The organism is Acinetobacter sp. ANC 5054 (genome assembly GCF_002135295.1).
Classification (GTDB): Bacteria; Pseudomonadota; Gammaproteobacteria; order Pseudomonadales; family Moraxellaceae; genus Acinetobacter.
Map to the genome: position 1 here is coordinate 57,672 of NZ_NEGG01000002.1, position 57,671 is coordinate 115,342.

Annotated in this window: 48 protein-coding genes, 1 tRNA gene and 4 pseudogenes (2 of these 53 cut by a window edge); 24 read left to right on the forward strand and 29 right to left on the reverse strand. The window is 39.4% G+C overall.

All coding sequences use genetic code 11. From position 1 onward, the window contains the following. Positions 1 to 619 carry the 3' portion of a hydroxymethylglutaryl-CoA lyase gene (locus tag B9T33_RS02575; RefSeq protein ID WP_086177399.1) on the forward strand. The gene continues 281 nt to the left of window position 1, outside the view, so 619 of the gene's 900 nt are visible here — the last part of the coding sequence; the start codon falls outside the window, past its left edge; it ends in the stop codon at positions 617 to 619. A 182-nt stretch (positions 620 to 801) separates the two neighbouring features. Beyond that, a pseudogene (locus tag B9T33_RS16560) lies at positions 802 to 972 on the forward strand (IS5/IS1182 family transposase); the annotation flags it as partial. A 99-nt stretch (positions 973 to 1,071) separates the two neighbouring features. On the opposite strand, the gene B9T33_RS02580 reads toward B9T33_RS16560, so the two are convergent. Next, a complete protein-coding gene (locus B9T33_RS02580; RefSeq protein WP_086177400.1) occupies positions 1,072 to 2,064 on the reverse strand; it encodes a hypothetical protein in 993 nt (330 codons plus the stop codon). Between the two features lie 140 nt (positions 2,065 to 2,204). Beyond that, a pseudogene (locus B9T33_RS02585) lies at positions 2,205 to 2,417 on the reverse strand (IS5/IS1182 family transposase); the annotation flags it as partial. A gap of 183 nt (positions 2,418 to 2,600) precedes the next feature. Here B9T33_RS02585 and B9T33_RS02590 point away from each other — a divergent pair. Further along, positions 2,601 to 2,885, forward strand: a complete 285-nt coding sequence (locus B9T33_RS02590) for a hypothetical protein (RefSeq protein WP_086177401.1) — start codon at positions 2,601 to 2,603, stop codon at positions 2,883 to 2,885. 88 nt (positions 2,886 to 2,973) lie between these two features. Here B9T33_RS02590 and B9T33_RS02595 read toward each other — a convergent pair. The 7 genes from B9T33_RS02595 to efp all read right to left on the reverse strand — a co-directional run bounded on the left by B9T33_RS02595 (position 2,974) and on the right by efp (position 10,435). Continuing rightward, positions 2,974 to 3,050, reverse strand: a tRNA-Val gene (locus B9T33_RS02595). Between the two features lie 50 nt (positions 3,051 to 3,100). After that, entirely contained in the window at positions 3,101 to 5,095 is a 1,995-nt protein-coding gene (locus B9T33_RS02600; protein WP_086177402.1) for a transglutaminaseTgpA domain-containing protein, read from the reverse strand. Between the two features lie 3 nt (positions 5,096 to 5,098). After that, positions 5,099 to 6,004 (reverse strand): DUF58 domain-containing protein, encoded by a 906-nt coding sequence (locus tag B9T33_RS02605; RefSeq protein WP_086177403.1) that lies wholly within the window; start codon positions 6,002 to 6,004, stop codon positions 5,099 to 5,101. Between the two features lie 11 nt (positions 6,005 to 6,015). Beyond that, on the reverse strand, positions 6,016 to 6,972 hold the full coding sequence (locus tag B9T33_RS02610; RefSeq protein WP_086177404.1) for an AAA family ATPase: 957 nt from the start codon (positions 6,970 to 6,972) through the stop codon (positions 6,016 to 6,018). 302 nt (positions 6,973 to 7,274) lie between these two features. Beyond that, positions 7,275 to 7,580, reverse strand: a complete 306-nt coding sequence (locus B9T33_RS02615) for a YbdD/YjiX family protein (RefSeq protein WP_171263562.1) — start codon at positions 7,578 to 7,580, stop codon at positions 7,275 to 7,277. 10 nt (positions 7,581 to 7,590) lie between these two features. Next, positions 7,591 to 9,690, reverse strand: a complete 2,100-nt coding sequence (locus B9T33_RS02620) for a carbon starvation CstA family protein (protein WP_086177405.1) — start codon at positions 9,688 to 9,690, stop codon at positions 7,591 to 7,593. A gap of 175 nt (positions 9,691 to 9,865) precedes the next feature. After that, positions 9,866 to 10,435, reverse strand: a complete 570-nt coding sequence (gene efp / locus B9T33_RS02625; RefSeq protein ID WP_086177406.1) for an elongation factor P — start codon at positions 10,433 to 10,435, stop codon at positions 9,866 to 9,868. Positions 10,436 to 10,821: 386 nt separating this feature from the next. Here efp and epmB point away from each other — a divergent pair, with 386 nt between their 5' ends. From epmB to B9T33_RS02640, 3 genes are read left to right on the forward strand one after another with little or no spacing between them, the layout of a single operon-like run. Beyond that, positions 10,822 to 11,838 (forward strand): EF-P beta-lysylation protein EpmB, encoded by a 1,017-nt coding sequence (gene epmB, locus B9T33_RS02630; RefSeq protein ID WP_086177407.1) that lies wholly within the window; start codon positions 10,822 to 10,824, stop codon positions 11,836 to 11,838. Positions 11,839 to 11,852: 14 nt separating this feature from the next. Further along, the gene (locus B9T33_RS02635) at positions 11,853 to 13,598 is read left to right on the forward strand and encodes a GTPase (protein ID WP_086177607.1); all 1,746 of its coding nucleotides are present in this window, start codon (positions 11,853 to 11,855) and stop codon (positions 13,596 to 13,598) included. Further along, positions 13,580 to 15,709, forward strand: a complete 2,130-nt coding sequence (locus B9T33_RS02640; protein ID WP_086177408.1) for an EAL domain-containing protein — start codon at positions 13,580 to 13,582, stop codon at positions 15,707 to 15,709. Before B9T33_RS02635 ends, B9T33_RS02640 begins: the two co-directional genes overlap by 19 nt. Before the next feature lie 126 nt (positions 15,710 to 15,835). On the opposite strand, the gene rpmE is transcribed toward B9T33_RS02640, so the two are convergent. The 5 genes from rpmE to B9T33_RS02665 all read right to left on the reverse strand — a co-directional run bounded on the left by rpmE (position 15,836) and on the right by B9T33_RS02665 (position 20,818). Next, the gene (gene rpmE / locus B9T33_RS02645) at positions 15,836 to 16,063 is read right to left on the reverse strand and encodes a 50S ribosomal protein L31 (RefSeq protein WP_086177409.1); all 228 of its coding nucleotides are present in this window, start codon (positions 16,061 to 16,063) and stop codon (positions 15,836 to 15,838) included. Between the two features lie 200 nt (positions 16,064 to 16,263). Next, complete coding sequence (locus tag B9T33_RS02650; RefSeq protein ID WP_143223990.1) at positions 16,264 to 16,764, reverse strand: hypothetical protein; 501 nt, start codon at positions 16,762 to 16,764, stop codon at positions 16,264 to 16,266. 131 nt (positions 16,765 to 16,895) lie between these two features. Continuing rightward, complete coding sequence (locus tag B9T33_RS02655) at positions 16,896 to 17,870, reverse strand: bile acid:sodium symporter family protein (RefSeq protein ID WP_086177411.1); 975 nt, start codon at positions 17,868 to 17,870, stop codon at positions 16,896 to 16,898. A gap of 206 nt (positions 17,871 to 18,076) precedes the next feature. After that, complete coding sequence (gene gloA, locus B9T33_RS02660; protein WP_086177412.1) at positions 18,077 to 18,478, reverse strand: lactoylglutathione lyase; 402 nt, start codon at positions 18,476 to 18,478, stop codon at positions 18,077 to 18,079. Between the two features lie 201 nt (positions 18,479 to 18,679). Then, a complete protein-coding gene (locus B9T33_RS02665) occupies positions 18,680 to 20,818 on the reverse strand; it encodes an AmpG family muropeptide MFS transporter (protein WP_086177413.1) in 2,139 nt (712 codons plus the stop codon). Positions 20,819 to 21,002: 184 nt separating this feature from the next. On the opposite strand from B9T33_RS02665, the gene B9T33_RS02670 reads away from it, so the two are divergent. Continuing rightward, positions 21,003 to 23,663 (forward strand): Lon protease family protein, encoded by a 2,661-nt coding sequence (locus B9T33_RS02670; RefSeq protein ID WP_086177414.1) that lies wholly within the window; start codon positions 21,003 to 21,005, stop codon positions 23,661 to 23,663. A 159-nt stretch (positions 23,664 to 23,822) separates the two neighbouring features. Here the strand turns inward: B9T33_RS02670 and grxD are convergent, their stop codons facing one another. Beyond that, the gene (gene grxD / locus B9T33_RS02675; protein WP_086177415.1) at positions 23,823 to 24,164 is read right to left on the reverse strand and encodes a Grx4 family monothiol glutaredoxin; all 342 of its coding nucleotides are present in this window, start codon (positions 24,162 to 24,164) and stop codon (positions 23,823 to 23,825) included. A 197-nt stretch (positions 24,165 to 24,361) separates the two neighbouring features. Between grxD and B9T33_RS02680 the strand changes: the two genes are divergently transcribed. Continuing rightward, complete coding sequence (locus B9T33_RS02680) at positions 24,362 to 25,573, forward strand: aspartate aminotransferase family protein (protein ID WP_086177416.1); 1,212 nt, start codon at positions 24,362 to 24,364, stop codon at positions 25,571 to 25,573. A gap of 71 nt (positions 25,574 to 25,644) precedes the next feature. Here B9T33_RS02680 and B9T33_RS02685 read toward each other — a convergent pair whose 3' ends face one another. The 3 genes from B9T33_RS02685 to surE all read right to left on the reverse strand — a co-directional run bounded on the left by B9T33_RS02685 (position 25,645) and on the right by surE (position 28,386). Continuing rightward, positions 25,645 to 26,574, reverse strand: coding sequence for a LysR family transcriptional regulator (locus tag B9T33_RS02685; RefSeq protein ID WP_086177417.1), 930 nt, complete (start codon positions 26,572 to 26,574; stop codon positions 25,645 to 25,647). A 92-nt stretch (positions 26,575 to 26,666) separates the two neighbouring features. Continuing rightward, positions 26,667 to 27,497 (reverse strand): peptidoglycan DD-metalloendopeptidase family protein, encoded by an 831-nt coding sequence (locus B9T33_RS02690; protein WP_086177418.1) that lies wholly within the window; start codon positions 27,495 to 27,497, stop codon positions 26,667 to 26,669. Between the two features lie 115 nt (positions 27,498 to 27,612). Continuing rightward, positions 27,613 to 28,386, reverse strand: a complete 774-nt coding sequence (gene surE, locus B9T33_RS02695) for a 5'/3'-nucleotidase SurE (RefSeq protein ID WP_086177419.1) — start codon at positions 28,384 to 28,386, stop codon at positions 27,613 to 27,615. 114 nt (positions 28,387 to 28,500) lie between these two features. On the opposite strand from surE, the gene B9T33_RS02700 reads away from it, so the two are divergent. The 4 genes from B9T33_RS02700 to B9T33_RS02715 all read left to right on the forward strand — a co-directional run bounded on the left by B9T33_RS02700 (position 28,501) and on the right by B9T33_RS02715 (position 31,386). Then, entirely contained in the window at positions 28,501 to 28,875 is a 375-nt protein-coding gene (locus B9T33_RS02700) for an MCR_0457 family protein (RefSeq protein WP_086177420.1), read from the forward strand. A gap of 218 nt (positions 28,876 to 29,093) precedes the next feature. Further along, positions 29,094 to 29,480, forward strand: coding sequence for an MCR_0457 family protein (locus B9T33_RS02705; protein WP_086177421.1), 387 nt, complete (start codon positions 29,094 to 29,096; stop codon positions 29,478 to 29,480). Positions 29,481 to 29,597: 117 nt separating this feature from the next. Then, entirely contained in the window at positions 29,598 to 30,746 is a 1,149-nt protein-coding gene (dacC, locus tag B9T33_RS02710; protein ID WP_086177422.1) for a D-alanyl-D-alanine carboxypeptidase PBP5/6, read from the forward strand. Between the two features lie 103 nt (positions 30,747 to 30,849). Further along, positions 30,850 to 31,386, forward strand: a complete 537-nt coding sequence (locus tag B9T33_RS02715) for a gamma carbonic anhydrase family protein (protein ID WP_086177423.1) — start codon at positions 30,850 to 30,852, stop codon at positions 31,384 to 31,386. Here B9T33_RS02715 and B9T33_RS02720 read toward each other — a convergent pair. After that, a complete protein-coding gene (locus B9T33_RS02720; RefSeq protein WP_086177424.1) occupies positions 31,383 to 32,708 on the reverse strand; it encodes a flavin monoamine oxidase family protein in 1,326 nt (441 codons plus the stop codon). The genes B9T33_RS02715 and B9T33_RS02720 overlap by 4 nt on opposite strands. 445 nt (positions 32,709 to 33,153) lie before the next feature. Between B9T33_RS02720 and B9T33_RS02725 the strand changes: the two genes are divergently transcribed. The 4 genes from B9T33_RS02725 to purB are packed head-to-tail and all read left to right on the forward strand — an operon-like array spanning position 33,154 to position 36,969. Then, positions 33,154 to 33,639, forward strand: a complete 486-nt coding sequence (locus B9T33_RS02725; RefSeq protein WP_086177425.1) for an NUDIX hydrolase — start codon at positions 33,154 to 33,156, stop codon at positions 33,637 to 33,639. 4 nt (positions 33,640 to 33,643) lie between these two features. Then, positions 33,644 to 34,780 carry a tRNA 2-thiouridine(34) synthase MnmA gene (gene mnmA, locus B9T33_RS02730; RefSeq protein WP_086177608.1) on the forward strand — a complete coding sequence of 379 codons (1,137 nt, stop codon included), beginning with the start codon at positions 33,644 to 33,646 and terminating at the stop codon, positions 34,778 to 34,780. A 12-nt stretch (positions 34,781 to 34,792) separates the two neighbouring features. Beyond that, a complete protein-coding gene (gene hflD, locus B9T33_RS02735; protein ID WP_086177426.1) occupies positions 34,793 to 35,524 on the forward strand; it encodes a high frequency lysogenization protein HflD in 732 nt (243 codons plus the stop codon). A gap of 56 nt (positions 35,525 to 35,580) precedes the next feature. After that, entirely contained in the window at positions 35,581 to 36,969 is a 1,389-nt protein-coding gene (gene purB / locus B9T33_RS02740) for an adenylosuccinate lyase (RefSeq protein ID WP_086177427.1), read from the forward strand. 177 nt (positions 36,970 to 37,146) lie between these two features. Here the strand turns inward: purB and B9T33_RS02745 are convergent, their stop codons facing one another. Continuing rightward, positions 37,147 to 37,386, reverse strand: a complete 240-nt coding sequence (locus tag B9T33_RS02745) for a hypothetical protein (RefSeq protein WP_086177428.1) — start codon at positions 37,384 to 37,386, stop codon at positions 37,147 to 37,149. A gap of 211 nt (positions 37,387 to 37,597) precedes the next feature. On the opposite strand from B9T33_RS02745, the gene B9T33_RS02750 reads away from it, so the two are divergent. Next, on the forward strand, positions 37,598 to 38,227 hold the full coding sequence (locus tag B9T33_RS02750; protein ID WP_086177429.1) for a DUF2238 domain-containing protein: 630 nt from the start codon (positions 37,598 to 37,600) through the stop codon (positions 38,225 to 38,227). 60 nt (positions 38,228 to 38,287) lie between these two features. Here B9T33_RS02750 and B9T33_RS02755 read toward each other — a convergent pair whose 3' ends face one another. The 6 genes from B9T33_RS02755 to B9T33_RS02780 form a co-directional block, all read right to left on the reverse strand. Beyond that, entirely contained in the window at positions 38,288 to 40,480 is a 2,193-nt protein-coding gene (locus B9T33_RS02755) for an Ig-like domain-containing protein (RefSeq protein WP_086177430.1), read from the reverse strand. A gap of 403 nt (positions 40,481 to 40,883) precedes the next feature. Continuing rightward, complete coding sequence (sohB, locus tag B9T33_RS02760; protein WP_086177431.1) at positions 40,884 to 41,846, reverse strand: protease SohB; 963 nt, start codon at positions 41,844 to 41,846, stop codon at positions 40,884 to 40,886. Between the two features lie 214 nt (positions 41,847 to 42,060). Further along, positions 42,061 to 42,984 (reverse strand): phosphate ABC transporter ATP-binding protein PstB, encoded by a 924-nt coding sequence (gene pstB, locus B9T33_RS02765; RefSeq protein ID WP_086177432.1) that lies wholly within the window; start codon positions 42,982 to 42,984, stop codon positions 42,061 to 42,063. 13 nt (positions 42,985 to 42,997) lie between these two features. Further along, positions 42,998 to 44,389: a phosphate ABC transporter permease PstA gene (pstA, locus tag B9T33_RS02770; protein WP_086177433.1), complete on the reverse strand. Its 1,392-nt coding sequence runs from the start codon at positions 44,387 to 44,389 to the stop codon at positions 42,998 to 43,000. Next, positions 44,386 to 45,765, reverse strand: a complete 1,380-nt coding sequence (gene pstC, locus B9T33_RS02775) for a phosphate ABC transporter permease subunit PstC (protein WP_086177434.1) — start codon at positions 45,763 to 45,765, stop codon at positions 44,386 to 44,388. The genes pstA and pstC overlap by 4 nt, the downstream gene beginning before the upstream one ends. A gap of 100 nt (positions 45,766 to 45,865) precedes the next feature. Further along, on the reverse strand, positions 45,866 to 46,891 hold the full coding sequence (locus B9T33_RS02780; protein ID WP_086177435.1) for a substrate-binding domain-containing protein: 1,026 nt from the start codon (positions 46,889 to 46,891) through the stop codon (positions 45,866 to 45,868). A gap of 527 nt (positions 46,892 to 47,418) precedes the next feature. On the opposite strand from B9T33_RS02780, the pseudogene B9T33_RS02785 reads away from it, so the two are divergent. Continuing rightward, positions 47,419 to 47,744: pseudogene (locus B9T33_RS02785) on the forward strand (aromatic ring-hydroxylating dioxygenase subunit alpha); the annotation flags it as partial. 426 nt (positions 47,745 to 48,170) lie between these two features. On the opposite strand, the gene B9T33_RS02790 reads toward B9T33_RS02785, so the two are convergent. Continuing rightward, positions 48,171 to 49,703: a pyridoxal phosphate-dependent decarboxylase family protein gene (locus tag B9T33_RS02790; protein ID WP_086177436.1), complete on the reverse strand. Its 1,533-nt coding sequence runs from the start codon at positions 49,701 to 49,703 to the stop codon at positions 48,171 to 48,173. Between the two features lie 3 nt (positions 49,704 to 49,706). Then, the gene (locus tag B9T33_RS02795; RefSeq protein WP_086177437.1) at positions 49,707 to 51,080 is read right to left on the reverse strand and encodes a diaminobutyrate--2-oxoglutarate transaminase; all 1,374 of its coding nucleotides are present in this window, start codon (positions 51,078 to 51,080) and stop codon (positions 49,707 to 49,709) included. 483 nt (positions 51,081 to 51,563) lie between these two features. Between B9T33_RS02795 and B9T33_RS02800 the strand changes: the two genes are divergently transcribed. From B9T33_RS02800 to arsH, 6 genes and pseudogenes are all read left to right on the forward strand, one after another. Then, positions 51,564 to 52,265: an SIMPL domain-containing protein gene (locus B9T33_RS02800; RefSeq protein ID WP_086177438.1), complete on the forward strand. Its 702-nt coding sequence runs from the start codon at positions 51,564 to 51,566 to the stop codon at positions 52,263 to 52,265. Between the two features lie 264 nt (positions 52,266 to 52,529). Continuing rightward, complete coding sequence (locus B9T33_RS02805) at positions 52,530 to 54,647, forward strand: TonB-dependent receptor family protein (RefSeq protein ID WP_228145768.1); 2,118 nt, start codon at positions 52,530 to 52,532, stop codon at positions 54,645 to 54,647. A 112-nt stretch (positions 54,648 to 54,759) separates the two neighbouring features. Then, complete coding sequence (locus tag B9T33_RS02810; RefSeq protein WP_086177440.1) at positions 54,760 to 55,089, forward strand: metalloregulator ArsR/SmtB family transcription factor; 330 nt, start codon at positions 54,760 to 54,762, stop codon at positions 55,087 to 55,089. Then, positions 55,086 to 55,559 carry an arsenate reductase ArsC gene (locus B9T33_RS02815; RefSeq protein ID WP_086177441.1) on the forward strand — a complete coding sequence of 158 codons (474 nt, stop codon included), beginning with the start codon at positions 55,086 to 55,088 and terminating at the stop codon, positions 55,557 to 55,559. The genes B9T33_RS02810 and B9T33_RS02815 overlap by 4 nt, the downstream gene beginning before the upstream one ends. 59 nt (positions 55,560 to 55,618) lie before the next feature. Next, positions 55,619 to 56,600 (forward strand): annotated as a pseudogene (gene arsB / locus B9T33_RS02820) (ACR3 family arsenite efflux transporter). Between the two features lies 1 nt (position 56,601). Then, positions 56,602 to 57,306: an arsenical resistance protein ArsH gene (arsH, locus tag B9T33_RS02825; RefSeq protein ID WP_086177442.1), complete on the forward strand. Its 705-nt coding sequence runs from the start codon at positions 56,602 to 56,604 to the stop codon at positions 57,304 to 57,306. Between the two features lie 53 nt (positions 57,307 to 57,359). Here arsH and proB read toward each other — a convergent pair whose 3' ends face one another. Continuing rightward, positions 57,360 to 57,671 carry the 3' portion of a glutamate 5-kinase gene (gene proB, locus B9T33_RS02830; protein WP_086177443.1) on the reverse strand. Its footprint extends 822 nt past the window's final position, so only the last 312 of its 1,134 coding nucleotides appear in the window; the start codon falls outside the window, past its right edge — the gene reads right to left on this strand; its stop codon occupies positions 57,360 to 57,362.

The window sequence follows — 57,671 nt, forward strand, 5'->3', positions numbered from 1 at the left end:
AGAGGTTGCGGTTTTTACAGCAGCTTCCGAAAGCTTTACCCGCAAGAACATCAACTGCTCGATTGATGAAAGCCTTGAGAAATTTTCAGATGTAATGGCAGCTGCCAAAGCTAATGATATTCGGGTTCGCGGCTACGTGTCCTGCATGGTGGACTGCCCTTATGAAGGCGCGATTAATCCGAAGCAAGTGGTTAAAGTTACGCAGCGTTTACTGGATATGGGTTGTTATGAAGTGTCTTTGGGTGAAACCATTGGTACCGCAACACCGAATCGGGTGAAAAAAGTCTGGGATGCCTGCCTGTCAGAAATCGATGCCAAAGTGCTAGCTGGACATTTTCATAATACCTATGGCATGGCTATCGCCAATATTTACCAGTCGCTGTTGCAAGGTATCCGAGTCTTTGATTCATCAATTGCCGGTCTCGGTGGTTGTCCTTATGCCAAAGGTGCTTCAGGTAATGTCTCGACGGAAGACCTGTATTACCTGCTTTCTAATATGGGCTTTGAAACTGGCATTCAATTGGACGCGTTAATGCAGACCAGCCGTAATATCAGTGATGTTTTACAGCGCAATAATCCTTCCAATTATGCCAATGCCTATTGGCAAAAAAATGCTTAACACATAACAAAAGATTTACTCGAATGATATTCATCAAGCCCTACATGATAAAAATCAGCAGATCTCTAAGCTAAAAGAGATCTGTAAGAGGTTTTGTTGTACAAACTTGTCGATAAAGGCTTATTCAGCAATATAATTTTCGAATGGATAACCCTACACCCAAAAACTCTCGTATAAATAATTGGTCTTCCTATTATCGAATTTTAATCAAACCAAAGAAATTTCCATTTGGTTTGATCCTAAAACTCAGTGCCAGAAATTTTGACAGCCAAGGGAATGAGGTCCATGCACGCGTAGCTGTATTAAATAAATTTACAGAATTAGGCAGACCTCATACCCAAGTTGTAACTTAAACTATAGCAACTTAGGAAAATTTTACCTTTAAAGGCTTTGTGCAACAAAGCCACGTAACGTAACTTTGGAGATGCAATCATATCATCCAAGGAACTTTTTTATTTATCCTTCATTTTAAACATCGTAAATTCAAAATTATCTTTTGCGCTGATTTCTTCTGGGTGCTCTAAATCCATTTTGTTTTTTCGGACTACATCTTCATGCCAAACGGGTAATGGTTTGATATGCAGTAAAATTCTTCGTGCGACAAAGTTACACACATCAAATGGATAAGCAAATAAAGCTGGAACCCAATTATAATGATAAATGATTCGAAATGATTTCCATGTATCTCTCCAATTTTCTTTTGCACCCACGACCTTTTGACAATAAGTTAGTTGGGTAAACGGATCGATGGTACCGTACATAGGATGCGGTTTAGGATATAACTCCTCTGGCCCTTTCGTCATAAAGTGACAGATAAAGGTCCATAAACCTTGGGTGCGGAATATTCCAATCATTGGAAAGCCAATCACAAAGGTATGTTTCAATATGCCGTCTTCAACGATATGTGCTCGAAGTTCTCGTAGTGGAATACCAGAAAGCCCAAAACTACTACCCATGATATACACCACATCCGTCCATTTTTTTTCTATATATTCTTGATCATTAATATAGAAAAATACCTTGCCTGTTTTTCGGTTAAAAATAATAGGTTTACAAATAGTTTTTTTATAATCATATTTATAAACAGGCTTTAAGAATGAATAACTAGGTAAGACAATAAAAAAAAGAAATGAGATAAAAAAACATATTATTGACTTTAAATCTATTTGCCCATATTCATTCCAGATGATAAATATAGCTATAAAATAAAGAACAAAAAAACAAGAAATAACGAGATAACCACTTAGCCCCTTTCCTAGCCTTGCATAAGACTGATCAATCAATTCAATATAATCATCATTCATGCTGATAAATGACCAATTATGATTTCGTTTAGAGTCATTTTCTACTGTCAGCAAAATATCTCCTTCTTCTAAATGAGAAAAAGGAATATCCTGTTTAAATATATCATAACCAAAGATATGTTTTTTAATTTTACTTTTCATACTAACGATATACCAACTTTAAGCCCTGTATTTGTTCTTCAATCGTTTGGAATCTTGGTATACTCTGATCCAGAGTGACTTTGTTGCATCAATCCTTTAAAGGTAAATTTCACCTAAGTTGCTAAAATTTAAGTTACAACTTAGGTATGAGATCTACCTAATTCAGTAAATTTATTTAATACGGCTACGCGTGCATAGATCTCATTCACTTGACTGTCAAAATTTCTGGCACTGAGTTTATCGCCTAATAACTTGATGCAATGCATCTTGGTTTCGACCAAACTTCGCCGATGATAGCCTGACCTTTTTTTCCATAATATCCTGCCTAAATATTTAATTGTTCTAAGCAACTCCATAGTGAGCTAAAAATGAAATCCTCGCTGGAATTTAGATCACTAAAATTAGTAAGTTAACTGTCCTTTTTTACGGGGCTAATACACATTATGATTTTAGTTGTTAAAGATAAGTTATGATATGTAGAGGCTAAAGTCTCTTAGAGATTTATTATAGATCTAAATTAATTAATAGAGAAATATATGGATAAATTGATATTAAATTTAATGTTTAAATATAAATGGTATACAACATTTTTATTTGTTTTTATCTATGTTTTTTTGTTAATGATTTTTATAGAAAAAAATAGTTTTGGAGATATTTTAGGTAGTTTTATTTTTTTTATTTTATTGCTTATGGCGTTGTGGAATGTCTCGTTTTTGATGCTGAGTTCAATTGATGAGGATAGTAGTTATGGAGAGATTATGGGGAGAGGTATATTTATTTTTTCATATTTGATTGCATTGATTTTATTAATGGTGGCCTGATGAAGTTTTTATGAATAGTTTTTTATTTAAATTAGGGCGAAATCACTACAATTCCACCCTATACTATTGATTATATTCAATAAAATCTTGGTAGGTATATCCAGACTCGAACTGGAGACCTCTACGATGTCAACGTAGCGCTCTAACCAACTGAGCTATACACCTAGAATGCGTAGCATCATATTCATTTTTATTTTTTAAGACAAGCCCCTATCTCACTTTTTTAAGTTTTGCGAACATTTTTTCAGCAATGTTTTAAATAATTGAATATTTTCAAATTGCTGTCCTTTACTTCCGTAAACCGAACGCTCATAAATTTGAATCGCCTCAGAAAAAGGCTGACGCTCATCTTCAGGTAAATTTAATGACAAGCGTATGAGCCATGTTCTAAAGCTTTCATGAGGCATTTTCTTGGCATCTTCAGGCAAGGGCTTGGAAAAAGAATGAATAGCATGATCATAATCGGTTTTTGACTTATAATTTTTTCTAAGATGCCATAAATAATAGATCAACACACAACCGCTAATACTCACCACAAGCAATAGTACACCAGCATAACTAGAATGCATTCCTATCTTTTTAAACCATTTTTTTTGCGTATCTGCGTTATATCCCACGACTTTGCTTTGCCACTGATAAGTTGCATAATCACTCCAGACATGCAAATTTTTGATCATTGAAAAATGTCGATAGGCCCAAACTGATTGTTGACCTCCAAATACCTCTTGTTCCTCTTCCATATAATTTTGCATACCAGCATCAATACGCTGTGGAGCGATGATCGCTGTTGGGTCAAAGCGTCGCCATTTACCATCCAATAATACCTCTGTCCATGCATGCGCATCGAGTTGGCGAACCTCCCAACTTTTAGCATCTGGAGCTAACTGACCACCTTGATACCCAATAACTATACGTGCAGGAACACCTGCATATCGCATCAGCATGGCAAAGCTTGAAGCAAAATGTTCACAAAACCCTTGCCTTTTACCAAATAAAAAATCATCAATACGGTTCTGCCCCAAACGCCCCGGATTTAGCGTATAGCTAAAATTATTTTTCTTATACCAATTTAATACCTGCGCAATATATTGTTCAGGATTGCCATGACTTTTCTGCCATAATTCATGCGCAAGTTGCTGAGATTTTGGATCTAATTGTTGTACATATCGACTATTCATTTGCACTAAAGGACTGAGAGATGTCGCCTGATCTTTTAAATTTGCATTCCCCAACCATTTTAATTGAATAGGCTCATTACGCGCGATTAAACGATATGGGGTAATTCTCCAATCTTGTCCTAAGAAGTAACGTGGCTCGTTGGGTATAGACTTTTCCAACGACATGATCCACATCACACTGGGATCAGCAGCCAAATATTGATAATCCATTGCTTTATTTTTGGAATATGTCAGCTTATCGGTATTGATCATTTGCTGATTAAAAAAATGGCTCGTCCACTTTGATCCATCATATTCATCTAAAGCCATTGCACGCCAGTACAACTCATTACGCGCAGGTAATGCCTTCATATCACCAATAATACGAAAGGCTAAACGACTTGATTGTGAAAGTTCAGCTATATCACCTGGTGACATACTGTCACTCATACCAGTGCTTGCTTTGTTTTCGGGGATTGGAATATGCCACAGCGGTGGTAAACGTGGAAAAAATAAAAATAGCAATATAAAAAATGGAGCTGCCAATAACAGAAACTTCGCAACATGCCGAAAATCTTGCCTTAAGGACTTCAGCTCGATATCTGTCGTAGCAACAAAATCTGTCGTTTGTAAGCGATATAAGCCAATAAAACAACTGAATAAAGCCAATATGACCATGAATGCCATGGCAAAGGATTGACTGAACAAGAAGCTACTGGCAATCACAAAAAGTGCAAAATTCAATAATACAATAACATCACGACGTGTTTTGGTTTCTAACGATTTGGCAAATAGAAATGTGGTCAGTACAGCAACCCCGGCCTCAACACCTATAAACGTTCGATGACTGATATATATCGTGAACAATGCAATGATTGTTAGCAAAAAAGTCCATACTTTTGCCAATGGTTTCTGTTTAACTTTACTCCAAATCAAACAAAGCCATATTAAGCATAAAACAGCAGATGTTGCCGTTGGCATAAACAACACTTGGGCAGCACCAACCAAAGCCAGTGTGATTAAAATCGAATACTGTATCGACGATTGAATCATAAGCTATGCCTGTGCCAATAATAACTTTGCCGCAGCACATTGCTGTTGCCCATTACCGAGGGTCAGTTCGGCATTGGGTAAATACAATGCATATTGACAATTTAATTGCTCAGCCTGTTCAACCAAACCCATCATCAAACTCAGTTTTTCTTCATGTGAATTCGCAGGCATATGCTGATAATGAATTTCAATTCGATGTAGGTCTTCAAATTGTTCAAAGATTTTCACATACAAGCCTTGCCCTCTAGCCGCTTGTTTCCATGAAATAGCACTGAATGAATCCCCCAAGTGATAATTCCGTAATTCACGAAATTCATCCAAATCAGGTTCGTAAGCTTTTTGATGGTGTTTATTTTCAGAAGAACCCGTTGATGCTTTAGGTGCAATCCAAGCTTTATTATTTAAATATAGATACGTCCATGCACGCACCAAACCAAAGGGATAAACGCTAAAAATTTGGATGGGTGGAAATTGAAACTCACCACGCTTTTCAGCATTAAAATTTAAAATAAAGCTGTGCTTTTTTTCGTTTATGAGAACTTGATGTAACTGTGATTCGGTTTTAATCCAAAGATAACGCTGCTGTGCTGAACTTTGTTTAAAATAAATTTTTAATTGTAGTGTTTCACCCACTTTCGGAATGTCGTTGCTTTCCACTTCAATTGCTAAATCATGCAGTTGTTTAAATGTAATATAAAAACTAATACATAGCACCGCTGTAATTAAAAAACAAAAGCCAAGTATCAGGTTATTCGCGTAATTCACACCTGCGACAAATGTAATTAAAATCAGGACCAAATATAAATAACCTTGCTGATAAATAAAAATCAGTACGTCTTTTTGAGACAACTGTTTTTGACCCTGAAAATAAAAACGTTTGGCGACCCATTTTTGCCACATGGTTGACAAAGCAATGCTCCCTATCGAATTTCAACTCGGTGTAGCAACTGCTTTGCTTCAACATCCGACATGCCAATTCGATGTGCCACTACTGCTGCAAATACCGCTTGTACATCATCGGGTGTGACAAAAATACGTTGTTCAATCAATGCATAAGCCTGTGCAGCTTTTTTGAGTGCTAATACAGCACGAGTTGATAATCCATGTCTGCTCTTACGGCTTTCTTCAGCTAGATCTAAAATATAATCCAGCAAATGTTCACTGACATAAATATCATTCACACACGCTTGTAGCTCAAGTATTTCAGAATCCGTAAATACATGTTGTAAACGTGCAATTAAAGCTTGGCGTGATTGTTGTTGTAAAAGAATTTTTTCGGCCTGTCTTGAAGGAATTCCTAGAGACAAACGCATTAAAAAACGATCCAGTTGAGATTCGGGTAAGGCATACGTGCCGCTTTGGAACAGCGGATTTTGCGTTGCAATCACCCAAAATGGCTGTGGTAAGGCATAGCGAACCCCATCGACAGTAACATGACCCTCTTCCATCGCTTCCAATAGAGCACTTTGAGTTTTTGGGCTGCAACGGTTAATTTCATCTGCCAATAAAATTTGGGTAAATATAGGCCCTGCTTTAAAATCAAACTGATGTTCTTTTTGATTAAACATATTCACCCCAATGACATCACTGGCGAGCATGTCATTGGTAAATTGGATCCGTTGAAATTTTAGTCCTGCTAAATGAGAAAGTGCGCTCGATAATGTGGTTTTTCCCAGACCGGGTAAATCTTCAAATAACACATGACCACCCGCCAACAAACACGTCAAAGCCAATTTGGTTTGTTGATTTTTATCTAAAATGATCTGATTAATTTGATCCAAAAATGTATTAATCTTGGGATAAAAAGTCGCAAGCTTTTGCTCATCCAAGGATGTTATTTTTTGTTGTTCTTGCTTCTGGTCAGATCCCCAAAACACCTTTTATTCCCCAATAAAAAAGTCGCTATTGCACTAACATACAGGTTTTTAGTTAGAAATACAGTGTTTATCTTTCAAGCTTGGAAATTGAAATATATTTTGGTATTTCTATCCAAAGCTGCCATCGACATTTTCATCATTCTAAGCTTGATATTTTCATTCATGGAGCGCTACGTTGACATGGCAGAGGTCTATTTTTAATGCTTATCTAAATACATTTTTTTTAATGATTTAAGCTTAGCAAAGTTAAATCTTAATAAAAAAGCGCTTCGAAAAGCGCTTTTTTAACTTAAATCATTTCATTAACAAGGACACTTTTTCATACCGCGCCCTGCAGATGGATAACGCGCATCTACGCAGTAACGATAAAAGGTTTTGGCATCCATCGCGTCCAAGTCTGGATGATGTTTTGCCATATGTTCCAAATAATTTTGATAATCTGGAACACCCACCATTAGACGAAAGCTTTGTTGTAAGCGCTGCCAAAGCGTCGCAATCCGTGACCAATTTTTAGGATTCAGGATCAAATCCTTTTGCGACATGATGGTCATTTTGATGATTTTATAAATCACCGTTTTACCACTTTTTGCAAATTTTAGATTCATCACCATCTCCGCATTAATGTTGATTTGATGCAACAATGTCTTCAGGGTCACGATAAACCGCTTCAGATTCATTCACTGTTGGTACAGGACTTGCCAATGCTCTACGAATCACACCAATTGCAGCAACCACCATTACCACAGCAACAATCATAAAGAATGCGCAAAGTACGGCATTAATTTGATTTGAGAACGCAACCGTTTGCATTTCTGCCATGGTTTTTGCTGGTGCTAAAAGTTCATTTTTAGCAATCGCTGCATTAAAACGATCTGCCTGTGCCAAGAAACCAATTTTCGGGTTTTCATGGAAGATTTTTTGCCAGCCGGCGGTCATACAGGTAATGAATAGGAAAACTGTTGGAAGAATGGTGATCCACACATATTTTTCTTTCTTCATCTTAAACAGAATGACTGTACCTAAAATCAGTGCCATTGCTGCAAGCATTTGGTTACCAATACCAAATAGTGGCCATAAGCTGTTAATACCACCGAGCGGATCGACTACGCCTTGATAGACGAAGAAGCCCCAGCCAGCAACTGCAACCGCTGTACCGAGCAAGTTACCAAAGAAATTATGTGAATTTTTCACCGCTGGAATCACGATACCTACAGTATCTTGCACCATGAAACGGCAAGCACGAGTACCCGCATCTACTGCCGTTAAAATGAATAATGCTTCGAACAGGATTGCAAAGTGATACCAGAATGCCATCATTGAACGGTTATTAAAGATCTCCGTGATGATATGCGCCATACCAATAGCAAAAGTCGGTGCACCGCCTGTACGTGACAGAATCGAGCTTTCACCCACTTCTTGAGCCAGTAAGCTAAGCGTTTCTGGTGTTACTACAAAGCCAAGATTACGAACCGCTTCAGCTGCAGATTCTACCGTTGTCCCCAGTACTGCTGCAGGCGCATTAATTGCAAAATACACACCCGGCTCAAGCACAGTCGCACAAACCATTGCCATAATCGCAACGAAAGACTCCATGAGCATGCCGCCATAACCAATCACACGAATATCGGCTTCGTTGTTAACTAGTTTTGGTGTCGTACCTGAAGAAACCAAGGCATGGAAACCTGAAATCGCACCACAAGCAATGGTAATGAATAAGAATGGGAACATCGAACCTGCAAATACAGGACCTGTGCCATCCACAAAATGCGTTACAGACGGCATTTTCAGCATTGGCATCGCCACCATAATGCCGACTGCCAAACCTGCAATCACACCAATTTTTAAGAAGGTTGATAGATAATCACGTGGTGCGAGTAATAACCATACAGGTAATACTGAAGCCACAAAACCGTAACCAATCAGCCACCACGTTAATTCAGTACCACTTAAAGTAAAGAATGGGCCCCAGTATGGATGTTGAGCAACATCACCACCGAAAATAATACCTGCCATCATCAACACAAATCCAATGATGGAGACTTCTGCAATTTTACCTGGGCGCAAGTAACGCATGTAGATGCCCATGAAAATCGCAATAGGCACAGTGGCAGCAATACTGAATACACCCCACGGACTATTGGTCAATGCTTTTACCACCACTAATGCAAGAACTGCGAGGATGATGATCATTACACCTAATGCACCGAGCATGACAACGATACCAGCAAAGGAACCAAGTTCCTGCTTAGCCATTTCACCCAGTGAACGGCCATCTCGACGTGTCGATATAAACAAGACCAAAAAGTCTTGCACTGCACCTGCCAAAACCACACCGACTAAAAGCCAAATTGTGCCCGGCAAATAACCCATTTGTGCAGCGAGAATTGGACCAACTAATGGTCCTGCTCCAGCAATCGCGGCAAAGTGATGCCCAAACAATACGCTTTTATTGGTTGGTACATAGTCCAAACCATCATTGAGCCGATGCGCTGGCGTTAAACGCCGTGGGTTGAGCTCAAAAACTTTGGTCGCGATAAATAAGCTGTAAAAGCGGTAAGCAATACTGTACACACAGATTGCTGCCAAGATTAGCCACACAGCATTGACATGCTCACCGCGGCTGACTGCGAGTATCCCAAAGGAAACTGCACCCACAATTGCGACAAGTATCCAGATCAGCTTTGAAGCTAGTCCAGGTTTCTTTTGAATAGATTCCATTTCAATCCCTCATATCTGTTTGCATTAAATCAGCTTTAATTTTTTCTTGTTCGAGGTACTGCTGTTTCTTCCCTTGCGACTCTACTCCTCAAGTTTTACTTTTCATCTAATACTTTGGCATAAAAAAAGGGATGATTTTCATCATCCCTTTCGATAATAGTCTATTTTTAAACCATTATGCACGTTCTAAATAATCACCCGTACGAGTATCTACACGAACGCTTTCTTCTTGCTGTACAAATAATGGAACACGTACAACTGCACCAGTTTCAAGCTTAGCAGGTTTACCGCCACCGCCTGAAGTATCACCACGTACACCTGGATCAGTTTCAACGATTTTTAATACCACGAAGTTCGGTGCACTTACGTTCAATGGAACACCATTGAAAAGCATGATTGTGCACAATTCGTTAGAGTCGTCTTTTAACCATTTTGCAGCGTCGCCCATAGCAACTTTATCTGCAGCAATTTGTTCAAAAGATTCAGGGTCCATGAAGTTCCACATTTCGCCATCGTTATACAAGTAGTTCATTTCTACTTCTTGGATGTCTGCAGCTTCAAGAGATTCGCCAGATTTAAATGTTTTTTCTAACACTTTACCTGAACGTAGGTTACGTAATTTTACGCGGTTAAAAGCTTGGCCTTTACCTGGTTTTACGTATTCATTTTCCATGATTGAACATGGGTTACCGTCAAGCATGACCTTAAGGCCCGACTTGAAATCATTCGTAGAATAATAGGCCATGACTGGCTCACTCCAAACTTACTAACTTTAATCTATAGATGCTATGGGCTGTAACATGTCATTTAGCAAGGACTGACTTGAACATTTGCTGCCGCATGCACATTAATGTGATATTGCGTATTCTAAATGACCAATGCACTTTGTCGCAACGAAAAATTCCCTCTTAAAGGGGCTAAGCTGCTTAAGTTACACACAGACATCAAAGAACTTTGTTTATACAACGCTTATGAACAGGTAAAATCAGCGATTATGAAAAGTTAAATAGACAGTTTTCTCAAATCTTTTCTTTTATAAATTGCCCAAAAATTGAAGGTATTTATAAATGAATTACAACTGACTTTCGACTTTTTACTTCAATCACTACCCTGCATTTTTAAACTTTCGGCATGATAAACTATTTATTTCAAGAGCAAAACTGGCAAACTCAGCTGAGTGATCTCATCACTGATCCTCAAGAATTACTCGAAACACTTGAGCTTTCTCAAGAGCAACTACTCTCGGGTGCAATACTGGCTGTAGACCAATTTCGCTTACGTGTACCACGTGCGTTTGTCGGAAAAATGCAAAAAGGCAATCCGTTAGATCCACTTCTATTACAAGTATTGCCACACCATTTAGAACTTGAAGAACATGCGGGCTTTGTCACAGATCCACTCGGTGAAGAACAGGCCAATCAACAACCAGGTGTCTTACATAAGTATAAATCACGTTTCTTGCTGACGCTGACGGGTGCCTGTGCGATTCATTGCCGTTACTGTTTCCGACGTCATTTCCCCTATCAAGAAAACCTACCTAAAAATGATGATTGGCCAAATATTAAGCAATATATAGAAGAGCAACCCGATATCAATGAGGTTATTTTAAGCGGTGGTGACCCACTCACCCTGTCAAATCGGAAATTAAAAGTCTGGATTGAACGCTTAGAGTCTCTGCCCCAAATAAAATTTTTGAGAATTCATTCACGGGTTCCTATCGTAATCCCCAACCGTGTCGATGAAGAGCTTGTTTCTATTTTAAAAAACAGTAGGCTACGGATTATTCTGGTGGTACACTCAAATCATGCATCTGAGCTTGATGACTTCACGTGTAGCCAGCTTCAACAGCTAGTAAAATGTGGAATTACCGTGCTTAACCAAGCCGTATTATTGAAAGGGGTCAATGATTCTGCTGATGTACTCGTCGAGTTAAGTTATCGTTTATTCGACGCTGGCATAATGCCTTATTATTTACATGTTCTAGACAAAGTTAAAGGTGCTCATCATTTTGATACACCAGCAAAGAACATAGATTTAATTTATAAAAAAGTTTTAGAGAATCTACCGGGTTATTTGGTTCCTAAACTTGTACGGGAAATTGCGGGCGAAAAAAACAAGACACCGCTTTTTGGGGCTTCAACTTTTTGAGTTAAATAATAACGATGACCATGCATACTTCAGATACGTTCTACAATCCGACTGAATTAAAGCTGGATAAACTGAGCTTTTGTCCAACCAATGCCAAAGGTTTACAAGAGTGGTTAAATGGCATTTCCATTTTGCAGCTTGGGACTTCCTCAAAGGCGTTATTTAATGCATTACTTGAAATTTCAGAGTTGAAATGCCAAGAAATGCTTCGCTTTGATTTAGTTCAGATTTTGCATCCTACGCTCGAAAGTGTCCTAACTAGCTTAGAAAAGCACTTCACCAATCAAAGTTTGATTACGACAGATCGTAATGATCAAATTATTGAATTGGCAATGTTGCTGCGTAGCCATTTTGCTAAAATTTATATTGATATCGCCAAACGCTGTAATGAACAACTTAATCAGCAAAAATTTTCGATTTTTTCGTTTGGACATAAAAAAAGCTTACAAACCGCTCGTATTGCCTCAATTTATTACGCACTACAACAATTAAGCCTGTTGTTATATCAACAACACATGCTCTATACCACGCCTACAACTGGGCAATGGATTGCAGCACATCAATTGATTGAATGTGCAATTGAGCATAATTTCTATCAAAGCAATGTAAATCAACTCTTGGGTACACAACACCCAATTGCCAATATTGCACAGGCATATGCGCAACTCATATTGCTGGATATTTTTAATAACAACCAAATCCGTCCTGCTGAAATCCAAGGTCTGTATCTATGTAGTTTTGATTGGGCAAAACTGGTTCAGATCTTACCGAAAGAATCTACATTTTCACGCTATATTGTCGACACGACAAAAGATCACCCACCAATTTATAATTCGAAACAAGATCATTCCTATAAACCGAATGTGTATATTTCGACACAAAATTTACTTGAGCATTTAACTGAAACACAAACGAAAAATGGCAATTATCTATCGAAAAATGAAAAGCTATTTTTAACACCAGCTTTGTATTTCCACATTCATAACATCTTGACCAATAATACAGAACGTCGTCATGAGCGTTATGAGTATTCAGCACAAATTAATGTTTGCTTCAGTTTGATGGTCGCCCACTTCTACTTATCTAAAGGTAAAAACTTTTCAGAAACTTTAGATTTAGAGGGCAATTACCAATTCCATAATGAAGCATCATTTGTAAACTCGACGGATTCCAATATTCCAACGGGTATGACCAATGCTAAAGCCTTAGACCGTGAAGCTAAACAAATTTACTCTGCTGAAGTTTTAGATATCAGTGTGAATGGTTATCGTATTAAATGGTCGGGTAGCACACCTGCAAACTTAAAAACGGGTGAATTCATACTGATTCAAGAAAATGAGCAAAGCCAATGGCGTGGCGGTGTTATTCGTTGGATTAAACAATCGACAGAGAAGAGTCTTGAACTAGGACTGGAGGTATTGGCACAAGATTTATATCCATGTTCTGCCCACATCCGTACAGATCGTAACTCGACCAACCACCAACCCGCTTTATTGGTCCAAACCACACAACTCGACCAAGTTTCAACAACTTTAATTTTACCTGGGGCAAATCTTTTCCGCGAAAAGCAAACGATTCACCTTCGTTTAGGAAAAGAAGATTTGAAAGTTTACCTCACCAAATCACAACTGGTGACGCAAAGCTTTATACGTTTTGAATATGAATTATTGAATGAAGAGCAAGAAAATGTCGTTAAAGACTTTATTGCAAAACAGAGCAATGAAATCAAAAATAATGACTTATGGGAAGCATTGAAGTGAGAAATCCATTACTATCCAAAAAGCTAAAACGTACAGAAACCCGATTACTCATTATTGATGATAATCAAATACGTTTTAATCAGATACGTGATCTATTGACCGACAGCGAGCATCAAGTTCATGCCACTTTACTGGATGATCTTCAAAACTTTGAAAAGCAGCTGAATCTCAATTGGGATTTAATCATTTTCGGCCGAGCTTATGATTTAAAATATGAGCAAGCGCTTAGCCTCGTTCAATTGTCTAGCCAACCCAATTTACCAATTATTTTACTTAAACCTGAAGACTACCAAGCTGAACAATATGCTGGCTTAATCAAAAAAGGCATATATGATATCGTCGATTTAGCAGAACCTGAAAATTTCTATATCGGTCTGATTCGTGCTTTGTCATTCAGTCGTTTGCAGCAATCTCAGCAACATTTAATGGAAGAGCTGGAAACAGCCCAAATCCAAACCCAGTCTTTGGTTGAAGATAGCCGTAAAGCTGTTGCCGTGATTCAAGAAGGGATTCACATTCAAGCCAATGCAGAATACTTAACTTTATTTGGTCTTAAAAACGAAGACGAAATTATTGGTCTTCCTTTACTCGATTTATTACAACCAAATGATCTTAATGATTTTAAACAACGCTTTAAAAAAATTAGTCAAGGTCAGCTAGATCTTGGACGTTTCGACCTTTCATCACAAAACAATGCTGTATCAGGTCAAAACCCACTGAAACTTGAGTTTCTTGCTGCTGCCGAAGAAGATGCACTGCAATTAGCCATTGAGATGAATAATTCAGGTTCGGCTACATCTAGCAGTCCTGCCGTTGAAGCCAATGGACAAAAACAAAAAGTTTTCCAGAAAATCAACCGTACGATTACCAAACAACCTTCAAACATCAATGCACTGGTGATTTTCACCCTGTCATCTTGCACTGACGCAGTTCTACAAAATGATTGGAATACCTTTAAAAGCTATTTCAGCAACATCAAGGATTTCTTAAAAGATCAAACGCATGCGCCATTATTTAGTTTAGACAATGGTGCAATTATCGCATTATTCCAAGCTGATAATCAGGCGAAGCTAGAATCTAAATTGATTGGTCTCAATACCTTAAGTAAGCCTCAATTACTAAATGTCAATCATGAGTCTTATCCTTTAAATCTTCGTATTGGTTATACCGTCATCGACAACGAAATTCGAGATGATGCACAATTTGAAAATTATGTTTCACATGCTTTTGCTACTGCCCTACCAACCAATCAGCAGGCGCCAGAAATCGACCTCAACATTCCACTTGAGTTAGATATTCCAACACTAGATTTTGGCACGCCAGACGTACAAGTTACCCCTATCACAATTAATGATGAAGCGCCTATTCTAAAAGCACTTCGTGGTTGCCTAGAACGCAGTGAACTTCATTTAAAATACCAACAATTGTACGACAAAGAAGACTCTCATCTTTATACCTATGAAGTTACGAGTGGATTTATTTTCGAAAATAAATGGCAAGATATCGCTCAACTACGTGAATTGGCAGAAGACTCAGAACTTTCAATTAAATTGGATCGTTGGATTTTGGTTGAATCATGCAAACAATTGCATAATTTTATCACCCAATTCCCTGAGGCTAAGTTGATCGTTAATTTAAACAAGGAAGTGTTATATAACGATCGCACCTTCCCTGAGTTTATTTCTAAGTTGATTACAATTATTCGTAGTAAGCTGAAAAATCCATTGATTTTACAATTTGCAGAAGAAGACATTCAATTAAATGTTGCGGCAGCCCAGAAAGCCTTTATTGAATTGCGTAAGAATGGCGCGGATTTAGCCTTACGTAATTTTGGTCACTCCATGTATAGCGAAACTCTGTTACGTCAAATAGATGTGAATTGTTTAACGCTAGATAGCAGCTTGACCAAAATGCTGGCAAATGACAAATCATGCCAAGAGCTCCAAGAGAAAATCAACGGATATCATGAAATTAAAAATGTTGAAATATTGCTACGCGAATTAAATGATATGACTTTATTCGCGAACGCATGGAATGTTGAAGCTCGCTTTATTCAAGGTGATTACTTCCAGAAAAAACTCGATCACTTGATTGATGTCCAAGATCAGTAATCACCATCTATAAAAAAGCCGAGTCAAATGACCCGGCTTTTTTATATTGCTTTTACAAATTTATCTTTTACTAAATCTCTAGCATAAAAAAACGGGCTAAATGCCCGTTTTTTCTCATTTTGAGGATTAGTCGCGTTTGATTGAACGAGACATACCAGCAAAACGTTGTTTGAATTTGTCGATACGACCGCCAGTGTCAACGTTTTTCTGTTTACCAGTGTAGAATGGGTGGCAAGCAGAACATACGTCTAGGTAAACAGTTTCTTTACCAAGAGCTGAACGAGTTTCGATTACGTTACCACATGAACAAGTAGCAACTAAAGTGTCATATTTTGGGTGAATATCGGCGCGCATCGTCGATTACTCCATAAAATTTAAGAAGGTTTTGCTGTCATCGCAATTGACCACTCTTCTGCAAGCAGAAGGAAGTGCTGTCACCAGCAGATCAACACCATAACAGACCATTCTTTTGGCCCACCGAGACGGCTTCCGTCAGAGCTAAGCACAACAAGTTGGGGCAAATTATAGCTGATTTTTTACTGTTAATAAATAGCTCATTGTGGTTGCGTTGCTTTCCTTTGGGCTTCCACTCGCTCAAACATTGCTTTGTACTGTAATTCTAAGGTTTGTTGGAAAGCGTGTTGATCAAATTGATTCAACCGCTGAATCAACACTGGGCAATAGGTGGCTGCATCTAACTGTTGTAATGATCTACTCATTATTATCAACATTTCTTGGCTCTGTTGCTTAAAGTCAGCTGCTATAGGTAAATTAAGATCCTGCTCTTGCAATGTTGCTACACCTTGTTTACGGACAGAGATTACCCCCTCTTTTGCAGCTTTGAGCACTTTTTCTTTAGCATCTGCATAAGCTTGTTCAAGCTCAGCATTGCGCTGTGGTTGTTTATCACGGCAAAAATCTAGCATCGGCTGTAGCGTCAGCAAAGGCATTTTTTCCAATATATCTCGATTAGTTTGTAGCGTTAAATCTTCGTGAGCATGGCATAACTGACCAATATTGAGCATTAAAACGAATACAGCAATTCTTCTTTTCATTTTTATCCATTTTGCTTTAAATTTTAGCTATATATAACATACTCTATACAACAAACGCAGTTTACATGCCCCATAAAAAACTCGGAACATCCCGAGTTTTTTCATACGACAATTCTTAGATCAAATGCAATTTATTCAATACCACGACTTTGCTTAGACCATAAATTCGCAATCACGCCGCAGACCATCAACTGGATTTGATGAAAGATCATGATCGGCAGAACGATCATCCCCAATGGTTGGCCAATGAATAAGATTTGCGCCATTGGTACACCACTTGCCAAAGTCTTTTTTGATCCACAAAAGAAAATGGTTTTTTGATCTGCTCGATTAAAACCCAACCATCTTGGCACATAAAGAACTAAAAGCATGACAATCGTTAACAAGACCGAACATGCCACAATCAGCAAGAACAAAGTCATACCACTAACTTGTTGCCAAAGCCCTGCTACAACTGCACTACTGAATGCACCATAGACCACCATCAAAATTGAACCTTGATCGAAAACCTTCACAATATTCGGCATTTTTTTCATATAAGGGAAAATCCAAGGCCGTAAAATCTGCCCCAGTACAAATGGGACCAACAGCAGCAAAGTGATTTGGATAATCGATGCTGTTGGATCATAACCATGTGTCGATTGACCCAAAATAAAATACGCCACCAATGCTGGCGTGATAAACATGCCAATCAAATTTGAAAACGAAGCACTACATACTGCGCCTGCAACATTGCCTTGTGCCACAGAAGTAAATGCAATGGAGGACTGTACGGTAGAAGGCAAAAAGCACATAAACAAGAAACCCCAATACAGTTGCTGTCCAAGCATCGGCAAAAGTATAGGTTTCGCTAACAACCCAAGAATCGGAAATATTGCAAAAGTAAACGCAAAGACGAAAGCGTGCATTTTCCAATGCATAATGCCTTCCACCACCGCTTCACGTGATAATTTAGCACCATGCAAGAAGAATAGAATCGCAATCGCCGCAGTGGTAATCACCCCAAAAATATCGGCTGCCTGCCCACTGACTGGAAAGAAAGTTGCTAGTATTACCATGATAAAAAGTAAAATCGTAAAGCGATCCAATGCCAGAAGTTTTAACATGACTACATCCTGTATTTCTTTTAAATATGAATTACTTTAAATATGGATTACAGACATAAAAATGCCCTGTAAGCCAAATTTACCTTAGAGTAAATTTCATCTTACTGGGCATCTAAAATAAAGCCAGCATTTCAAGCCCATATTCACTATTTAGTAGATTGATACCCTTATAAATACGAATGAGGCTATTGATACTGAATTTTCAATTAATTATTGCGAGCATTTGAATCCTGCTGAATAAGCTCAATTTTATAGCCATCTGGATCTTCAACAAACGCAATGACTGTGACACCGCCTTTCATTGGACCAGCTTCACGTACCACATTGCCACCGCGCGCTTTAATGTCTTCACAGGCTTTGTAGGCATCGTCCACAGCAATCGCAATATGTCCATAGGCATTACCTAACTCATAATGGTCTGTATCCCAGTTATGGGTTAATTCAAGGACCGTGTGATTTTCTTCATCACCATAGCCAACAAATGCCAGAGTAAAACGCCCTTCTTCGTAGTCACGTTTACGAAGCAGAGTCATACCGAGTACTTCAGTATAGAACGCCAAAGAACGTTCTAAATTGCCTACACGTAGCATGGTATGTAACATGCGCATAATTGTATTTCCACAGTCGATTATTCTTGATCAATACTATAGGGATATAAGCTGGAAAGTTCAATTTAAGCGAGCTAGAACATAAGCTATTTAAAGGGGTATAACCCAAATAATGGAATTGATTTGCTTAGGCTATTTCAAAAACGCATGTAAGCATTAAAAAAGCCACTTGAGTCAGTGGCTTTTTTTACAAAATATGAATTAACTAGATTTTTGCTCATGCTCTTTTAAAAGCTTTCCAACCCAAACCACTAAAATCAAAATTGGAATACCAATTAACGTGGTCATTAAGAAGAAGTTTGGATAGCCAATATTGGTCACAATCGTACCCGAGTAACCACCCAGAATTTTCGGGGTTAAGGTCATCAATGAGCTGAAAATAGCATATTGAACGGCTGTAAATGAAACACTGGTTAAGCTCGATAAAAAAGCAATAAATGCGGCACCTGCTAAACCTGAAGCCAAGTTATCGACAATGATGGCAAAATATAACCACAGTGAACTGTAAGACTTAATCACTTTACCTTTTAGCTCTACTTGCCCCTGATCTGCTGTCGCCAAATTTATCGGCTGAATATCAATATCCAATGTACCTGACATGTTTGCAGAAGTATTTACTGTATAGCTGTGTTCTTGGCTCGATATTACATCTGTACCGTTTAGCAATTGTACTGTCACTTTTTTAGTTGCAGATGCAGCCAATTCCTTACCCGGAATCACAGCACTAAAAATACCTTCTTTGTCGAGTTTGGCATCAAACGTTTTCCCATCCAAAAGCACTTGTAACTTTTGATTTTCACTCAGTTGTTGTGCAAATTGTCCACGAACCACGATGCTATTTTGACTTTCATTGGCATTAATTAAGTTATCAGCAGTAACAGGCAATATCAGCAGTTCATTTACAGTTGCACCATTCAAATATGGCATAGCAACATTGACTGGTGCAGACGTATCATTTAAGTAGCCCGCACTGGCCTGAATCGTTTGTGCCGATTTTAAACTTGCTACAGGAACATTGACTTTCCAAACCCCTGTTTCATCAGGATGCACTGTATACTTTTGCCCACCAGCAGTGACTTCAACCTCACTTAAAGGCTGACCCGACTTAACCAGTCCAATAAAAATCAAGTTCGTTGAACTCGCCAAGATCGCACCTACAAACATCAGCTTCATGATGTTCATACGTTGTGCAAGTAAACCGCCTAAGAACCCACCGACAAGACTGAAAATGACACCATAAACTTTTACGGCTTCAGCAATTTGTTCTTTGCTAAAGTTCAAATCTTGGTAGAACACATTGGAAATTACACCCGCTATAATGTCTGAAATACGATAGAAACCAATGAGCAATAACAAGACTAAAGCGAGTTTCATGCCATAGCGTTTAAAGAAGTCAGCAATCGGGTTGACCCAAGTTTCAAAAGCCATCTGTTTATTGACAGCGCCCGCTTTCACCAAAAGTGTACCCACAGCTAAAGCTGCTGCACCAGATCCTATAAAACGAACCGCCTCCATACAGAATAATAAAAATGAATCTGTGATTTCCCATGCAGATTTTAGGGCATCTACAACTGCACCTGAATAAATATAGCTCAGCACAAAAGTAATGACCGCACAGAAAAAGACAGCAACTAACCTGTAATAATCTGTACGTTTATATTCTTTGTGAATTCGGTCAACTTGCGGCTCACGAATACAAAGTGTGGTAACAATACCTACGACCATCACCGCAGCCATAGCGAGGTAAGTATACTTCCATGCTTCATAAATGTAGTTGCCTTTGGCAGTCCCTAGATATGCTGCTAGAAAGAGTGCTCCCGCACCCGCGACAATCATTCCGATACGATAACCAGCGTTGTATGTTGAAGCCAACACCGTTTGCATTTCAGTTTCTGCAAGCTCAATACGGTATGCATCGATCACAATGTCTTGGGTAGCCGCTGAAAAGCCCAACAACACAGCTCCAGCCGCCATTTGGTAAATATAATTTTGACCAAGTGCTGGATCTGAAAATGCCATAATTGAAATGGCACAGATAATAAGTACCTGAGCAATGAGCAACCAAGCGCGACGTCGTCCCAATATTTTCGTTAAAAATGGAACGGGAAGCTCATCAATTAATGGTGCCCAAACAAATTTAAATGAATAGCCCAGTGCGGCCCAACTAAAAAATGTCACCGCACTTTTATCAATTCCGGCTTCCCCCAACCAAAGCGATAGGCTAGAAAAGATTAAAAGAATTGGAATACCGGCTGAAAAACCAAGGAACAGCATAATCAATGCACGGCGGTCTAAAAATGCTGTAAAAGCAGATTTCCATCCTGAAGCTTGTGTTGTCATGACTCAGTTATTTTTGTCAAAAATCGAATGTTGCTATTCAATCGCTTAATTGCCTTGGTTTCAACCACAATTATGAAATCATTGTTCTATTTTTATCGATTATTCGGCTGTGCTCGCTTGATCTTTACCACTAAACCTGTATACCTTTAATCTATATCCCTTATCTTATGTTTTGGATTCAACAGTGACCCAGAGACTTGAACAAACTCACTCTTCTTTAGCAACAACAACCGTAAAAGACACCAGCACGAATAATCCACAAGATACAGTAACGTCACTCAAGAGCGCTTTTGATCAACCTGATATTCAAAACACCTTAACCAAAACTCAGCTGCAACCTGTGCAGTTAACCCATACACCTGATTTAAAAAAAATTCCAACCTCGACTAAACGCATTAAACCGCTAAACGATTTCTTGGGGCAAGATCGAGCACGTGCATCTGTAGAAGCGGGTATTGCCCTGCCTTATTCAGGCTACAACATTTTTGCTGTGGGAACCGCAGGTTTAGGTAAGCGCACCATGATAAAGCGTTTACTGCAACAACACGCGAAAAATATGCCTACTCCTGAAGATTGGGTATATGTAAATAACTTTAAATTTCCGCGTGAACCTTTAGCCCTTAGGCTCCCTGCCGGACAAGCGACCAAATTTCAAACTTTGCTGCATCAAACTTGGCAAACGGTGTTAAAGCAACTGGAACGTCGATTTACAGCAGAAACCTACCACAACCGAATTGAAATGATTCGCCAACATGCTGGCGACGAGCAACATCAAGCCCTTGTCGATTTAACCCGTGAAGGCGAAGAACTCGATTTAAAACTTATATCTCAAGAAGATGAACATTGTTTTGTCCCTGTACATTTGGTCGATAACAAATATCAAGAGATGTCCAAAGAAGATATAAACGCATTAAGTAATAAAGAACGTGCAGAAATTGCCTCTAATATGCGTTATATGGACAAAAAATTAGAGCGTTTAGGTCTGCATTTGGGTGATCTTGAAGATGATGCTCGCGATAAAGTCCAAGTCTTAAATCGTGAAATTGCCAAACAAGTAGTGATGCCACGTATTGATCAGCTTTTCAATAAATTTAGCTCTGTGGATGGGTTCGAAGATTATTTAAAATACTATGCAGATGACATTATTAATAATGTGGAGTTTGTACTTGAGCAAGAGGAAGATGATTTCACTCCAGGTCAGTTCAACCGTGTACCATCACGCTACCAAGCTAACATTATTGCCAGTCACAAACCGAACACTGGCGCACCTGTTATTTTTGAAGATTTCCCAACCCATTACAACTTATTGGGTCATGTGGAACAGCTTACTCAAAATGGTACGATCACCACAGATTTTACCTTAATTCGTCCGGGAGCATTGCATAAAGCCAATGGTGGCTTCTTAATTTTAGAAGCGGAACAATTGCTAGAACAACCTTATGCATGGCAAGGGCTAAAACGCGCACTTAAATCTGGACATTTAAAGCTGTCGTCACTTGAACATATGCTGACACTTACCGGCAGTATTTCCATTGAACCTGCTGCAATTGATTTAAATATCAAAGTAATTTTGTTGGCTGAACCTGATATTTACTACGATATTTTAGAGCTTGAACCAGAACTCGGTAGTGTATTTAAAATCCGTGCTGACTTTACAGATACATTACAACGTAATGACATTAATGAGCAGGCCTATATGCAGCTCATCGCAGATTACGTACAAACAGATAAGTTATTACCTTTCGATCGTTCTGCTTTAGCAGCTTTGCTTACTGACTCTAGTCGCCAAGCTGAAGACCAAAGTTCATTGTCATTACATGCGCTCACCCTCGGAGATTTAATAAGAGAAGCACATCATCACGCGGCCCTTGCCGGTGACAAGATGGTGACAGAAAATCACATCAATACAGCACTGGATCACCGTAAATATCGTCTCGGTTATTTACGTGAATTATATTGGCAGGACCTGAGTCGTGGTACGCAGCTAATAGAAACAAAAGGCCATCGTTTTGGACAAATTAATGCGCTTTCTGTCATTCAATATGCAGATGTTGAATTTGGTTTACCTTCCCGTTTAACTGCTTCGGTTTACCAAGGTGGTGGTGATATTTTAGATATTGAGCGTAGTGTAGAACTTGGCGGCTCATTACATGCCAAAGGCGTGCTCCTCATGTCGAGCTTCCTCAAAGCTCACTTCGGTCGTGAACAAATTTTACATTTCTCTGCTGCCCTTGCCTTTGAACAAAGCTATGGTCAAGTCGATGGAGACAGTGCAACAGTTGCCGAACTTTCTGCATTAATTTCTGCAATTAGCCAATTACCAATTGATCAGTCTTGGGCTATTACAGGCTCAATGAACCAGCTTGGACAAGTTCAACCAATTGGTGGTGTAAATGCCAAAATTGAAGGTTTCTATGATGCCTGCAAGCTACAAGGTTTAACGGGTAAACAAGGTGTGATTATTCCACGTCAAAATATGCAGCATCTAATGCTACGTAAAGATGTGATTGAAGCTGTGCAAAATGGTCAATTCCATATTCATGCCATAGATACCATTGATCAGGCCTTAGAAATATTAATGGCACGTCCTGTGGGCACATTGGATAAAAAAGGTCGCTATAGCAAAGACTCAATTTATGCTGCAGTCATGGCACAACTTGAATATTGGCAAGCCATTGAAGATGGTGCTGAGTTTGAGGAAGAAGAGCCGAAGAAAAAGAAAAAAAAGAAGAAAGCTAAAAAGGACAAAAAGGCAAAAAAGTCTGAATCGAAAACTGATACTTCAACAGAAGTAGAAAATGTCGCGCAGGATAATGAGAAGAGTGATTCAGCTGAAACTGAATAAATCAGCCTGAATGCTTCAATTGTCGTTTTATTCGTCGATACACATCAAAATATTGATGTATATCGACACTAAAATGTAAAAAAATTATGGGCATATTGAATTTTTGCCATGAAAAAAGCGCCAATTTGGCGCTTTTTTTACAGCTTAAATTTATACAAATTAAGCTTCTGGAGCTGGACTGAATTCTTCAACCAAAGTTTTCAATTCACCTTTTTGGAACATATCCAGCATAATGTCGCTACCGCCGATCAATTCACCATTGATCCATAATTGCGGGAAAGTTGGCCAGTTCGCAATTTTAGGGAGAGTTGCGCGAATATCTTGATTTTCAAGAATATTTACATAAGCGAATGGACGGCCAATTTGACTGAGTGCTTCTACAGCACGAGCAGAGAAACCACACTGTGGAAACTGTGGAGTACCTTTCATGTAAAGTAGAACTGCGTGTTTAGCAATTTGGTCACGAATTAACGCTTCTGTATCGCGTACTTGATCAGTCATTGATATATCCTCAATAAATCTGCTTCGCATTATACCCAAATCTGAGTAAAACAATATGTCTAAAGCAATATTTCACGTTTTATTTACATTTCAGCTTTTCATTCGAGGCATATTTTGATTATATAGTCCTCTTGACGCTTATATTGATATGGCGTCACCTCTATATTATTTCAATCACCTGACAGATAGAGTTAGTCATGAATAACATTACCCTTGCCCCTGTACAAACTGATCAACCATCACATTTGATGCCGGTATTTGGCCGCCAACCGATCAGCTTCGTCCGAGGACAAGGTGCTCACCTATATACAGCAGATGGCACTGAATATTTAGATGCATTAACAGGTATTGCAGTATGTGGTCTAGGTCATTCTCACTCTGCAATTACTGCTGCTATTGCAGAACAAGCTGCAACACTTATTCATACCAGTAACTTATTTGAAGTGCCTTGGCAAACTGCGGCGGCGCAAAAGCTTGCTGAAGTCGCGGGTATGGAAGAAGTATTCTTCTCAAATAGTGGTGCGGAATCAAACGAAGGTGCAATCAAAATTGCACGTAAATTTGGTCATATGCAAGGCGTTGCTTCCCCTAAAATTATTGTAGCGGATCATTCTTTCCATGGTCGTACCATGGCAACTTTATCTGCAACTGGTAACAAAAAAGTTCAAGAAGGTTTTGCCCCACTGGTTGAAGGTTTTATTCGCGTTCCATTTGGTGATGTTGAAGCTATCGAAGAAGCTGCGATTAACCACCCTGACATTGTGGCTATCTTGATTGAACCGATTCAAGGTGAAGGCGGTGTAAATACTGCACCTCAAGGTTTTAGCTACCTTGAAGACATTCGTCGTATTTGTAACCAAAACAATTGGTTAATGATGTTAGATGAAGTGCAAACAGGTAATGGCCGTACAGGTAAATACTTCGCATACCAACACACAGACATCATTCCTGATGTATTAACAACTGCAAAAGGTCTAGGAAATGGCTTCCCGATTGGTGCAGTCATGACTCAAGGTCGTGGTGTTGGTGTTTTAACAGCGGGTAACCACGGTTCAACTTATAGCGGTACAGCTTTGGGTTCACGTGTGGTTTATACTGTTATTGATACGATCCAAAAAGAAAACCTCGTTGAAAATGCTGCCAACATGGGTGCATACCTTGTTGATCAATTTACAGCAAAATTAGCTGATCAAAATATCACTGTTCGTGGTTTTGGTTTAATGGTGGGTATTGAATTACCAAAAGCATGTGGTGAATTGGTTGCGATTGCACGTGATGAACATCATATGATTATCAATGTTACCGCAGGCTCCGTCATTCGTTTATTGCCTACATTAAATATTAACAAAGACCAAGCCGATCAATTGATAGAACGTATTGTTAAAATGGTTAAAAACTTTTTAGCTTAACGCTCAGATTATTATAAAAAAAGCCGCATTACGCGGCTTTTTTTATTGTTATTTAAAAACTTATAATAAATTTATGATGCTTCTTGGTAAATTCGCCCACCAGGTAACTGGCTAAAATATTGTTTCAATGCATCTAAACAGCGATGAATCTTTGTTGGCTGCTGATCACGTTTAGACATTACCGCATATAAAGTAAATGATGGTAAACGCCATTCAGGTAAAACTTCAACCAACGAACCGTTTAATAAATCTTTCTGAATATCAAGGTATAAGATTTTTGCAACCCCATGACCCTGTAAGCACATTGTTTTTGCAACCTGCACATTATTTGTGGTAAAGCGTGAATTTAATTCAATATTCACGTGATCTTTAGTCACTACGTGCTCAAAATTTAATTTTTGATAATTTTTAACCAAATTGATATGAACCATATCGTGGTTGAGCAAATCTTCTGGACTTGAAATATGCGGCGTTTGATTTATATAACTTGGTGCAGCAACTAAAACTTGTTCAACATGTGCCAATGGAACAACATGGAATTGTTGATCGTCAATGTTTGAGCTCATTCTTAATGCGATATCAATACGTCCATCAATTAGGTCGATATATTGATTGTCTGCTTCAAGATGCACAGCTAAGCCACGATGTGCCGACATCCAATGTGATAAGGCTGGAATGACGTGATTTTCGCATAGCTCAGGCGTTGAAGCGATACGTAAATCACCTACGAGATCATCTCGTAATTCATTGATTCTAATTTTACCGCGCTCGGCAGCTGAAAGCATTTCTTGGCAGCTGTGAAAAAAAGCCTGTCCAGCTTCAGTCAAACTTAACTTTCGTGTAGAACGATGTAAAAGTATGACTTCCATATCTTGCTCAAGAGAGCGTATTTGCTGGCTAACGGCACTGGTGGTAATTCCTAACTCACGAGCAGCACCGCTAAACGAATTTTTTTCCACAACGCAAGCAAAAACACCCATTGCTCGGAGTTGATCTAACATAAATTTCCCTCATAAACTTATGAGAAGCTTCATCAAATGATAAAAGCAACTCATTGTATTATACGGGGATATCCATGTTTTGCATTATAAATTTAATTATTTGGTAAAACTGTTGTCGGATTAATTGGCTTACCGTCTAAACGTACTTGAAACTCAAGCATTGTACGATTTGTACCCGATGAACCCATCTCACCAATTTGCTGACCTGCTTTCACCGTCTCACCACTTTTAACAATCATTTTGTTGTTATGCGCATAAGCCGTAATATAGCCATTAATATGCTTAATCAGAATCAAATTACCATATTCTTTTAAGCCATCTGCGGCATAAACCACTTGACCATCTGCAGCAGCAAAAATCGCATCCCCCACATTACCAGAGTAACGAGTGCCCTTCACATTTGAAGCTAAGTTATAACCTTGCAATACAGTTGGACGCGACACTGGGCTAACCCAACGCAGACTAGATGAAGTCACAGCAGGTGTCGGAACTGGTGTACGTGTAATAGTAGAAGGTGATGTAGTTGCTGGTGTAACTGGTGCAGTTTGCGTTGGCATCGCAATGGTTTGACGTTGAATTGGCGCTGCTTGCGTCATCGCTTGAGTGGCGGTCGTACGACGTGCACCACCATTTTTCAAGCGAATGGATTGCCCCACATAAATACGATATGGCTGGGCAATATCATTCATTTCAGCAATGCTGACATAGCTCAAACCATAACGAGCAGCAATACCACTCAATGTATCACCCGAGCGAACTGTATAATAATCTGGTGCAGTCGCATAACGAGTCGCATTATTAATTTGTGGTTTTGAAGCACAGCCAGTAATTACAACAGTGGTAATCACCGCAGCAGATAAAACAAGGGTCTTAAACAATGCTGCAGGAGCGGCAATAATGCGATTTTGTGACACCGGGGACATCATCTTCCTCACTAATAATTCAAACTATAGTCATTATGAATGGGCTAAGATTAGCAAAAAACCGCTCTAAAAAAGTTGCGGCTTAGCCATTTTCACAAAGTTATAACATTAATACTTATGATTTCGACAACTCTGCGTGCAAGTTGTTCAAAATCTCGTAGTTTGTAGCATCCATTTGTATAGGCGTAACACTGACATAACCATTAGCCACTGCAAAAAAATCAGACTCAATGTGTGTTAAACCTTTTTTAGGGTCGGCGACTGCCTCACCTGCCAAGCCAATCCAATACACTTGACGTCCACGTGGGTCGACATGACTGGTAATAGGTTTAGATTGTAAACGACGACCTTGGTACGTTACTTTGGTTCCCAAAAGCTCGGGCACATCTGGAATATTAATATTTAAAATATGGCGCGGCGGAACTTTAGGAATGCCGCGTGCAATAAAATCATGCACCCATTTTGCAGCCACTGCATAGTCTTGTGGACTGTTATAACTTCGCACATTCGGTCCCGCCAAAGATAAAGCGATAGCTGGCTGTTTCATTAAACGACCTTCAAATGCAGCACCGACTGTACCCGAATACAAAACATCATCACCTAAATTTGCACCGCTATTAATCCCGCTCACCACAAGGTCAAATTCAAAGTCAAATAAACCATTCATAGAAAGATACACACAGTCTGCTGGTGTGCCATTAACTGCCCACATGTCTGGTGCAATTTCGACTGGTCGCAACGGGCGATCTAAGGTCAAAGCACTTGAATATCCACTACGTTCACTTTCAGGCGCTACAATGACGACGCGACCTAAAGGACGCAAGGCTTGTGCAAGTGCTTGGATACCGGGAGCAAAAACACCATCATCGTTAGCAATCAATATATTCACAACTAAATTCCATGACTAAAAAATTAAAATGACTCGCAAGAACATTTTATTGAAATATATGAATAATTATATATATTTACTGTTTAACATCCAGCATAAATGTGTGTGTACAAAATGAATAAAACTGTAGCACTTCGTGGTTTATTGGGCCTAGCTTTAGCAGCGTGCATGTCTCAAACCGTGGTAGCAAACAATGACTTCACTCAAGAAGAAGCTAATACCATCGTAAAAGAAGATATTGCCTCTGCACAAGTGATGTCTGAAGTCTGCCCTGCGATCATTGGTAAAAATGCTAAATTTGACAGCAACATTTCATCACTTACAAAATCTTACCTTGCTGATTACTCAGATAAATCAATGACTTTAGAAAAATTACAGTCTGACAGTGAATATAAATCTGTACTAGAAGAAGCTCGCCAAGCCGCAAAAGATACAGATAAAGCTGAACAAAAATCAGTTTGCGAAGACGTATTGAACTACGAAGGCTAAACAAATGAAATGCTACGCATCATGTCGATGATGTAGAAGCATAATAAGTTTAAGTCTTCAGTTAAAAAAGGATGATGCTTTAGCGCTCATCCTTTTTTCTTTCACATTTTGTGGATTTCTCAACAGCTTCAATACAATTTTCTACTGACCTCTATCTGAATTGGGATTAAGCTACTGCTATTGAATTTTGTCTTATTGAATTGATTCAGGTTATTTGAATGAAAAACATGTTTGTAAAATCTCTTTGTGCACTGACTTTCTCTGCTTTTACTTTGGGTGCAATGTCTGTTCATGCAGCAGATGAGAAAATTGAAGTTACACCAACTCCATCTGTAACAAAACAAGAACTAGCAGCGATTTATGTACTCTCAGAAGTATGTCCAAAATTAGTCAGTGATAATGACAAACCAAAATTCGATGCAGGTTATGCGAAGCTTGCAAAAGAATATTTGCCTAGTGAAAAAAACCCAGTAAATGCATTACAACAGCTCAGCAAACAAAAAAGTTTCAAAGAAGCTTTGAACGAAGCTAAGTCTGATGCAAAGAAAGCGGGCAACAAGAAAAACGGTGAAATTTGTAAAGAGTTGACTGCTTACAGCAAATAATACCAATTGGTTACAATACTTTTAAAATAAGCGCTTACACCCCATAGAAGTCAGCCTAGCTTTGTCCTAAAATGCTAGGCTCGTCGAGCTTATAACAAGTTATTGGAACCACCCAGAATGACCCGAAAAACCGCCCTTGCCGCATTACTACTTGCACCTAGTTTTTCTTTCGCGGCAACTGTCCTTTCTGCACCACCAGAATTAAATAATAAATCTTATGTGCTGATGGATTATGAGACAGGGCAAATCCTTGCTTCAAAAAATGAAAATGAGAAATTAGCTCCTGCATCAATGACTAAAATGATGACCAGTTACATCATTGAACAAAAGTTATTGAGCGGCGAACTGACAGAAAATGAAAAAGTTCGTATGAATGAATCAGCTTGGTGTCGCGGTAGCAGCACTGAGTCTTGTATGTACGTTCCTTTAAATGGCACAGCAACAGCATTAGAAATGTTACGTGGCATTATTATTCAGTCAGGTAATGATGCTTCTAAAGCAATGGCTGAACATATTGCTGGCAATGAAGGCACTTTTGCTCACATGATGAACCAAGAAGCAAAACGTATTGGCATGACCAATACCAGCTTCATCAATGCAACAGGTATGCCTGCTGATGGTCATTATTCAACAGCAAAAGATATGGCGACACTTGCTCAGCACATTATCCATGACAGTTCAAAATACTACCCAATCTATTCAGAAAAAGAATTTACCTTTAATGGTATTAAACAAGGCAACCGTAATGCCCTTCTTTATACTGACCCAAGTGTAGATGGTTTAAAAACTGGTCATACTGAAGAAGCGGGTTATTGCTTAACAACTTCAGCTAAACGTGGTCCACTTCGTTTAATTTCAGTGATCTTTGGTGCGCCAAGCATGAATGAACGTGCATCACAAACACGTGAAATCTTAGCTTGGGGTTATGCAAACTTTGAAACTGTAAAAGTTCAATCTGCGAAACAAGTTCTTGCTAAAGCAAAAGTTTGGTACGGTAAAGAAAACGAAGTTCAAATTGGTCTTGCTGAAAACTTTAACGTAACCATGCCTAAAGGCGATGCAAACGCAATTAAAACCCAATTGGTTGTTCAACCTAAATTGACTGCACCTTTAAAACAAGGTCAAGTGGTTGGTAAATACGTTGCAACTTTAAACGGCAAAGTGATTGCTGAGAAACCACTTGTTGCTCTACAAAATGTTGAAGAAGCTGGTTTCTTTGCAAAAATGCTTGATCACATCAAACAATTCTTTAGCAACTTATTCTAAGTTTTCTGAAATTTAGATTTTAAGACTAAAGTGAAAGCATCTAGATTTCGGTCTAGGTGCTTTTTTATTTTATACTACCCTTAAACCTATAGATGACTTTCCTATGAGCCAAAATATTCGTCCCTATTTAGACACATCGCCGCAGATTGATGAAACATGTTATATCGATGAAATGTCTGTGGTGATTGGTGATGTTGTTTTAGGCGAGAATGTCTCGGTTTGGCCATTTGCTGTGATTCGTGGTGATGTAAATCATATTCGTATTGGTAAAAACTCCAATGTGCAAGATCATTCGATGTTGCATGTGAGCCATAAAAAAGCCGACAAGCCTGAAGGTTCGCCGCTGATCATTGGTGAAGATGTGACAATTGGTCATCATGTGAAATTACATGGTTGTACCATTGGTAATCGTGTTTTGATCGGTATTGGTACCATTATTTTAGATGATGTTATTGTTGAAGATGATGTGATGATTGGCGCAGGTTCCCTTGTTCCACCCAATAAAGTTTTGGAAAGTGGTTTTTTATACGTGGGGAGTCCTGTGAAAAAAGTCCGCCCTTTAACAGATAAAGAAAAAACGTTTTTACCGTATTCAGCGCAGAATTATGTGAAGGTTTCTAGAAATTATCTTAATAACTAGGATTCAAAGACAGTATCTCGAGCGAGCAACTTGTTCGCTTTTTCTACGCCGTTCAGATATGCACCATGTACGGTCCCTGCATACTGCACGCTACAATGCTCGCCCGTAAAGAAAATACGATTAGATACTGGTTCATTTAATGTATTCACCCACAATTCGCTATGCCCTGTTGTAGGAAAGCTAAAAGCACCAAAACAATGTTCATCCGCACCCCAACGAGTAACCACCATCTTCTCAGGTTGACTTGGCAGATTAGGCAAAGCTAACTTTAAATTTTGATAGATGAAATGCCATACCTCTACATCAGTAGAACGATCAATAAATTCTGAGGATTTCCCGCCAAATAGCATTAAATACATTGGTTTATTATAAATTTTGGATAAATCCAAAAGATTCAACCATTGCTCATTTACATAATAAAAAAAGCTGTTTACATCTATATCTTGCTGTAAGTTTAAAGATTCATTCAACTCAAAAAAGACTTTATTAAATGAACCAAAGCCAAGCTTTGAAATTGCGGCTAAATGTGCCTCAGGTAACGAAGGGATAAATTGGATTTTCTCTTGTTTTAACATACCTAATGAAACACTAAGTACAATTTGTTTTGCGATAAAGATTTCACCTGTTGTAGTACGTACTTGAACCGTGTCTTTTAGCAACGTAATTTGCTCTACTTGCGTTGATAATTGAATGTCTAAACCATTCGAAATACAGTCTAAAATCTGCGTATAACCTTGAGGGAAAATAACCTCATCGCCTGCAAAATAGCCTTCAAGTTGTGGATATTGTGCAGACAAATATTCAAGTTCAGTCGCAAATGGATCATTGGCTATTTTTTGAAAATAAGCCTCTAACATGGTTCTTAATTCATCTAGATGAAATGCAGAGACATCTACATTTAATTTATTTAAGATTAATCTAAGTGCATCTGCTGCACAGTGATTAGGATACTGTGCCAATTCATTTTCTATAAAATGAACTGCATTTAAGAATTGTTGTTTCTGTTCATCAGTAAACGCACGGCTACCATCAAAAAAATAGTCCGAATTGACGTAATTATAGACATAGGTTTCAATTTTATTATTTTGAGTTATGTCCCAAATAGGATTATGTTCAATACCATGAATCCAAGATGCGCCCAAGTCTAAAACATCTTGCTGATCAAGTACCGAGTGTAATCTTCCACCGATACGCTGCTTAGCCTCTAGCACACAGACATTTTTACCTGCATCATGCAGTGTTTTAGCACAGGCTAAACCCGAAATACCTGCACCAATGATGATGACATCATAGCTATTTTTTACATTTTCATGTTTAGGCATAATTTTTAATCTACTTAAGAGTCTTTGTACTATAAAACGATAGCCCTTTGTACGCTATTACGTTTCAGCTTCTATCAAAGCATTTTCATATTTATTATTGCTAATTGAAGTGCGTCATTCATCAGAACATTCACCCTACTTAAAAAGAAAAACAAATAGACATTTAAACAATTCGTCCGTGTACTGGTGAGCATCTTTAAATATTTTAAGATCAGCCCCACAAAAGTACATTCGCAATACTTCTGTTTTTAAATTTTGGAATCAGACATATACTGCATGAATAAGCCTAATGCGAAATCTTAGCGACCGTTTCTTTTATCAAAGCCACCAAAGCGATGATTTAAGCTTCATGTTAGGAACCCAAAACAATTGAATTGGTTAAACAACATAGCCACGCACTCCAAAATTTTATACAATAGCCCATCCCTTACCATGGTGCTTTTCTATGACCGCTTGGACTGCTCATGTCACTGTTGCGACAGTCGTCGAAAAAGACGGAAAATTCCTCTTTGTTGAAGAACATACAGAAGGTGTGACCCATACTGTATTTAATCAGCCGGCGGGTCATGTCGAATGTGGCGAAACCATTATTGAAGCAGCCATTCGTGAAACCATGGAAGAAACAGGTCACGATGTAGAAATCACGAACCTTTTAGGCATGTATACTTATACACCTCCAATGTTCCCTGATCGTACTTATTTCCGTTTCTGTTTCTTAGCTAAAGACCTCAAACACCATGCAGATGCTCAGTTAGATACAGGCATCGTCGGTGCAGTATGGATGACTTTGGACGAATTAGTAGAATCAGCACGTGCGCGCAGTCCATTGGTGATTAAAGCCGTACAAGATGCCCTTTCAGGTCAAAAATATCCTTTATCGCTCATTTACGAGCACCAAAACTCTCCCTTAATTTCAAATTTGGATGCTTAATCCTATGCAACAACGTGTCATCGTCGGTATGTCTGGTGGTGTAGATTCTTCTGTTTCTGCTGCACTTCTACTTCAACAGGGCTATCAGGTTGAAGGTCTTTTCATGAAAAACTGGGAAGAAGATGACGGCACGGAATACTGCACGGCGATGGAAGACCTTGCCGATGCTCAAGCTGTTTGTGACAAAATTGGTATTAAACTGCATACAGCGAACTTCGCAATGGAATATTGGGATCGTGTTTTTGAACACTTCCTACAAGAATATGCTGCAGGCCGTACCCCTAACCCAGATATTCTGTGCAATAAAGAAATTAAATTCCGTGCTTTCTTAGATCATGCTGTGAACTTAGGTGCTGACTTTATTGCAACAGGTCACTATTGCCGTCGCGGTGAAACACTAAAAAATTCACGTGGTGAAGAATATGCCCCACTATTGCGTGGTGTAGACCAAAATAAAGACCAAACTTATTTCTTACACGCTGTACATGGTCGTGAAATTAACAAAACTTTGTTCCCAGTGGGTGAAATTGAAAAACCGCAAGTTCGTAAAATTGCTGAAGAACTTGGTTTAGCCACCGCGAAGAAAAAAGATTCAACAGGGATCTGTTTTATTGGTGAACGTCGCTTTAATGACTTCTTAAAACAATATTTACCTGCCCAACCCGGAAAAATCGTATTAGATACAGGTAAAGAGGTTGGTGAACATCACGGCTTAATGTACTATACGCTCGGTCAACGTGGTGGTATTGGTCTTGGTGGACTCAAAGGTGCTGAAGAAGGCGCTTGGTTTGTTCTGCATAAAGACATTGAAGGTAACCGCCTCGTTATTGGTCAAGGTCATGAACACCCACTTATGCAAAGTACTATTTTATGGTCTGAAGCAATTGATTGGGTGGCAGGTGAACAAGAGATTCCTGAATCAGGTTTCCGCTGTACAGCAAAAACCCGTTATCGTCAGCCTGACCAAGACTGTACATTATTTAAAGACCCTACAGCACCAAATGGTGTACGTGTCGAGTTCGATGAACCACAACGTGCTGTAACACCGGGTCAAAGTGTGGTGTTTTACACCGATGAAGTTTGTTTAGGTGGCGGTGTGATTCATCATACCAATGCGCCTAAACCGGATTTTATAGAATAAGGATTGTCTCGGATGACAGAGTTACCGTTTCAACAGCCTCAAACTCTGAACACTCGTCAAAATCGTGCATTGGCGTTAGCTGCTGTTTTTCAAGCAACACAGCTCACTCACATGACTGCATTAACGGGTACACAAAGTATTGGTGAGAGCGGTAATTTTTATTTTGAACATCTGATTAAAGCCAGTTTGAATATCCGTCCAAAATCGAACCAGTCTACTCAGACCCTCGATTTTTTTGATAAGTTGGCGGATATTTCACTCGGCTTAAAAACCTTAGAAAGTAGTATTACCCAACCCTTCAATACATCCCCAAAATCTAGACTTCCTAAACTTGCCAACACTAAACTTCCAATGACCTACGCAATGGCATTGTTGCAATTGGAAAAGAAAGTGTATAGCAACCCTCAATTCGTTGAAATTATTGAGCAATCCCAACAAAAAATTCTAAGACAGCTCTCCTTTTTCGATAATAACTATTTACATCCAAGTATTATTGCCAATCTTGCCCAAACCTATATTGAAACTGCGGGATCAATTAATCCACGCATTATGGTTCGCGGCAATGCTGAAGCTTTTAAAGATACCGCTCATACCAATCGCATTCGTGCTTCCTTATTTACTGGCTTACAAATGGCGCATTTATGGCGTCAACTTGGTGGAAGCTCGTGGGGTATGATTTTCAGCAAGCGTAAGCTGCTCCAAGATATTCAAGATCTTGCTCGATTACAGTATCAGGTGGTTTAACTGATGCAAATCGGGCTTTTTGTTTTACGTTTAATTCCAAAATTTAAGGAATCGCTATGAACGCTTTAACCGCACTTTCTCCATTAGATGGACGTTACGCTAGCAAATGTGATGCTCTACGTCCCTTCCTCTCTGAGTTTGGTTTAATCCATGCTCGTGTGACTGTTGAAGTGCGTTGGTTACAAGCGCTTGCGAACCGTCCAGAAATCACTGAAGTTCCTGCTTTTTCAGTAGAAACGAATGCTGCACTAGACGCAATCGTTGCAAACTTCTCTGAAGACAATGCAAACCGCATTAAAGAAATTGAACGTACGACTAACCATGACGTGAAAGCGGTTGAGTACTTCTTAAAAGAACAAATTGCACACATCGATGAACTTAAAAATGCAGGCGAATTCATTCACTTCGCATGTACTTCTGAAGACATCAATAACTTGTCTCACGCGTTAATGCTAAAAAATGGTCGTGAAGTTTTAGTTGCTTCAATGCAACAAATTATTGATTCAATCGTAGCTTTGGCTGAACAACACGCTGAACAACCAATGTTGTCTCGTACACATGGTCAAACTGCAAGCCCAACAACTTTAGGTAAAGAAATGGCGAACGTGGCTTACCGCCTTGCACGTCAAATCAAACAATTCAAACAAGTTGAACTTCTAGGCAAAATCAATGGTGCTGTAGGTAACTATAATGCGCACTACTCTGCTTACCCAGAAATCAACTGGCCAGCTCATTCACAAGCTTTTGTTGAATCTTTAGGTTTAGAATTTAACCCGTACACCACTCAAATTGAACCACATGACTACATGGCGGAACTTTTTGATGCGCTACGTCGTTTCAACACCATCCTCATCGACTTTAACCGCGATGTTTGGGGCTATATTTCACTTGGTTTCTTCAAACAACGTTTGAAAGAAGGCGAAGTTGGTTCTTCAACTATGCCGCACAAAGTTAACCCAATCGACTTCGAAAACTCTGAAGGTAACTTGGGTATTGCAAATGCAGTACTTGCGCACTTAGGCGAAAAACTTCCTGTATCTCGCTGGCAGCGCGACTTAACTGACTCTACTGTTCTTCGTAACATGGGTGTTGGTTTTGCACAAAGCTTAATCGCTTTTGAAGCTTGCTCTAAAGGTATTGGCAAACTTGAATTAAATGCTCAACGCATTTTAGAAGATCTTGACCACGCTCAAGAAGTTCTTGCAGAGCCAATTCAAACTGTTATGCGCCGTTATGCAGTTGAAAAACCATATGAAAAACTTAAAGCCCTTACTCGTGGTCAAGCAATGACTCGCGACATGATGGTTAACTTCGTAAATGGTACAGAGCTTGAAGCAGTTCCTGCTGCTGACCGTGCTCGCCTTGCAGAAATGACTCCTGCAACGTATACAGGTAATGCATCAACTCAAGCAAAACAAGTTGCTGATTTGATTTCTAAGATCTAATTTCTAAAATCTAATCTTAGATAGATCAAAAAAACGAGGCTTAATGCCTCGTTTTTTATTTCCACCTATATACTCCTTCTCCCTTTTGGATAAGGAGCATGCTCCGCAAGGAGATGAGGGGTATCCACCTCTCCCTAACCCTTTCCTATAAGGAGAAGGGAAATTTAGAAGGAATTTTTATTCCGCAGGGCAATATTTCGCCCAATCATCTTTCATACGTTGTAATTCACAGTCCGTTAATACATCACTGAAATAGATATAGTAGGTCGCATCTGAATACTGAATTTCATGGCGATACAGCATACCGCGTAAGGACACAGAAAGTTCTTCTGGAAAATCATCCGTCAAATACAGTTCTTCAAAATCATAATTAAAATAGCAATTTTGTTTTGCTTCAAATGCTTCTATTACGGCCATCTACCTAACTCAGTACAACAAAAATATCACTTTAGTTTAAAGGATTCATTCATGAAATACCTTACACAACGGTTTTTCGAATCATGATGCGATATAAAGTGATTGTGAGTTCAAAATGATATTGTGCTCTAACAGCTTAGTTCAAATTATCGCTATACTTGCGCCACTTTTAAATTTTCATCTTTCATAATAATTGAACGCAGCTAGACGCATGATCGATTACAAACTTTCTTCAAAATATATTTTCCCCTTACTCGTTCTATTTACTGCCATTGCTATAGCCAGTATCAATCCACTTGAAATGGCACCTTATTTACTGCATCAAATTGGCACAGTGTTCATGCTTGTGGTCTTATTGGTCTGTCTTTATAAATTAGGACTAAGTTTTGCGAGTGTTTGCTTATATATTGGCTTTTTACTGATTCATATAGTTGGTGCACATTATTTATATTCATATGTGCCTTATGCTGAATGGACGCAATCCATCTTTGGCTTTAATTTAGACCAAGCAATGGGCTGGACGAGAAATATGTACGATCGACTGGTACATTTGGCTTATGGTCTATTTCTATATCCCTTCTTCTACCGCATTTTTCAAATTTGGCTTCCACAACTTAAAGCATCCACTTTATTTTTATTGGTTGTGCAATTTGTGATGGCAACAAGTTTGTTTTATGAATGGATCGAATGGCTAATTGCTATCGGCTTATCACCAGAAGAAGCTGAAAATTATAATGGACAACAAGGTGATATTTGGGATGCGCATAAAGATATGCTACTTGCAATGCTTGGTGCAATGATCACCGGCGGTCTTTTATATTTCAATCAGAAAAAATCCTAAATAAAAAAAGCACTCATCCAAGTGCTTTTTTATAAATCACTGTATTAATAAATGGATCTATTAATATAGTGGTAGCACATTTAATGATTGATCTAACAGATCTAAAGCGCCCCATGGTGTTTGAAGCTCAGTATTTGAAACCTCTGTAACATCCGATACAGGATTTACAGACGTATTTAAATTTGATGATTCATCTGTTATTCCATCAAGAGCAATATTTGGCTCTGATTTACTCAATAAGTCATTCAAATCTATTTGCTGATCAGAAATAAATGAGCTTGTTTCACTGTTTAAACTAAAGCTCAATACACTTTGCTGCGCGAGTATATCGAACACACTATTATCATCTGTTAACAGCGATGCCTGATCATGTAACTCATCTGACAAGAATAATAAGCTCGTTTTAGCAGCCGTTGCCGTATCAACAGTAAACTCAAATGCTGAGCTTTTAGCACTGGTATTTCCAGCCACATCCGTTTGGGTAAAACTATAACTATATTTCCCATCTGCCAAATCGCTCTCAGGTGTATACAACCATTTTCCACTCGCATCTGCTTTGACTGATGCCACAGCGATCCCATTTTTATAAATGGTTATCGTGGCGTTTGCCTCTCCTTTACCTTCAAAGCTCGGTGTCGAATCTTGTGTGCTTTCACCCTGTTTAATGGTTAGCTTGGTTGTATCTCGATCATCGTAAACCGTAGGCAATGTTGGTACCGATGGCGCAATCGTGTCCTTAGTACCTACGAGTTGTGTACTCTTTGAGATATTTCCAGATGCATCTGTGGCAGTAATTTGTACAACATTCTTATCTGTAATTGCGCTGCTTAATTTCACTGTATAGAGACCATCATCTCCGACAGTTGCTGTGCCAAGCGTATTACCAGCACTATTTTTAATAATAATTTTTGCTCCAACTTCAGCGCTTCCTGTCACTTCTGTGCCATCAGCATTCATCGTCGCTGTTGGTGCAACTGGCGGTGTATTATCAGTTCCGGCAGTGACACTTAAAGGTGTAGATTGATTCCCTGCATCATCAACTACAATAATGGTCACTTTATTACTGTCAGACAACGCTGGATTCAATGTGATTTTAAACTGACCATTGGCATCGGCCGTAGTGGTGGCGATAACTTGTGAATTTGCATCTAATATTTGAATGGTACTGTTGGGTTCGGCGGTACCAACAAGTTCTGTTCCAGCTTTATTAACTTCAATCTTGGGTTGATCAGGTCGCAGCGTATCTTTGCCCATTTCAACCGTCTGCGCTTCAGATTTATTGCCCGCTTTATCTTCCACAATAACTTTAGCAGTCTCACCCGCTTGCAAAGAATCACTTAATGAAATGGAAAAATTACCATCACTTGCTGCAATAACTGGCCCACCTAAAAGCGTTATACCATCGGCAGCATAAACATAAATTTTTGCGCCAGCTTCTGCCAAACCTGAGACAAACTTACCGCTTTCATCTACTTGTGCATTTGCGGAATCAGGAGCAATCGTATCTTTGCTACCCGTTAAAATCGTCGCTTGCGAACTATTTCCCGCTTGGTCTTTAGCGTACAAAATCACACGATTACCATCTGTAATCGCTTCATTCAAAGTAATTGTATAGTTGCCATCAGCATCTGCTTTAGATTGGCCAATAATATTGCCTTTAGCATCAACGATATAAACCGTTGCACCAGCTTCCGCCTTGCCAGTTACAATTTTTCCGTCAATATCAAAGCTACCTGTTGGGGTACTTGGCGGTGTTTTGTCATCACTTGAGGATTTATCATCTTCTTTATCAAATGCAAGTAGGTATACCGCTTCTGCACCTAAAATTGCTAATCCCGCCTTAAGTAGCGATGGCGAACCATCGTCCTCACTTGCCACTTCAGTGGCTTGAACCGGCGTTGCTGCTTGATTTAACTGAGTTGATGATAAAGGCTGCATAAATTCATTTACAGAACGATAGCTAATTGTTTTGCCATCTACATCCATTTCAACCAGTTCAAATTGGGCTGGTCCACTATGTAAAACGAGAGAATTTTCAGAACCAAAGTCATCTGTATAAAAATGATCAATCACAATTTTTTGACCATTTTTCAGGGTAATCACACATTGATTACCCACCCGATGGATCGATTGAATATCCTCTGGCTTAAGTTCTAACTGAATGATGGACGGTTGAGATATTTGTATTTTTGGAGCCTGAGTTTCTTTTAAAATCGTTTGATCTTTCTTCGATATCACGACAATTTTTGTCATTTCTTCCTCAGTGTTATTTTGAAATAAACATCTAATAAATAATTAGTTAAGTACCTTATCAAATTGAAACTGAACAGACAAACCATTCTGGATGTTTATTCGGCAGAAATATTATTATTTAAATTTCAACTTAAATTCTACTATGAAGTGAAGCATTGATTAACTTTTGGAAACAAGCAAGATCCGCCAGCATTTCTGCTGCTAACAAAATCACAATGTAAACGAACCCTCCAAATATAAATCAAATCGACTATAGCTGTTCCTTTGGATCTATCCATTTTAAAATTTTAGATTCAGCCAAATCTGAATATTCAAACTTATCTAAATATTTAAAGCAGACATTATCGCTTTACATAAAAAAAGCTCACCGAAGTGAGCTTTAAATACTTTATATTAAAAAGATTTATAGTTTTGGATCACGCAGTTGAACCAAGCTTGCATTGGCTTTACTCAAAGATTCCATGACTTTTGACATCACGGCTGGAACCAATGAATCTGCCATTTGTGCCGCTTGTAGACCTAACTTTTCACCCAAAGTTGGTTTTTTTCGAGTTTCGATTACATAAACATCATGCTGAGGTAATAAACTCAACAAGTATTCATCAGAAGTTTTGAGCTGATCAACCAAGTTCAAATCGAGTGCATCTTGACCATACCAATGCTCACCTGTTGCCACTTTTTCAACATTGAGCTGCGGACGGTATTTTTCAACAAAGTGTTTGAACAAGTTATGGGTTTGTTGCAACTCTTCTTCAAACTTCGCCTTACCTTCTTCGGTATTTTCACCAAACATAGTCACAGTACGTTTGAACTGACCCGCAGTGTACAGTTCAAAGTCAATATGCTTTTCTTTCAATAGACGGTTAAAGTTCGGTACTTGAGCAACCACACCAATTGAACCAACAACGGCAAATGGTGCTGAAATAATTTCAGAGGCAATACATGCCATCATATAACCGCCACTTGCAGCGACTTTATCGACACAAATCGTCAGTTTAAAACCTGCATCACGTAGGCGAACTAATTGTGCAGCTGCCAGACCATAACCATGTACCATGCCACCCGGACTTTCTAAACGAAGCACCACACGGTCTCGTCCCACTTTAGCCGTGGCTAAAATAAGCGTAATTTCTTCACGTAAGCTTTCAACTGCTGAAGCGGCGGTATCACCTTTAAAGTCCAATACATATACTTTTTCGTTGGTCTTTTTACGGGCACGTGCCTCTTTAGACAATTGCTGAGCCAATTGTAATAGCTCTAATTTTGATGCTGTAGTTTGCGCAATTTTTTTTCGTTGTTCGTTGATGCGTGCATTCAAATGACTGACACGAATTTCAGCAGGCAATTTGGGATTATGAAATAGCATAAAATTTCAAACTCATTTAATTCATATTTATGATTTATAAGATGTGGGTTTCGTCACAAAAATTCAATGTGTATCTAAAAATAATTCTCATTAAATCGGTCAATTGGATTTCTTACTCATTAATTCCAAATGTTTATTCGAATATTTAGCAAGTTAGAAAATAAAAAAGAGCCATATGACTCTTTTTAAATTTAGCTTCACTGATCTAGATAAATTAACCAAAACGACCGGTAATATAGGCTTCTGTTAATTGATGATCTGGCTGCGTGAAGACTTTTTCAGTGGCATTCACTTCAATCAAATCGCCTAAATGGAAGTATGCAGTACGGTCTGATACACGTGCTGCCTGTTGCATTGAGTGTGTCACAATTGCAATGGTGTATTGATTGGAAAGTTCAGAAATCAATTCTTCCACTTTTGCAGTCGCAATTGGATCCAGTGCAGAACACGGCTCATCCATCAAAATCACTTCAGGTGACACTGCAATGGTACGAGCAATACATAAACGCTGCTGCTGACCACCAGAAAGCCCCGTACCCGGCTGGCTTAAACGATCTTTTACTTCATCCCACAAACCTGCTTTACGCAAGCTATTTTCCACAATTTCTTCCATATCGTATTTATCACGTGCCAAGCCATGTAGTTTTGGGCCATAAGCGACGTTGTCAAAAATAGACTTTGGAAATGGGTTTGGCTTCTGGAAAACCATACCTACTTGTGCACGAAGTAAAACCACGTCTAGGTTTGGGTCATAGATATCCTGATTATCTAACATCACTTTACCCGTAACGCGACATGTATCAATCGTGTCATTCATACGGTTTAAGGTACGTAAGAAAGTCGATTTACCGCAGCCCGATGGTCCAATAAATGCAATCACTTCATTTTCATAAATGTTGAGATCAATGCCTTTAATCGCTTCAGACTCACCATAGTACACATGCACATCATTGGTACTGATTTTCACATTTGCCGACTTTGCATCTTTCTTTTGACTTGCTTGCGTGTCGAACTGTGAAACGAAAGATGTGGTCTTTTGCGTTTGACTGCCTTCGGCAGAGGTAAATTGTGTGTGTTCTTGATTCACGGATTTATCCTGATCTAAAGAATTCTGCTTAGATGTAGCAACTGTATTCATATCATGCGCCCTCTTACCAGCGTACTTCAAATTTCTTACGTAACCAGATCGCCAAACTGTTTAGGCCGATCATGAGCGCAAGAAGTACAATAATTGCTGCCGAAGTACGCGCTTCAAAGAAGTTACGTAATTCATTACCTTGCCATAAGAAAATTTGAACAGGTAAAGCAGTTGATTGATCTAATGGTGTTGCTGGTACACTCGCCACAAAGGCGCTCATACCAATGAGTAATAATGGAGCGGTTTCACCCAAAGCCTGTGCTACACCAATGATACCGCCAGTTAAAATACCCGGCAGTGCAAGCGGTAGTACATGGTGGAAAACCGTCTGTAAACGTGATGCGCCTAGACCTAAAGCAGCTTGACGGATCGAAGGTGGTACTGCTTTCAGTGATGCACGAGTCGTAATAATTACTGTTGGTAAAGTCATTAAACTCAGTACTAAACCACCGACTACAGGGGCCGACAATGGCATGTGCATCCAACCAATAAAGATCGCTGCACCCAACAAACCAAAGACAATCGAAGGAACAGCTGCCAAGTTGTTAATGTTGACTTCAACAACATCGGTAATCCAGTTCTTTGGCGCAAACTCTTCAAGGTAAATTGCAGATGCCACACCAATAGGAATCGAGATTACGATCACAATCAGCATCATGAACAATGAACCCATAAATGCGCCCGCAAGTCCTGATGTTGCTGGTGAACTACGTGAGTCTGGATTTTTAAAGATATCTGTATTAAAGGTGCTACTAATGACGCCATTAGCTTTTAGGTTGTCTGCCAATTGACGAACTTCAGGACTGAGCTGTTGTTGATCATCTGGCAAACTACGGTCAATATTTCCTGCTAGCCACACATCGACATTGGCATCTGCAAGGATTTTCAAGTCTTGTTTTTTACCAATTAATGATGGATCAGCCATGACCATGTCACGTAAACGATATGATTCTGAACTGGTATAAAGACTGTTTAATTCGTCACGTTGCGGTGCAATTGCTGGATCTTTGGCAACGATGCCATTTACGATTAACGCATCCCAATCCACCATACCCATTTCAGTTTGCCAAGCAATGTAACGCTCTTGATACTGTGCCGGTGATTCACCTTGTTTCTGTACAGGTTTAGCACCAACATTAATAATCGCTGGGTCAAAATAAACAGGAACCGTCATACTGCTTTGCCAAAATGCAGGTAAACCCTTGGCTAAAATACTGCCGAACAGCAATACGACAAAGAGTAAACCCGTTATCACAGCACTAAAGCCAAGTACACGGAAAGTCTTTTCTTTACGGTGACGCTTTGCCAATGAGCTTTCGATCGTTTTCTTACGTTTTTCACGTAGCGCTTGCGCCGCTTGTGGATCAAAGCCTTGATCCATATTTGATGTATTCGTAGTCGTCATTCGTATTGCTCACGGTATTTACGCACGATGTACAGTGCAACAATATTCAGGCCCAGAGTAATGACAAACAAAGTCAAACCAAGCGCAAAGGCAACTAGTGCTTGCGGGCTTGCAAAGTCTGTATCACCTGTTAATTGGTTCACGATGGTAATCGTTACCGTAGAAACCGCTTCAAGTGGATTGATATGTAGCAATGGACTATTCCCTGCTGCAAGCACCACAATCATGGTTTCACCAATGGCACGTGACGCAGCAAGTAAGAATGCGCCGATAATCCCCGGCAGTGCCGCTGGAAGAACAACTTGGCGAATGGTCTCAGATTTGGTTGCGCCTAAGCCCAGTGAGCCATCTCGCAGCGCGCGAGGGACTTGAGTAATGATGTCATCTGATAAAGATGATACGAATGGGATGATCATAATCCCCATCACAAAGCCAGCGGTTAAGGCACTTGTTGCATTAATATCCAGTCCAATCATTGCACCCAAGTCTTTAGCAAATGGGCCAATGATCATCAAGGCAAACACACCATAGACAATGGTCGGAATACCTGCGAGTACTTCAATTGCTGGTTTCGCCCAAGAACGGAAACTTGGTTTAGCATATTCAGCTAGATAGATTGCAATCATTAAGCCGACTGGCACTGCTACCAATAGCGCGATGCCACTGACCATGAGTGTTCCCCATAGCAATGGAAGCAAACCATAACTGCCTTCTGCATTTCCCGATGTACTAAAACCGGGGTTCCACTCTGTGCCAAAGAAGAAATCCAGTGGGCTCACAAAGCTAAAGAAGCGCATCGCTTCACTGAACATTGACATCACAATGCCGACAGTGGTCAAAATCGCCACGCCTGAACATAGTGCCAATGCAATATTTAAGACTTTTTCAACTTGGTTACGGGCACGATATTTTTCAGCAATGCGGCGTTTAGCCATAACTAAACCAATCAATGCCGCACAAATTACAACTGCAAGTTTTGCAAACGAACCTATATTTTCAATTTTCTTTAATTGTTCCGCTGCTGCAATTTCATATGCTGCTGGTGTATCACTTACCCCAAAGCCCGAAGCAATCGCTTGAACACGATCGACCATGACACTTGTCGTCGCAGGGTCTAAGCTTGCACGAATATTTTCAGGAACATTATTTAAAATAACATGTTGGAAAATACTGGGTTCAACCAAGTTCCATACAATCAGAATTAAAAAAGCGGGAATACCACACCAGAGCGCGACCAAGACACCGTAGTAACCCGGTCTTGAATGTAACATTGCTGAATTATTGCCTTTGCCTGCAAGTTTACGACTCTTGGTCAAACCCACTTGATAAGCAACTGCAATGATTGCGAGCAATACACCAATGAGTAGCAGATTCATGTAATCTCCACTGTTTTTTCAACCATCAAACGTTGAAAAAACTGTTTCTTTGCAAAAAACCAATGGCAGGTCATCCCTGCCATCAGCTATTTCAATCCTATTATTTAACGGCTTTGCCCGCTTTGAAGTTCGCAAGAACCGCAGCACGTTCTTTGTCTGACATTGAAATCAGACCCGCTTTTTCAAGCTTAGAACCTTTACCAGAAACTTTTTTGCTCACAAAGAATTCTGTAAATTCTTTTAAGCCTTTAATTGATTTTAAGTGCTCGCCTTTCACGTAGAAGAACAATGGACGAGATACCGGGTAAGAACCATTCAGAATTGTTTTCTCTGATGGCGCAACGTTATTCACTGTCGCTACGCGTAATTTGTCACGGTTTTGGTCATAAAAACCTAGACCAAATACACCTACTGCATTTGGTGAAGTTTTTAAACGTGCCAATGTTTCTGTGTAATCGCCCGCAATTTCAATCACGCGACCATCTTTACGGAAAGTTGAACATGCTTTCTTTTGTGCATCTTTATCTAAAGCTTTGATTGCTGCATACGTTTCACAGCCTGCATCAACCATTTTTTCTTGGAATACTTCACGTGTACCGTGGTTCGATGCTGGAATGACTAAAGTAATTGCTTCGTTTGGTAATGTCGGATCAATTTGGTTCCAACGTGTATATGGGTTAGCAACCATTTTACCGTTTGATGGTAATTCAGCAGCTAAGGCAGCATATACGTGTTGTGGACGTAATTTAAATGCCGCTTTTTTTGCATTTGAAGCAAAGACGATACCGTCATAGCCTATTTTAATTTCTAAAATTTGGTTTACACCGGCTTTTTTACAAGCAGCAAGTTCAGTGTCTTTAATTTTACGAGATGCGTTTGCAATGTCGATTGTGTTGTCACCAACGCCATTACAGAATTGTTTCAGACCACCAGAAGTACCGCCTGAACCAACAACAGGTGCTTTAAATTGTGGGAATGTATTACCAAACTCTTCCGCAACGATACTTGCATAAGGCAGTACAGTTGAAGAACCAGCAATTTGGATCGTGTCACGAGCTGCATTTGCAGTTGTTGCAACAGTTGCCCCAGTGATTGCCACAGCAAGTGCGATATGATTTAAGCGCATTCTCATCTCTCTTTATTGATGCATTTATTGGAGTACGCCACTTTTTATTAAAGTCTTGTACTTTTTCGATACCTGCATTTTGATTTTAGAGTATGACAGTTAAGTTACACCTTTATGACGCTTTTATGATAATTGATGATTGGCCTTTGATTTAAATATATTTCCTTAATTTTCAATATGTAATAAATTTTATCAAGGTATAAATCTGTTTAATTTCTAATTTAAGATTGGTAATATTTCACGCATATGTCACATTTTGTCTTAATTTAAATTTCAATTTTCGAATGAAATCCGCAAATCTTCCAATTCATTGATTGCAATATTTCATTCTTGTGAATGCGAAAACGATATAAGTGAAATAGTTTAACGTTCGTTTTTAGGTCAGCGGATTCCATTAATTAAATTTTTCATAACAGCCCACTACCTTACATACTTATCAAAGGTGAAATGAAGACAGATGTATAAATCACTAAGTCATGAATACATTCAACCTTGATCTAAACTTCAAATGCGATAAGTAGGTTATTTTTCAATGGTTGCGGTATTGTGAAATACATCTGCCTTTTACCGAAACGCTGACGATTCATTTTTCAAACGATAGCAAACTAGTGATTATGAATGCGACTTCAGCTATGACAGCCCGTTCTACACGCCTATTTGGGCCCATATGTCTAATTATCACAATGAATTGCCTGTAGAGGATGCTTAGGACTTTAAGCTAAAAATATTTGAGGAAGACCGTTTAGCCTCTGAATCGCAAAAGCCTGAATTCTTACCACTAGACTTGAGTATAGAAGCACATTTTCCAGCCGATCGCTGTTCGAGTATGTACCGAAAACTATTGCAAAAGTAAGGTTTTAGTCCATTGTTTGCGGCTTAAGTAATATCACCGATTTTGTAAAAGTGAATGGACGCTCTTTATCTATCACATTTATGCCCCCTCATCCCAACCATCTCCCAAAGGAGAAGGAACTACGGAGATTAATTTTAAGTCATACTCAATATCATTTGATTTCATTAAATTAATTGCAAAATCTATTTTAACCATCAGATCTTTAATGATTATCAAATCACATGACAAGCGGCATGGATGCCGCAAAGCAGCACTGAGGGATAGGACATCCCTTCAGTGCTGCAAAGGATTTTTGTTACTTTTCATCCTTGAAAAGTAAGGCCTCACCACACATTACAAAGACATGTTAATCCCAAAAATTTCGGTTGAAAGACAATAAAAAAGGAGCTCTTACGAGCCCCTTCTTCTACAACTACCAAATGACGATTAATCAATCGCAGGTGTATATGTACCGTCAGCGATTGCATCTTTAATACGATCTGCCTCAGCAAGCACAAGTGCAAGCAAGTTCTTCACGTTGTCCAAAGTTGCCACTGGGCTTAAAGTGGTCATTTTCAATGATTGAACCTGACCTACTTTCGTTACACCAATATTCGCTTCGCCACGTGCAAACAATTCGTCTGCAACGTTTTGGTTCAGTGTATCAAGCAATTCCGCTGGATAACCTGCTGGAATTACACGGAACAATACAGATGCGAATTGTGGATCAACCAACATTTCAAGACCATCCGTTGCATCAATATATGCTGCAACATCACGTGTTAAACCCACACCGTGATCGATCATCGAACCGTAAAGCTCTTCACCCAATGCTTCAACTGTCATCCACAATTTCAACGCATCAAAACGACGAGTTGTTTGTAGTGATTTAGACACCAAGTTAGGAACGCCATGCTCTTCATCATAAGCAGAGTTTAAATACTCAGCTTCATAGTGCATGAAACGGTAATTTGCTTCGTCTTTCAGTAAGAACGCGCCACATGAAATCGTTTGGAAGTAATGCTTATGGAAATCAAGCGTTACAGAGTCAGATAGCTCAATACCATCTAACATTGAACGATAGTCATTTGAAAGAATCAGTGCACCACCCCATGCAGCGTCGATATGCATCCACGCGCCATATTTATTGGTGATTTCACGTACTTCTTTCAATGGATCAATTGCGCCTGCATCGGTTGTACCCGCAGTTGCAACCACACATGCCACAATCTTACCTTCCGCGTGAAGGTGCGCCATGGTTTTCTCAAGTGCGTCCATGTCCATGCGTGCATTTGCATCTACAGGAACAGTCACCACAGATTGGAAGCCCATGCCCATCATCGCCATGTTCTTTTGCACAGAGAAATGTGCATTTTCAGAACAGATGACTTTAACGTTACGCATTGCGTCGCTTGGTACACCATCACGCTGAACAGACCACGGATTGCCGTTTTCGTCTTTCCAGTTTTTCGCGATGCACGCATCACGTGCAAGCAAAACGCCCATCAAGTTAGACTGTGTACCGCCAGAAGTGAATACACCTGCTTGACCTGCACCATAGCCTACTTTTTGGCGAAGCCAGTCGATCAACTGAACTTCCATCAATGAACCTGCAGGGCTTTGGTCCCATGAGTCCATCGATTGGTTTGTTGCGTTAATTAGCACTTCTGCGATTTGACTGGTCACCATGGTTGGGCAATGCAAATGCGCAAGTGAATGCGGATGATGCACTTTTAAGCTTTTATTTAAGAAAAGCTCAACCATACGATCAAGAGATTTTTGTACACCTAAGCCTTCTTTAGAAGGATTGAAAGCGATTGCAGAGCGAAGCTCTTTAATGCTACCGCCCGTGTACATTTTGTCATTTTGCAACCATGCAGATACAGCTTTTACAGCTGAATCCATTGCCGACTGATAGTCAGCAATGGATTGTGCATCATTGCAGAATAACGCTTTACGATGTTCTGCAAAATCTACCATGTCTTATGCGCCTCGAGTTGCAACAAGTGCTTCAGCAAGTGCTTTCTTGAAGCGAACAATGACTTCTTCACATTCAGCTTGATTGATGATCAATGGGCAAAGTAAGCGAATCACTGTACCGTTACGACCACCTTTTTCTAATAACAATTTGTTATCGAAACATGCAGCTTGAATTGCTGCTGCCAATTGACCATCACCTGGTAATGAACCCATGTGATCAGCTGGTTTACGTTCGTCAACGATTTCAACACCAATCATCAAACCAAGGCCACGCACATTACCGATACATGGAAATTCTGCCGCTAATTTTTTAATTTCAGCTTGTAAGAAATCACCACGTTCTTGCGCGTTTTGAGCCAAGTTTTGTTCTTTAATGGTTTTGATCGTTGCAAGACCCGTACCCATCGCCAATTGGTTACCACGGAAAGTACCCGTGTGACCCGCTGGTTGCCAAGCGTCGAACTTACGTTTAATACCAAGCACTGCAAGCGGTAAGCTACCACCAACAGCTTTAGACATTACAACGACGTCTGGCTCAATACCCGCATGTTCAAAGGCAAACATTTTACCTGAACGTGCAAAGCCCGCTTGAACTTCATCAAGAATCAACACGATGTTGTGCTTTTCAGTCACTTCGCGGATTTTCTTCAACCATTTTACTGGTGCAGTCACTACACCGCCTTCACCTTGGATCGCTTCCAAGATCACAGCAGCAGGTTTTGTTACACCGCTTTCTACGTCTTCAATGAAGTTTTCGAAATAATACGTTAATGCGTCAACACCCGCTTCACCACCAAGACCCAATGGGCAGCGGTACTCATGCGGATATGGCATAAATTGAACACCCGGCATTAAACCGTTCACAGCGTTCTTCGCAGACAAGTTACCTGTCATTGCTAAAGCACCGTGAGTCATACCATGGTAACCACCTGAGAAGCTGATTACTGAACTACGACCAGTGTAGGTTTTGGCTAATTTAATTGCTGCTTCTGTACCATCTGCACCAGACGGGCCACAGAACTGTAGACAATACTCTTCCTTACCACCTGGTAATTGCTCAAGTAGTGCTTCAGTGAAAGCATCTTTTAAAGGTGTTGTTAAATCCAAAGTATGCAAAGGGAGACCACTAGCAAGTGTGTCTTGAATACTTTGAACGACCGCAGGGTGATTATGGCCTAATGCCAAGGTCCCTGCCCCAGCTAAACAATCGAGGTACTCTGTACCTTCAACATCGGTAACCCAGCAACCTAAGGCTTTTGCTATCGCAAGTGGAAGTTTACGTGGATAGCTACGAACATTCGATTCCATCTGACTTTGGCGAGTTAAATAGTATTCGTTAGTAGACTTAGGGGCAGAATTTACTGAAGAAACGCTCATATCGAATTACCATCTCTGATATGGGTTAAAAGAAATAAGTCGGGGGACTTTCGGTCTTTTGACTCGGTGCTTTATGAGTTTCCAGTTAGTTTTAAAAGCTCTTTGTGTAATGGCTAACTAGACGGCGGATGATACAGTTTTTTTCAGAAAAATAAATCACTTTTATGATCAAATAATTGGATAATTCTGCAAAAAAATTGATCATCCCTTTTTACTGTTTGAATTATCATCTTAACGTGTGACAAAACAAAGAAAACCCTTTTAGTTTATGCTTTTTTACTACTTATGCAGGATTATTGTAATTTTCAAATAAATATTAATTTAAATTAATAATTTATAATGAATTTTAAAATATAATGTGATTATATTTTGTTGGTAAATTTACAAAGCTGCCACAGATTTTCCTTTTATCCAGCACAATCACCTTTTAATATAAATCCATAAGCCAAATCAATCATTCTTAAAGAAGAATAGGTCATAACAATGCGTAAAATTATCTTATCTAGTCTCCTCGTAGCATCTGCATGTGGTCTTGCGACGCTTACACAAGCTGCTGACCCATTAAATTACAACATTGTGAATATTCAAGCCGATGCTACTCGCAAAGTTTCAAATGATGAAATGCTTGCGGTTTTGTTTATTGAAAAATCCAACAAACAACCTGCTGAACTCGCAACTCAAATTAATCAGTTGATGAGTCAAGCGGTTGCAACAGCGCGTAAATACCCACAAGTTAAAATTGAAACAGGATCTCAATCTACCTACCCCATTTATGACAATGACAATCGTAAATTAAAAGAATGGCGTGGTCGTGCTGAAGTGCGTTTAGAAAGTACAGACTTTAAAGCGGCAAGCCAATTGATCAGTGAGTTACAACAAAACTTCCAAACTCAATCGATCAATTTTACAGTGTCCGATGCTCAACGTAAAAAAGTGGAAAATGAATTGATGGTAGAAGCCTCAAAAAACTTCCAACAACGCGCTCAAGCCTTAGCACAAGCGTGGAGTAAGTCAGGTTATAATTTGGTTAATCTGAATTTAAATACTAGCAATTATGGCGGTCAGCCCGTACCACGCATGGCAATGATGAAAGCTGCGATGGCAGATGCCGTGCCTGAACAAGAAATGGCAGCTGGTGAATCAAATATTACTGTCAATGCCAATGGTTCGATTCAATTTAAATAATTAAATTCATTTTAAGAAACCGTGCTTTAGCGCGGTTTTTTTTGATTACAAATTTCACTTATTCTTTATTTAAATTAAAAAGTCTATTAGCTTAATCAAATTCATAGTTTTAAATGATAATCATCCTTATTTAAATTTATCACACTCAAGATTATGATACGCGCTCTCTCCATTGCTCACACTTTTATGTATAGTTCAAGCAAAAAATCTCCAAAGCTTCAAAACTTCCCGTTATTACCGCTGAGTATTGCCGTAGGTATAAGCATGGTTACCACTATGGCTTCTGCTGCTGAAAATACAGAGACAGCACAAGCTGATGTTTTGCCGACCATCACCATTGAAACTCAAGGTAACTGGCTGGAAAACGCCAATGAAAAAAAGGTGCAAAAGCATGCCGGTGCGCGAACCATCATTGACCTTAAACGCTTAAATGAAAGCGCAGCAACATCTCTTAAAGATGCGTTACGCCAAGTTCCCGGTGTTCAGGTTCAAGAAAATAATGGTACTGGCGGTAGCGATGTTTCATTAAATATTGGCGTTCGAGGATTAACCTCTCGCCTCTCTCCACGTTCAACTGTGTTGATCGATGGCATACCAATGTCATTTGCACCGTATGGCCAACCACAGCTTTCGATGGCGCCAGTTTCATTGGGAAATGTGGAATCTGTTGATGTAGTCCGTGGCGCAGGTTCTGTTCGTTTTGGGCCACAAAATGTCGGCGGTATTATTAATTTTGCCACGCGTAGCATTCCTGAAGAATTTAAAGGTACAGTGGCATTAAACTCTGAATATGCAACAGGCACAGATCAGGTAAAATTAAGTCCTAGTCTGTTTGTTGGTGGTACATTAGATAATGGTTTAGGTCTTGCCTTGCTTTATTCAGGTACTAAAGGTAATGGTTATCGTGAAGCGAACAATAAAAATGACATTGATGATGTCATGTTAAAAACCGCTTATGACATAACTGATCAGGATAAAATCGCATTAAATTTCCATCACTACGATGGTACAGGTGAAATGCCTGAAGGTTTAAGCGCTGCTGAATTCGAAGCAAATCCATATCAAACGTCGCATTATCGTGACTTTTTCACTGGCCGTCGTTCAGACGTATCCTTACGTTATACACATAAAGATGACACGAACAACTTTGAACTTTTAAGTTATTACATCGACTCATTCCGTACTAGTAACCTTGAATCCATTTTAGCCAATGGCAATCATCGCTTAGATACTTCACCGCGCGATTATAAGGTCTTTGCCATTGAGCCACGTTATTCACGTAGCTATAGCTTAGGGAGTACGCTGAATGAAGTGACTGTCGGCTACCGTTATATGGATGAAGAAAGCACCGAGCTCGCAGGTCGTACTGAATACGCAGAAGCTGCTGAACCCGGTCAATTTATTGCACGTACCCGTAGTGCGGGTGGCACCAAAGCACACGCTGCTTATATCGATAACCGTATAGAACTGGGTAAATGGAATATTACACCCGGCGTTCGTTTTGAATCGATTAATACGCAAAACAGTTTTAGTGCCTATAAAAATGGCGTATTACAAAATACTGTTCATCCATCGATTCAATCAGATGAATTTTTACCAAGTTTAGCTGTCCTGTATAAAGCAACTGACCATTGGAATTTCTTTGCCAACGCAGGTGTTTCGTTTGGTCCACAGCAATATAACCAATTAGCAACAACGCAAGGCACTACAGCGGTCACTACGTTAGATGGCTTACATCCTGAAAAGTCTAATAACTATGAAATTGGTACCAAATATTTAGGCAATGGTTTGAGCGCTGAATTGACTGCGTTTTATCTAGATTTTGACAAAGAACTGATTTTAGAACGCGATGCTGCAAATAATGGCATATGGACTGACCTCGGTGCTACAAGTCATAAAGGGATCGAAACCGGTTTTAGCTATGACTTTGGACATTTAGCTGACAATCTCGAAGGCTTGAAAGCCTATGGTAATTACACCTATACCAAAGCTGTTGCTGAAGCAGGTAACTTTAAAGGTAAGGATTTGCCCTTCTATTCACAAAATGTCGCAAACTTTGGCTTAGGCTATAAATATGATGCTTGGTCAATCAATGCCGATATGTACGCACAATCTAAACAACGTGCCCCAGGTAACCAAGATTCGGGGATCTACCAAACTGAAGAAACTGAAAATGGTAAACTGGGCAATATTCCAGGCTATTCAACTTTCGCTGTGCGTACCGGCTATGACTTTAGTGGTTCGCTACAAGGGGTTAAAGTTGCTGCTGGTATTAAGAATGTGTTTGATAAACAGTATTTCACCCGTTCATCAGATGCAACAGGTGGTAAATATATCGGGCAGCCACGTACCTTCTTCTTACAGACTTCTTTCGACTTTTAAACTGGTCTAAATATAAAATCCCACCGCGTGTGGGATTTTTATTGAATAACACATATGGACATCCATATATTCATATGTAAAGATATATGCAAATCCATATATATAGATTGACATGGAACAAACTGAATTTTTCAAATTACTTGCAGATGATACTCGTCTGAACATCATCATGCTGTTGGCATGTAAAGGTGAACTCTGTGTCTGCGAACTCACCGAGTCCCTTGAATTAAGCCAACCCAAAATTTCACGTCATTTGGCATTACTGCGTTCATCGGGTGTGCTGAGTGATCAGCGTAAAGGTCAATGGGTCTATTACTCCATTCACCCTGCACTGCCTACTTGGTGTACACAAATACTTGATGTTATGCGTCACCAAGAACGATTTAAAAACCTCGATTTAAATTCCCAAAAAAACACAACAACATTGTGTGAAACACTATGAATTTTTTATTTCTATGTACTGGCAATAGCTGCCGTAGCATTTTATCTGAAGTTCTTTTTAATGAGCGTGCCCCTGAAGGTTTCCGTGCCTATAGCGCAGGTAGTAAACCTTCAGGACAAGTCCACCCGTTTACTTTAAAAACCCTGCACAACCTCAATCTACCTACTGAGGGCTTGTCGAGTAAAACCATCGCAGCATGTGAACAATACCAACCCGATGTGGTGATTACTGTTTGTGGATCAGCTGCGCAAGAAGCCTGTCCTATTTTTCTTGGTTCTGCCATCAAAGCACACTGGGGCTTAGAAGATCCTTCCCATTTAGAGCTTGCAGATGACATAAAACTTGCAGCATTTCTAGATACTGTGGCGCATATTAACCGCCGTTTAGATGCATTATTTGCGCTCGATTTTAAGCAATTAAGTTGTGAAGAACTCAACCAAGAAATCCAAAAAATTTCAGAGATCCAATAATGGCTGCTGCAAAACTGTCTTTTCTGGACCGCAATCTAACGCTATAGATTTTTATTGCGATGGGCTTAGGCATAGGAATTGGCATCTATTTTCCAAGAGCTTCTATAGGTTTAAATCAAATCACTGTGGGCAATGTCAACATCGCCATTGCGATTGGTTTAATTCTGATGATGTATCCACCTTTAGCCAAAGTGGATTACCAAACACTACCTGAAGTTTTTAAAGATAAACGCACTTTAACTTTGTCATTACTACAAAATTGGGTCATTGCACCTTGTTTAATGTTTATTTTGGCAATCGTATTTTTACAGCAGTATCCAGAATACATGACCGGCTTGATCTTAATTGGTTTAGCACGTTGTATTGCGATGGTTCTAGTTTGGAATGATCTAGCTTGCCGGGATAACCAATATGTTGCGGCTTTAGTGGCATTTAACAGTATTTTTCCAAATTGCATTTTTTAGTACCTACGCATGGCTCTTTTTGAGTTTTTTACCACCTTATTTTGGTATAGAAGCACAAGTGATCCAAGTCAGCTTTTGGACCATCACACATTCAGTATTGGTGTATTTAGGTATTCCCTTCCTGCTCGGTTTCCTGACGCGTGCAATATTGGTAAAACAAAAAGGTCTGGCTTGGTATAAAAATCAATTTATACCCAAAATCAACCCCATCAGTTTAATCGCATTACTCTTTACCATTGTGGTGATGTTTAGCCTCAAAGGTGCAGATGTCGTGAGCCTTCCGATGGATGTACTGCGTATAGCCATTCCGCTGACGATTTACTTCGTTGCCATGTTCTTTATGAGCTTTTTAATGAGCAAATATATGGGTAATAATTACGCTAAGACAACTGCCATTTCATTTACCGCTGCGGGGAATAATTTTGAACTGGCTTTAGCTGTTGCGATTGCGACTTTTGGTATAGCCTCACCTGTTGCATTTACCACCATCATTGGCCCTTTGGTCGAAGTTCCAGTCCTGATTGCTTTAGTCAGTGTTTCGCTTTGGCTCAAACGAAAACTGTATTCGGAGTCTTAACATGAAATTACCAAATATTAATATCGACTTATTGAAGACGCCGCAATTTAAGCAGATTCAAGCACAAGAACTGGCTCATCCACCACGTATATTATTGCTCTATGGGTCTAACCGCGAACGCTCATTTAGCCTCCTAACGGTATTGGAGGCGGGTCGAATCCTTGAACATTTTGGTGCTGATGTACGGATTTTCCATTCTAAAGGCCTTCCTTTACCTGAAGATGCTGAAATTACTCACCCTAAAGTTCAAGAACTACATGAATTATTAGCGTGGTCAGAAGGCATGGTATGGTGTTCACCAGAACGCCATGGTTCAATGAGCTCCATTTTGAAAGCACAAATTGATTGGATACCACTTGCAGCTGGCGCTATTCGTGCCACGCAAGGCAAAATACTGGCTCTTATGCAAGTTTGCGGTGGTTCGCAGTCCTTCAATGCAATCTATCAAATGCGAATTTTGGGGAGATGGATGCGTATGATTACAATTCCAAATCAATCTTCTGTAGCGAAAGCTTTTACAGAGTTTGACGAACAAGATCGAATGAAGCCTTCTTCTTACTACACTCGCATTGTAGATGTAATAGAAGAACTCTATAAATTTACGCTGATGACTCGTGGTCAATCCGCTTACCTCACAGACCGCTATTCGGAACGCCTAGAAAGTGCTGACAAACTTTCTAAACGGGTCAATCAGGGAAATTTATAACAAAAAATCCCGCTCGAAAGCGGGATTTTTTATATAAGGAAATAATTCTAAAATTAGTAAATCGACATATGATTGCGATGGATCATCTCAAGTGAGCGAGCCTCACCAAGTACTTGATGAACTTTGTCCGAAGCCAGACCTTTAACAATTTCAGCCGAACGCGAACTAAAGTTCACACGACCGACGGCAACACGATGACCTTGTGTATCGACACATTCCACCACATCACCACGTTCAAAATGCCCTTCGACTGCACGCACACCAACGGGCAATAAACTACGATGGTTATCACGAATAGCTTTAACCGCACCATCATCAATGACCAAGCGACCTGCGGTTTGCAAATGAGCCGCTAACCATTGCTG

Bases quoted from the DNA above. Each gene is read 5' to 3' on its own strand.
- B9T33_RS02580 (WP_086177400.1), bottom strand. From the start codon at position 2,064: ATGAAAAGTAAAATTAAAAAACATATCTTTGGTTATGATATATTTAAA.
- B9T33_RS02590 (WP_086177401.1), top strand. From the start codon at position 2,601: ATGGATAAATTGATATTAAATTTAATGTTTAAATATAAATGGTATACA.
- B9T33_RS02600 (WP_086177402.1), bottom strand. From the start codon at position 5,095: ATGATTCAATCGTCGATACAGTATTCGATTTTAATCACACTGGCTTTG.
- B9T33_RS02620 (WP_086177405.1), bottom strand. From the start codon at position 9,690: ATGGAATCTATTCAAAAGAAACCTGGACTAGCTTCAAAGCTGATCTGG.
- efp (WP_086177406.1), bottom strand. From the start codon at position 10,435: ATGGCCTATTATTCTACGAATGATTTCAAGTCGGGCCTTAAGGTCATG.
- epmB (WP_086177407.1), top strand. From the start codon at position 10,822: ATGATAAACTATTTATTTCAAGAGCAAAACTGGCAAACTCAGCTGAGT.
- B9T33_RS02635 (WP_086177607.1), top strand. From the start codon at position 11,853: ATGACCATGCATACTTCAGATACGTTCTACAATCCGACTGAATTAAAG.
- B9T33_RS02640 (WP_086177408.1), top strand. From the start codon at position 13,580: ATGGGAAGCATTGAAGTGAGAAATCCATTACTATCCAAAAAGCTAAAA.
- rpmE (WP_086177409.1), bottom strand. From the start codon at position 16,063: ATGCGCGCCGATATTCACCCAAAATATGACACTTTAGTTGCTACTTGT.
- B9T33_RS02650 (WP_143223990.1), bottom strand. From the start codon at position 16,764: ATGAAAAGAAGAATTGCTGTATTCGTTTTAATGCTCAATATTGGTCAG.
- B9T33_RS02655 (WP_086177411.1), bottom strand. From the start codon at position 17,870: ATGTTAAAACTTCTGGCATTGGATCGCTTTACGATTTTACTTTTTATC.
- gloA (WP_086177412.1), bottom strand. From the start codon at position 18,478: ATGCGCATGTTACATACCATGCTACGTGTAGGCAATTTAGAACGTTCT.
- B9T33_RS02665 (WP_086177413.1), bottom strand. From the start codon at position 20,818: ATGACAACACAAGCTTCAGGATGGAAATCTGCTTTTACAGCATTTTTA.
- grxD (WP_086177415.1), bottom strand. From the start codon at position 24,164: ATGACTGATCAAGTACGCGATACAGAAGCGTTAATTCGTGACCAAATT.
- B9T33_RS02680 (WP_086177416.1), top strand. From the start codon at position 24,362: ATGAATAACATTACCCTTGCCCCTGTACAAACTGATCAACCATCACAT.
- B9T33_RS02685 (WP_086177417.1), bottom strand. From the start codon at position 26,574: ATGTTAGATCAACTCCGAGCAATGGGTGTTTTTGCTTGCGTTGTGGAA.
- B9T33_RS02690 (WP_086177418.1), bottom strand. From the start codon at position 27,497: ATGTCCCCGGTGTCACAAAATCGCATTATTGCCGCTCCTGCAGCATTG.
- B9T33_RS02700 (WP_086177420.1), top strand. From the start codon at position 28,501: ATGAATAAAACTGTAGCACTTCGTGGTTTATTGGGCCTAGCTTTAGCA.
- B9T33_RS02705 (WP_086177421.1), top strand. From the start codon at position 29,094: ATGAAAAACATGTTTGTAAAATCTCTTTGTGCACTGACTTTCTCTGCT.
- dacC (WP_086177422.1), top strand. From the start codon at position 29,598: ATGACCCGAAAAACCGCCCTTGCCGCATTACTACTTGCACCTAGTTTT.
- B9T33_RS02715 (WP_086177423.1), top strand. From the start codon at position 30,850: ATGAGCCAAAATATTCGTCCCTATTTAGACACATCGCCGCAGATTGAT.
- B9T33_RS02720 (WP_086177424.1), bottom strand. From the start codon at position 32,708: ATGCCTAAACATGAAAATGTAAAAAATAGCTATGATGTCATCATCATT.
- B9T33_RS02725 (WP_086177425.1), top strand. From the start codon at position 33,154: ATGACCGCTTGGACTGCTCATGTCACTGTTGCGACAGTCGTCGAAAAA.
- mnmA (WP_086177608.1), top strand. From the start codon at position 33,644: ATGCAACAACGTGTCATCGTCGGTATGTCTGGTGGTGTAGATTCTTCT.
- hflD (WP_086177426.1), top strand. From the start codon at position 34,793: ATGACAGAGTTACCGTTTCAACAGCCTCAAACTCTGAACACTCGTCAA.
- purB (WP_086177427.1), top strand. From the start codon at position 35,581: ATGAACGCTTTAACCGCACTTTCTCCATTAGATGGACGTTACGCTAGC.
- B9T33_RS02745 (WP_086177428.1), bottom strand. From the start codon at position 37,386: ATGGCCGTAATAGAAGCATTTGAAGCAAAACAAAATTGCTATTTTAAT.
- B9T33_RS02750 (WP_086177429.1), top strand. From the start codon at position 37,598: ATGATCGATTACAAACTTTCTTCAAAATATATTTTCCCCTTACTCGTT.
- B9T33_RS02755 (WP_086177430.1), bottom strand. From the start codon at position 40,480: ATGACAAAAATTGTCGTGATATCGAAGAAAGATCAAACGATTTTAAAA.
- sohB (WP_086177431.1), bottom strand. From the start codon at position 41,846: ATGCTATTTCATAATCCCAAATTGCCTGCTGAAATTCGTGTCAGTCAT.
- pstB (WP_086177432.1), bottom strand. From the start codon at position 42,984: ATGAATACAGTTGCTACATCTAAGCAGAATTCTTTAGATCAGGATAAA.
- pstA (WP_086177433.1), bottom strand. From the start codon at position 44,389: ATGACGACTACGAATACATCAAATATGGATCAAGGCTTTGATCCACAA.
- pstC (WP_086177434.1), bottom strand. From the start codon at position 45,765: ATGAATCTGCTACTCATTGGTGTATTGCTCGCAATCATTGCAGTTGCT.
- B9T33_RS02780 (WP_086177435.1), bottom strand. From the start codon at position 46,891: ATGCGCTTAAATCATATCGCACTTGCTGTGGCAATCACTGGGGCAACT.
- B9T33_RS02790 (WP_086177436.1), bottom strand. From the start codon at position 49,703: ATGGTAGATTTTGCAGAACATCGTAAAGCGTTATTCTGCAATGATGCA.
- B9T33_RS02795 (WP_086177437.1), bottom strand. From the start codon at position 51,080: ATGAGCGTTTCTTCAGTAAATTCTGCCCCTAAGTCTACTAACGAATAC.
- B9T33_RS02800 (WP_086177438.1), top strand. From the start codon at position 51,564: ATGCGTAAAATTATCTTATCTAGTCTCCTCGTAGCATCTGCATGTGGT.
- B9T33_RS02805 (WP_228145768.1), top strand. From the start codon at position 52,530: ATGGTTACCACTATGGCTTCTGCTGCTGAAAATACAGAGACAGCACAA.
- B9T33_RS02810 (WP_086177440.1), top strand. From the start codon at position 54,760: ATGGAACAAACTGAATTTTTCAAATTACTTGCAGATGATACTCGTCTG.
- B9T33_RS02815 (WP_086177441.1), top strand. From the start codon at position 55,086: ATGAATTTTTTATTTCTATGTACTGGCAATAGCTGCCGTAGCATTTTA.
- arsH (WP_086177442.1), top strand. From the start codon at position 56,602: ATGAAATTACCAAATATTAATATCGACTTATTGAAGACGCCGCAATTT.